The organism is Plantibacter sp. Mn2098 (assembly GCF_049319745.1).
Taxonomy (GTDB): domain Bacteria; phylum Actinomycetota; class Actinomycetes; order Actinomycetales; family Microbacteriaceae; genus Plantibacter.
This window is the reverse complement of record NZ_JBMOUH010000013.1, coordinates 1-55,983: the sequence shown is the minus strand read 5'-3', so window position 1 is coordinate 55,983 and position 55,983 is coordinate 1. Positions and strand designations below refer to the sequence as shown.

The following is a 55,983-nucleotide window of genomic DNA, read 5'->3' as shown; positions in this document are numbered from 1 at the left end:
TTGGTGTTCCTCTGTGCCTTCGGTGCGTTCGGACGAGGCCCGGCGACCGCGGCGACGGCTGGCGTTCCCTGGCTGATGTCCGCGAGCATCCGCGCGCGCTTGTCGCTCTGGTCGGCTTTCCCGTCGAGCCGGTCTGCGAACGACTGACGACGGCCGGCGCTGTCGTAGGACACGCCGGCGTCGACGAACTGCACCCGCGCTTTGCGTTCCTGCTGTGCCGCGATCGACGGTTCGCGATCGTGCGCACGATCAGCCCGGGTCGCGGCACGATCGTCCGGCGCGTCTGTGTCGAGTTGTCCCGTCGCTTGCTTCCAGTCCTGGACGAGTCCTGTGTCCGTGCGCTGCTCGTCGGTCGGGTTGGTGGTCTTCAACCAGGCTTGTGCCTGTTCCAGCTCCTCAACCGTGACCGGTGCCGGCGTCGACCGGGCTGACGCGGCACGTTCGAGTTGATCGCCTTCCTTGAGATCCGCGCCCGCTGCGCCGCGCTGGTAGTCCGCTTCCTTGCGATCGCCACGAGCTGCTGCGCGCTCGTCGTCGGCCTCGGACGTGTTCTGCGATTCCGGCCGGGCCAGGTACGAGGCCACGAGCGCGTTGTTCATCCGCTCCCGGTCGGCCTTGGCAGGGCTCGTGATCATGTCGCGGGTGTAGGCGTCGCTCATCTGTGGTTCGTACTGCGCTGCCCACTCGCGAGCGCGAATCAGCTCCGTGAGCGATTCGGTCGGACTGGACGTGTCGATGCCTCGGTTCGCGAGGCGTTCGTCCAGGACGGTGCGCACAGCTGCGATCTCTGGATCATGGTCCTTCCATGCCGTAGCGGTCTGGTACGCGGCCCCGATCTGCTCCGGTGAGGCCAGCTTCCACCAGTCCCGTTCCGACACGTCATGCAGAGCCGTGCGGGCGCTGAGCCGTTCCGCTTCGAAACGCGCTTGCGCCTGTCGGCTGGCTTGATCACTGATCAGTCGGGCTTGGCGCAGCTGCTCTTGGCGGTGCCGGGCGACCTGCTCACCGATCCGGGCTGCGATCATCACCGCCTGACGCAGCGTGTCGTCCAAGAGTTCGTTCATGCCGTCTGAATCACTCATCACCGCACCTGTCCGTCCGTGTCGTTTGTCGCGTTGTCGTCGTGTGAGGGGCGTTCGTCGGGGAAGAACCCTTCGGGTGCATCCGCCAGCGGGAACGGAGCAAGCAGGGCTTTGTGGCCGTCGACGATGTTGCACCCGCGGAACGGGCCACCCTCGGACAGCAGCACGGCGAGGTGATAGTCCGCGTGGTCTTTCCACCACACGGACATGCCGGTCTGCCCGTCCAAGCGCAGGTGCTCCCAGGCCCGCCAGAGCGCTTCGAGGCGCATCACGGCTTCCGGGTGCTTCCACCAGTGCGCGCACCAGGTGGTCTGTGCACCGTTGGGGGAGAGGTAGCGGCGGTAGGACGGCACGAGCCATTCCGTCACCCACTGCTCGGTCGAGCCGAACACCAGCTCCGGGGCCGGCTCCTCGTCTTCCGTGTCGGCCGTGCCGTCGTCGACGAGCGACTGTTCGGCGGCAGCGACGGTCCGCTCGCGGAGATCTCCGAGCCGTTCCGGGGTGAGTGCGGCGTCCACCGTCTCTTTGGCGATCGCCTCGACCTGCTTCTTTACCGCGGCGCGCGTCGCTGCGCTGACGAGCTGGCCCAGGTCCAGTCCGTCGAGTTCGTCCGCTACTGCGCGTTCCAGCACCGCATCGATGCCGTTCAGTTCTGCCTCAGTCATGCGTCATCCTTCCGGTTGGTCGTGCCCATGTCCGCCCATCGACTGCGCGGCTGCTCAGGAGCCCTCAGCGGCGTTGTGAGCGCCGTTGATGCCACCCGGGGCGCGCTGCCGTCTGGCTCGTGGATCGCCAGTGAGGCGAGGATCTCGGCCTTGTGTGGCCCTTCCTGCCAGGGCACCGTGCGCGCCAGCGTCGTGCGTGCGCCGGCACGGAACACGACGACGCGGCCGATGGGGAGTTCCTGCAGATCCGAGATCGTCATGATGTTCTCTTTCCCGCCGCCCTTGTTGAACGATCGGCTGGTGCCGGCCTTGCCGCGGGATTCCGAAACGGTGTCGAAGACGTACTCTCCGATGAGGTTCGCGACCTTCCGGAGGAAGCCTTCCTCGCTGATGCCGGAGCCGACGACTTTGACCGTCGCGGCGGACCAGATCATGTCCATGCCCTCCTGCCCCCACAGCCCGACGCCCTGTGACCAGGACTGCAGGAACGCAATCGGGATGATGCCCTTGGAGCCGTAGTGCGAATACTTCTTTGGCAGATCCGGCCACGGGCACACGTTCGCGACCTCATCGAGCGGCATCAGCAACGGGACCGGCAGACGCCGGCCCTTGCACTGCATCGCGTATTCCTCCGCAGCCGCGGCGACGGCGACCGTGAGCGCCGTCGTGAGCGCGGCCGCGGACCCTTCACCTTCTTTGGAGAGCACGTAGAGGGTGTCCGAGCTGCGCACGAACGCGTGGACGTCGAAGTGTGGCCGCTGCTCGTTCGGCATCGGGTTCACCCACTGCCGAATGCCGTAGTGCTTCAAGGACTGCATCATGTTCGTTGCCGTGCCGAACACGCCCGACTTCTGATCGCCGGACATGTTGAACTTCTCTTCCAGCGACCCGGCGTTCAGCGCGAAGATCCCGCCGCGGTGTCCGCGCAGGATCTCGAGCGGTTCATCTGGCGAACCGTGCTGCAGCCACGCGTACACGTCCACGATCTCTTTGCCAGCGATCGCGGCTGCGAGGATCAGATCCGCGATCAGATCCTCACCGGCCGGGTCGAAATACGGGTCACGCTTCGCGCCCGGGTCACGGCCGGCAGCTGCGAACAGCTGCGCGATCGTCTTCGCTTTCGAGTCGTCGGTGACATAGCTGAGCGGATTCCACCACCAGATCGGTGCGTCGCCGGCGATCTGCTGAGGATCGAACGACCACACCGTGCCGACCTTCGCCCGAATCTCGCGCGTCGCGTCGATCACGTCGGGCTTGTTCGACGTCGTGAGGACGGCACCAGGTGCGTCCACGACAGCCGGGATGACCTGCGTGGACGACTTGCCCTGTCGTGGCCCCCAGATCTGCAGCACGACCGATTCGAAGTCCGCCCACAACCGGCGCCCACCGGCAACACTCACACCGATGAACACCCCGACTGCCCCAGTCACGCCGAAACGAGCAGCCGCCTTACCGGCGGCTTGCTCGCTGAGCTGCTGGATGTCGGCACCACGACCCATCAGCGTGGCCTTGTGGTCCACGCGTGATTTGGAGCCGTGCCGGCGGGCGCGCAGCACGACCACCAGCACGGCGACGACGAGGAGCACCAGGACGAGCCCGCCGGCCACGATCGTGGACGCCACCGACCAGGCGACCCGGTTGCCGATGAGGAGGAACGGGGCAGAGATCGGGTTGGCCGGCAGCTCTTGGCCGTCCTGGCTGATCCACGATCCGCCGTAGATGCCGACGATCGGGACGGCCAGAGCGAGCACGACCAGCCCCAGCAGGAGCAGGGGAGCGACCGGGCTCGTGGTCGCTTGCCGTTGCTGGCCCATCAGCTCGCGACTCTCTGCTCTGCCATGTCCCACCGGAGGTTGGTGTTGCCGAGTCGCTTTTCAATCTCGGTCATGCGACTGATGATCGGAATGCCCGGGGCGTTGCCGAGCTTCACCAGGAACTTGCCACGGCCGTACGGGACAGACTCACCCGTGCTGTTCGAGGTGATCTTCTTCGCATCCGCCCAGGACACAATGCGCGCCCGTTCAGCGTGAGTCATCTCCTTGATGCGGCTGACCGAGTCCATTTCGGACTTCGGCAGCCCACCCATGATGATCATGCCGCTGCGCTCTGCGAAGGACTGTGCTTTCTTCCGGTCCGCCTCGTTCTCAACGGTGTCGAAGTCGCGCAACGTGTGCGACACCATGAGCTGTCCGACACCCTCGTGCCGGTTCAACCGAGTCAGGGAGTCGGCCCGGTCGACGATGCCACGCCCGACGCGCAGCGCCCGCCAGAACTCATCGAGCACCACCACGTAGTTGCGACGCGGTTCAAGTCCGGCATCCGCGAGGATCTGAGCGATCTTCACGCCAGCGAACCCAGCCGACCACGATGCCAGGAGCCCCGCGGCCTGCTGGGCAGGCAAGGTGTCCCCGATGCCGGAGAGGTCGAACACGCTGGGCCGGGTGAAGTCGAGTTCTTCCGTCGTGTGACGGGAGAACATCGTCCCGAGCCGGCCACCGGAGACGAGCCCGCCGAGGGATCGGCGCAGCTCGTCCGTCGCGTCCAAGTAGCGGTGCTCCTCGCCGCGGTCGAGCACGATCGCGCTCAACTCCTGCGGACGGGAAGCGATCACATCCACGAGATCCTTGATCAGCGGCACCCCCTCGAACCGGCCGAACAGGATGCGGAGCGCCTGGTCGAGCACGGTCACTTCACCCTCTGTGGGCGGCGTGCCACGGGAAACCGTGATGAGGCTTTCAAGGATCGCCTGTCGGTGCGAGTGTGCTTCTTCGAGCACTTCTTCGCGCAGAGTGCCGGTGAGCCGTGCGGCAGCCTTCGCGGACGCGCCCGGATCGAGCACGTTGAGGTAGCCGCGGCCGTTGCCGAGCGGAATTACCTGCCCGCCCATGGCCCTGGTCCGGGCCACGTGCTCGCCCTTGACGTCCCCGAGTGTCATCGACAGCACGCCGTGGGCGTTCATACCAAGCATCATCTTTCCCACGAGCGAGGACTTCCCCAACGCGGGCAGCGACATGAAGTAGCACGACGGGTTGGGGATGATGCCCCGCTTAAACGCGGTGATCGGATCGATGCCGACGACGTTGCCAGTCAGCATGTTCGTACCGATCGGTACCCCGGCAAGCGGTGAGCCGGAGCCCGCCGCGAACGGCCACAAACCGCACACTTGGCGGGACGTTCCGCGCCACTCCTGTGCGGACTCGACGTTGGCCGCGTAGCCGCCACCAGCGCGCTTGTACCCGCGCGAGGTCGGCGCAATGTACGTGCGTCCGGTGTCGTCGGATGACTTCTTGCCGAAGAGTTTCATCACAGTGCCTCTCGGATCGCCTGGGGGATCGCCACGTAGTCCGGCAGGACGATGCCCAACGGCAGACCAGCGGTGAACGTGGAATCCTGCGCGCCGTACGCCGGCCGCAGGAGGATCTGTGCACCGCCGGCTAGATCTTCGATTTCGTAGGAAGCCGCGAGTGCGTTGTCCTCATCGAGAATCGTCGCGGTGACGATCATGCCGAAGTTCACGAGCGCGGCGTCCTTCGCGACTTCCTTGGCGGACTGTACCGCTGACGCGAACTCTGCGGCGGCTTGGAACGAGACCTTCTTGGTGGACGTCGCACGGCTCGATGCCTTGTTCACGTCCTGCTCTGCCACGTCCATGGCACGTGCGCTGGACACCGGACGGTAGACCATCGTCACCCGCTTGCGGTCGACCTCCGTCGACGGCGCGAGCAGGTTTTCCAGGACGTTGGAGTAGACCGTGCCGCGGGGAGCGGCACTCATCGTCCAGGACTTCGACAGCCCCGAGTCGTGGCGGTACCACTCCCATCCGGCATTGGCCGCAGTCGGGCCGATGTCGTCCCACGACAGCTGCGGCGTCACGCCCTGAATGTGCGCGGCCTCGATGTGCTTGCCCATCCGAGGGTCGTACGCGGTGCGCACGATCTCGCACAGCTCCTGTGCACCGACCGGGCGAGCGTCGCCCGCTCCGCACACTTCCAAGTGTTCAGTGAACTTGGCCATTCGAGCGGCAAGGTCCGTGCCGATGTCCTGTGGGTCACGTACGCGCGATGCGCCCGGACGCCAGGTGCGGAAGGTGATCGACACCCACGCCCGCGTGCTCGCGGTCCGCTGGGGGAACGTCGCCTTCGTCTCCTCCATCATTTCCCGCGCTGCAGCGGAGGCGTCGGGGTGCATGTTCAAGTCGATCTCGTTCGCGAGACGCACCCCGTAGTCCGGTGCCGTCTCCACGGTCACCGACGCGGCAACGACGTCACTGGCCTTGGACAGGCCGGAGAGCCAGCCGCCCCAGTTCGCCACGTACCCATCGATGTTCTCGCGGTCATCGAGCGCGAGGCCGGTCGGCTCCACGCTGATCACGATGCTCGCGTGGTCCTTCGTCGGCATGTGGAGCATGGCGAATTTACGTTCGAACGAGTCCTCGAACTCGTACAGCTCGGAACGCGCCAACAGGCCCGGGAGCTGGTACGAGCCCGAGGGAGTCAGTCCCGCCGGTCCCGAGCGGAAGATGTTCAGGCGCTTGCGTGCACCACTGCGGAATGCCCGCTTTGCGTTCATCTTGGAGATCCTGCTCTTTCCGTGTTTGTCGGTGATTGTCATGGTGAAGAAGACGCCGGCCATAACCAGTAGCGCGACCGCTCCGACGAGGGGACCGGAGAGCTGGAACAGCACGACGACGATCAACAACCCGATGACCAGCAGGGCTGATTCGAACGCGGAAAACTTGCCAATGCCGGACGAGCGCGGCTTGCGCCAGTTGCCGTACGTCGGTTCTTCGTATGGTGCGTCACTCATCGTCTGGTCCCCTCATCACTTCGGCTCAGACGAGCCGGTTGCTGCGTCGGTCGCGCCCTTAGCGGCGTCTCCGACCTTCTTTGCTGCTTGCGCCCCAGCCATGACGGCCATGCCAGCTGGCCCGCCAGCGGCTCCGGCCGCAGCTCCGCCACCCGCTGCAGCTGCACCGCCACCAGCCACGGCCGCGCCGCCTGCCGCTGCGCCACCGCCTGCCGCTGCGCCACCGCCTGCCGCTGCGCCACCAGCACCGGCACCCGATGCGGCGTGCTTGGCACCGCTCGCGGATGTCTCGGTCTTCGAGCTCTTGGAGCTCGTCGAGCTCGTGCTACTTCCGCCGCCGCTAGAGCGGGTGGAGTTCATGTTCGCGCCGCCGCTGACCGCGCCCGTGGCCACGGAACCGGCCATTGCGCCCATCATCGCGCCGCCGCCGGCACCGCCTGCAGCAGCACCAACCATTGGCGTCACAAACCGCATCAACGCCGGCAGAGCCGCGATAGCGGCCAGCTGCAAGCTGAGCCCAGCGATGAGCTTCACCCCGCCGTTGCCGTCCGGTGCGAACACATTCGACGCAGACAACTTGAACGCGGCCGCGTAGATCAACGCGGCAACCGGCTTGTACAGAATGAACGCGATCAGCCACCCGACGACGCGGGAGAACCACTGCTTCCCCGCTTCCGTGTTCGTGAACGCGGCGACCGTGGGAAACACCCCGGCCAGCACGACGAGTAGGCCGGAACGGAACACCATCAGCACCATTTGCACGGTCGACAGCAACAGTGCGATCACACCGAAAACGATGATCAGCAGCGAACCGATGCCCGGCGCGAGCGCGATCATCGCGTTTAGGTTCGCACCGAATCCAGTGCCGTCCGTGCTACCTTCCAGCAGCGCCCGGGCGAGCCCATCAGACGCCGTAATGAGGATCTGGATTGCCAAGACACCCCCGCCTGTGACGAGGGTGAAAATGATGAGGCTCTTGATCAGTTGCCGCCCCGGCTCCCCGTGTTGCTCCCAGATCATCCGGCCCGCGCCGAACAGAACGGACAGCACGGCGAGGCAGAGCGTCCAGAACCAGAGCTGCGACGTGAGGTAGCCGACTTCCGTCGACGGCGAGTTGACCAGATTGGCGAAGTCGTCCCCGGGCGCAGAGCTGAGCAGCGGCGGGGTGTCCACCTGCACCCAGAACGTGCCGAGCCAGGCGACGACTTTGCCAAAGCCTTCCTGCACGCCCTCGGCGAGGTTCTTCAGAGCATCGCCAGCGACCCACTCAGAGACGTTGCAAACCGGGTTCCACCAATCGCAAGCCATGAGCTATACCCCCGACCAACCGACGAACTGTTGCAGGTTGTTGACCTGAGTGGCGGTGCTCTGTCCTTCGGCCGGAGGGAGTACCTTCCAGTCGCCGTCCACCCATTGCAAGGTCATCGTCTGGGACAAGTACGCGCCGTTCGACGCAGAGAAGCCCAGCACGATCACGGCGATGTCTGACGTGTACGAAATGAATTGGTACCCGCCCAACTGAATCGAAACGGCAGACGAGTCAGGTGTCGGGTTCGTTGCGAGCAACTTGTCCCGCTCCGCACCCGGTGCGGTCAGATACTCGAACACATCACCTACGCGTTGCGCGGACAGCAGACCTGCAACATTCCCGGCAGCGTAGAGCGCTCCGGTTGGGCTGTGAGCGAAGCAAGTTGGCACGTCATCCGCGACGACCTTGCCCGGTCCGAAAGTGTCCGGCGCGAACGGCACCGTTGCGGTGCCGAGCTGCTTCCACACCGTCACCGGTGCTGACGTTGGCGTGTCCTGTCCGCCTGCAGGCAGCCCGCATACGCTCTCGGTTGGGTTCGCGGGCTCAGCCACCGTCGCGGTCGGCTTCGGCGTCGCCCCGGACGTCGCGGCCGGCGTACCGGTCACCTTATCCGGGCTCGGGATCGCGAATACGGCCACGAGACACAGAATGATCACCAGAGCGAGGAACGCCCCGGAGATCAGAAACCACGGCTTCGCGTACCAAGTCTTTTCCGGCTCGGGGCCGGCGGCGGTCACGACTGCGCCGCCACGACGATCGCCCCGATGATGCCGGAGGCCACGGCCGCGATGATCGAACCGATGAGTACCCACATCAGGCCGGTAGCGGCTTCCCCGCCACCACGACCGGCCCTGCTATCAAGCATCATCTTGCCGGCAGAGATCAAGATTGCCAGCACGGCGATTCCGAAGATGATCCACGACGCCCAGCCGAGAATGAGCATGAGTCCACCGCCGCCCGGGGGCTGCGTCGGGGTCGGGTTGGGAACGGTGACCGTGGCGAAGGTGATGAGGTTCATGCGTGTGCTTCTTTCTTGTGAGTGATCAGCGACAGGTGGTCGGTGATGGTTTGGATGGTCGCGGCCGCTTCACGAGGAAGGGCCGGGCGGCTGACGCCGCGCCGGTACTCCTCGATCCACGGGAACTCCCACACTTCGGGGAATCCGCCGGCCACGACCTTGGCGAGGTCGCGTAAGTCTCGTGGCAGCTTCCCGGGGGCATCGGCCACGAGCACGAGGCCCGCGACGCGGACGGACGGCAGCGTGCCGGCCGCGAACTCGACCGCGGCGCGCTGCGCAGACTTGAGCCCCTTGTGACTCGTGCGGCACACGAGCAGCACGTGCGCCGGATCAACGTCAGCGGCGCGCACCGGCCACTGGTGCCCTGCCGGCGAGGACGCCGGCAGGAGATCGCTGATGGTCTGTTCGCCGGCATTGCCGTGAGTGCCGAGCACCCACAGGCGCACGGCGCTGGCATCCTCGAACCGGCCGAGTCCGCCACCGCGGCGCACGATCTCCACGCCGCGCTGCGGCCGCGACGGGCCGGACGGCTCCACCACAGCCGCGCGCACGGCGCTGGAATCCTCCACCGGAGCATCCTGTGCGGCTTGAATCCAACGACTCATGATGCTCAGAGCCCCCGAGCCACAGCCGCCGCAGCAGCCAGCCATGCCCGCTGCGTGTTCGAGCGCAGGGAGTCGAACCGAATGACGCCCTTCTTCAACGCCGGATCAAACGGCACCACCACGACATCGCGCACGTACGGACGGAAGTCGTCTGCGTACTGGTTCGCAATGACGGTGTCCTTCGCCTCAGCTTCGGACACGATCACGACCGCGTTGCGGGCCAGCGCCGAACCGTGCTCGCTCAGGCGGTCTACCGCTTTGAGCGTCTTGAGTGCGCCTTCCTTCTTGTCATCGATCGTCGTCAGCGGCACCACGAGCTGGTCCGTGTGCTCGATCATCCGCAACCAGTTCTGAGCCCCGGCAGAGTTGCCGGAGTCCATCACGATCAGGCGGTAATACTTCGCCAGGACCCGGTGCACCAAGTCCACCTCGTCACCGGTCACAACGTGCTCGCCGACGTCGGTCGTCGTCGATCGCTCGTCCTCCTGAGCCGATCGCAGTACCTCGTATTTGTCGCCCGGCTGGTGGTGCACGAAGCGGGACAGATCCGCCCGCTCGGCACCAGGGGACAGCAGATCCTCTGCCGCGTCCAGGAGATCCAAGACGGACGACTCATGTCCGCCCTGCTCTGTCCGCCACCCGAGCGTGCCCATCGTCTCGTTGTTGTCCCACGCCACGACCCCGCCGCCGCCGTATCGGGCGAACACGGACGAGAGGTTCACGACGGTGGGCGTCTTGTTCGCGCCACCCTTGCGGTTCACAATCGCGATCGTGCGACGCTTCGGGAAGTGCCGCGATACCGCGTTGATGTCCTCGCGCTCCGCGATCTCTGCCGGCGACGCTGCGACCTTGAACCCGATCGTGTTGAGTAGGCCCGCTACGCCCTTCTTGGCCGGTCCCGCCGTGGGCGGTGCCAGGAACGACGGTGCTTCGCGCAGCTCGCGACGCGACACCACCGCGGGAGCCTCTGCAAGCTGCTGGACGGGTGCAGCCGCAGGCTCGGCCGCTGGCGCACTCGCCGATTCTTGAGCCTCCACGATGCGGCTGAGGGGCTGCGGGAGCGGCGTCGGCTCCTCGATGGGCGCCGTCCGCTGCACGGGTGCGGGCGGGACGATGCGCTCCGGCTCCACCACGGCCGGCTCAGGCACACGGACCGGCTCAACATCCGCCGGCACCGAAAGGTCCAGGTACTGCGGGTGCTGCTCCTCTTCGAGAGCACCATCCGTGCCCACGAGCAACTGCGTCAGGCTCGTGGGGTCCGTGACCATCACCCGGATAGGCCGGTGCGACTTCACCGCTTCGGCCTGCATCAGCTTCACGAGTTCACGCATCGCGGAGTCCTCATCAGCCTCCGATACGTGTTGCTCAACCGTGCCCACGCGGAACACGCCCGTGTGGTCGGCCAGCAATGTGGCGGTCATCGGCGGGAAGTCGCGAATCAACGACTTGTCGATCATGCTCTAACTCCTTTTGCGGCGAATCCAAAGCCGCCTTCGTTTTGCATAGTACAGTGCATTTTGAATTTACAGTTGGGAATGTGGGCCTCTTGATACCCGAATCGGACGAAGCCGGACGCGAAGCGCGCCTCGTGCTGGGCGTCCGACCCGCGCGCCTGGCGCTGCTGCGAATCGTGATCGCCAACGGCGAGGTCACCGCGCAAGAGCTGATGGAAGCGCTCGACATGACGCGCAACGGAGTGGGCCTGCACCTGAAAGTGCTGACCGATGCCGGCCTGTTGACCGAGCGACACGCGACCCACCCCCGTGGCACTGGCGGCATCCACTACTGGTCCGCCAATGTTGAAGTCATCCGAGACACCCTCGACACCCTGAGTGCGAGCGTGCTCAACGCGCACCACCGGTGACGCGAAAAGAAAGCTAACCCATATCAAGCTGTTCACCCAATTTTATGGGCGACAACTGACACTTACGGATCGTAAGCCGCGACCGGTCGTCCATCCGAGCGCTTCACTTTGGCCTGCGATCCACAGGAGTCAACCGCGCTCCGCGTCCCTTCGGAATGACCCTGCGGGCCACAGTTGACACCCGCTCCTCTTCGGCGTCGCGCTGCTTATCAGATGGATGACCTCAAAGGGTGAGAGCCGTCTTGTTCTCTTGTGAGAGGTATCGTTCCAGCAATCTAGGGGGACCAAAGGGCCATGATCACGATCTACAGCAAGCCGAACTGTCAGCAGTGCAGGATGACCTATCTTGCTCTCGACCGACGCGGCATCGCGTACGAGGTGGTAAATGTCGCAGCGCCAGAGAATGCGGACGCGCTCGTTTACGTCTCAGAAGAGCTGGGCTACAGCACTGCGCCGGTCGTTGTGGTCGATGACCAGGATCACTGGGGAGGGTTCCGCCCCGACCGCATTGCCGCGATCGAGATCTTGCCCTGATAAAACACCTGACCACAAATTTAGCCCCCCTTGACACTTGAAGTTTAGATGGGCTAAACTAGACTCATGACGAAGCCAATGAAGTACCGCGAGCTGGTGAAGTTGTTGGAGGACGCAGGGTTTACCTCATCAGAGGGTAAGGGTGATCACGAGAAGTGGAGCGCACCCGGGCTCGCGCGGCCGGTCATCATTACGGAGACGCGGGAGGTCTCGCCAGGCCTTACTCGCAAGGCGCTGAAAGCGATTGAAGAAGTGAAGGGAATGCAGAAGTGAGCAGCACTATTGAAGTCACCGCCACCCGCTGGGAAGGTGGCTGGGAGCTCGCCATCGACGACGACCCCGTAACGCAGGTTCGCACGCTCGACCGCGCCGCCCAACAGGTTCGCGACTACCTCGACACGGCAGAACCTAACATCGACCACTCGGATGTGGAGGTACGCATTCACGCCGAGCTCGACGGCAACCTCGGGCGTCGCATTCAAGAGACGCGGGCCGCGACGCTCGAAGCTCACGAGCGCCAGATGGAAGCGGCTCGTCAAGCTCGCCTTGTGGTGCGTGAACTGCGCGCAGCGCACGTGAGCGTCGCCGACGCCGCCGCGCTCCTCGGCGTCTCCCGCGGCCGCGTCAGCCAGCTCGTCAAGGAAACGGCGTGATCAATGCGCTCGACACGTAGCCTGAGTGGACTCCACCCAGAGCCCAGATTCTTTGAGGCGATCGCTTACCGCGAAGGCCGCTGGTGGACATTCGAGATCCCCGCACTCAACGGCCCATCACCTCGAGGCGAAGAGCACCGCATCGTCGCCATGGGCCAGGCCCACAGTCTCGGGGAACTCGACCAAGCCGCCCGCGAGGTCGCCGCCCTCTGGCTCGACACCGACGAGGACGCTGTGAGCGTCACCGTGACGGTTCGTCTCCCCGAGGATGTTGAAGAACTCGTCGCTGGACGAGGCCAACTCTGTGCAGGCTTGTTCCCAGTTCGTCATCCAACGCACATTGCGGCTATCGACGGGTGACCTCACGAGGCGGGTTGCCACGGAATGCGTCCAGCTTGCGCCCATCAGTTGAGTGCTTTAGGGAAGAAGGTTCCCCGAACGCGCTCACCCGCAATCGTGCGCGAGGGCGCGTTTCCACCCTACGTTTGCTCGCTCATTCCTCGCCCTGGCGACCCTCTGCTCGCTCGCGAGCTAGCATCGGGTCAGCTTCGCCCTTCCTCGGCCGTTGGCGCACGTTCACCGGCTGGCACTTGAGCGAGGATGTCGGCCGCAGGGTTCTCCTCATACGACGTGCGGATCGCAGTTTCGACGCGAGTAGCAAGCTCATCTCCGAAGTCCGCACGCATCCGCTGCGCGTCTATGTTCCAGCGGTACCCAGCAGACGTAGATAGCTGCAAGCCGACATAGACAGATCCGAGGTCATCCTTTCGCCATGCGAGCGCTTCGAGCCGTCGCTCGACTAGCGAGCGTGCCAAGTCCGAATCAAGCTCAAACAGCATCCGCAGATTGTCCCGCGTGGAACTTTCCAGGAAGGCCGGGGTGCCGGCGCTCTCCAGCCGGTCCGTCAGGGTGCCCGCGATCGGTCCGGCGATCTCGGCTACAAAGTTGTTGAGCACGTCGGCGCTGGTTTCCGGTCGAGCGTGCAGCTGGGCAGCAAGCTCGACCAGAAGAGGCTGGTTCCCGCAGTCCGGCTCTACGACGATCTCGCTCAGTTCGTCCGCCGACATCTGCTTCAGAAGGTCATTCGCGATCGAGAACATGCGCCCCGTCTGAACCCACCCGAAGGTGAGCCCAGACGGGGCCCAATAGTGTGCAGTGGCCCGCCAACGGGCGAACGGTGCTTCCGCTCAGGGTCAGACCGGTATACGTTTGGGAACGTGGTCAGGAACTCTCGATGGCGCATCAAGCGACTCTGACCGCAGACCCGAATCGGGTGCCGGACCCTGGGAAGTCCGGCATCCACCCGCGTCTCGTACCGCGGCATCGGCAGGAATGAGCGTGGGTTCAGCATGTGTTCGGACATGCTGAACCCACCGAGCCGCAGCCGGCGGTGGCTGAGAACGGCCCGTGTTGCAGAGCGCAAGAGGAGAGGCGACCCCGTGCGCTCAGGCCAAGTTAGCGTTCACCCGATAGGAACACAACCGGCCCTCCTGGCTCATGCGAACACCGAACGCACTCACGAGCCTCAGCCATGATGACCCCACCCGAGGGGTCATCACAACGGGTTGAGCCTATCGAGAGATCGACGATTCCCCAAGGCTTCCTCCAACATGGCCACAAGGTGTGCACGCAACGACACCTCAACGAACACCAAAACAGCCACTCCCGGTCCCACCCAGTCCTGGGTTCTATCGGTCGTCGCAACACCTGATCATTTTCAGGAGTTGCCGTGTTCGAGTTTCGACGAGGATGTGAAGCACGGGGACGTCGAAAACTGACCCGAGAGCGGGAGCACTATTTTGAGCTGGTGGCTCAAGGTGTCAGCAGCAAGGAAGCATGCCGGATTGTCGGCGTGAACGTGAAAACAGGTCGCGAATGGCGCAACGGAAGATCGAAGCCCTACCCACGATCACCAGCGGATCGGGCTAGGCGACCGCCGCAGCCGCGAAGGTCTGCCACTCATCCACTAGGGCTCAAGTCCCCAGAATCCGGTGCGGAGCGATGGGGCGGTACAGGAGGTCCGACGTACCCGACGGAGTCGCGGTCGATAAGCGTGTTTCGCATTTCCCGCGATCGAACGGGTGCGCCGCGGTTCTGCAATTGTGCGAGCAAGGTCTCGACCGCGGCCTGGCCGAGGGCATAGACGGGGCGGTCAACGACTGAGATGGACGGTCGGAACACCTGTGCCCACGGTGCGTCGTCGAAACTGACCAGCCCGATCTTGCCCCCGAGGGCGAGGTGGAGTTCGTTGCACGCATCGATAACGGCCAGGGCTGCGTCGGCGTTCGTGGTTAGAATCGCCGTCGGCCCGCCGGGAGTTGACAGCAATTCGCGTGCGACGGAGACGGCATGCCGGTGGTCGTGCCGGCTGTAGCGAATCCAAGTCGGCTCGTCCAGGAGATCGAACTCGGCCAAGCCTGCCCTGAACCCGCTGACGCGGTCGAAGATCGTCGAGACGGTGCCGTTGGGGTCGTCGCCGTCAACCTCTCGATGGTCTGCGGAGTTGACCAGCATGCCGAGCCTCGTGTGTCCGCGTGAAGCGAAGAGGCGTACAGCCTCGACGGCGCTCGAGTAGTCGTCGGTTGTGACCGTGCCGACCGTGAGGTCGGGGATGCGGCGATCGAGCAGGACCAGTGGGATGAGTGGGCCGGTGCTGGAGATGAGGTGGCCGTACTTGGTTCGCGAGGACGGAACGACGATCATGCCGTCGACGCGTTTCTCCAGAAGGACCCGAACCGCCTGCGCCTCGGCGTCCAGGTTGTCGTCGGTGTTGATCACGAGTACTTGGTAGTCGTGTTTCGCGGCGGTGTCGATGATGGCGCGGGTCGCCCGGTCGAAGAACGAGTTGCTGATGTCGGCAATGACGAGGCCGATCGTGCGGGACTCTCCTGCCGACATCGCTCGGGCCAAACCATTCACGCGGTAGTTCAGTGCGTTGGCGGCTGTCAGAACACGATCGCGAGTGGATGTCGTGACCAGGTCTGAACCGTTGAGCGCTCGCGCCGCGGTTGCTTTCGACACTTTCGCGAGCTGTGCCACGTCCTCGAGGCGTGGGGCCTTTCCGACTCCTCCGGCGCTTCGGTCGCTCATCGTGTTGGCCTCCTTTTTGTTCGCTTGACACCGTCGTCACTCGCGTGCATACTCACCATAGCGCAAATGAGACCGGTATCATTTAGTCAAAATGAGACCGGTTACATTGCAGGCGAGACGGCGACCCGACCGTCGAGCCCCGATCCCCAGCACCCCAACCGCGCAGAACCGCTTGGGTCAGTCGCACCAACGGTCTTGTCGCACCTCAAAGGAGAGACGATGAATTCATCACGACGAACCACCGCAGCCGTATTAGCAGTGCTGAGCGTCGCAGCAGTCGGCCTGACCGCCTGCTCGAGCGCCGGAACGGCAGGTGGCGGCGGCGGGGGAGATGACCTCACCGTCGCCTTCGTCGTCGGCGCATCCTCTGACCCCTTCTTCCAAGCGATGAAAGTCGGCGCGGAAACCGAAGCTAAGGCCCAGGGCGTCAAGCTCACCTTCCAAGGTGACGCGACCACCTACTCCTCGGCGACGCAGATCCCGGTGGTCAACCAAGTCCTGGCCACCTCGCCCGATGGGCTCGTGCTTGGACCGACAGACCCTAAGGCGCTTCAGCCGGTCGTCGACCGTGCCGTGTCGAAGGGCATCCCTGTTGTGAACGTCGATACGAGCGTCGACGACCTCGACAACGTCGTCTCATTCATCACAGGCGACAACGGTGACGGTGGTTCCAAGGCCGCTGATGCCATCGCCAACGCGATCGGATACACGAACGGCACGACATACTCGGTCGTTGTCGGCCTGAGCTCGGCGACGTCGACGACGAACGTGGCCAGACTCGACGGGTTCAAGGACCAGATCGCTGCGAAGTACCCGGGCATTGAGATCGTGGCGACCGGCTACTCAGAGTCCAACCCGGCCACAGCGAACACGAACGTGAATAACTGGCTCACCGCCTACCCCGACCTCGCGGGGATTTTCGCGATCGACGGCACGAACGCCAGCGGAGCAGCATCGGCACTGCAAGCGAAAGGCCTCACCGGCAAAGTCGCGCTGGTCGGATACGACGCGTACAAGACCAACGTGGACCTCTTGAAGCAGGGAGTGTTCACCGCCCTCATCGCTCAGGATCCTGCGCAGGAGGGCAAGCTCGCCGTCCGAAGCATCGTCCAGACGCTGCGCAAAGACAAGGCCGCAGCCGAAATTAAGCAGGCGGTCACCTTGCCGAACATCATCATCGACAAGAACACCTCCGCTGCCGACATTGAGAAGTACACCTACATCGAGAGCGCTGGCTGAGTCCGCTAGCCGAGCTCCCGAGAACGAAGGACAAGAATCGTGACACCCGCTCAGACGACGATCGCCCCACCTCAGAAGACTCCGCCGCCACCACGCGGCAACGAGCGCGCCCATCCGGCCCGTCGGATCCTCGCGAGCCAGCCGTTTGTGCTGCTCGTGGTGCTCGTGGCGATGATCGTGCTCTTCACTGCGCTCAACGCCAAGTTCTTCTCACTCGGGGTGTTCGGAAACATCCTCGTCGACTGGGCGCCAGTGGCGCTCATCGCGATCGGCCAGACGTACGTGATCGTCAGCGGTGGAATCGACCTCTCCGTCGGTTCCACCCTGACGGTGTCCGGTGTGGTCGCAGCCTTTGCGATGCAGGCCGCCACCGGCAGCGGAGTGTCCGATGGGCTCTCGATCTTCATTGGGATCGTCGTGGCAGCAGGCGTCGGACTCCTCGTTGGACTGATCAACGCGTTCCTCATCAACGTCGCCAAACTGGTGCCCTTCATCGCAACGCTCGTGACGCTCGGCGCGGGCGCCGGGATCGCCCTCGTGCTCACGAGGGGCGGTCCGGTCGCCGGCGGCCCACCGTCCGCCATATCGCTCAGCGTGCCGTGGCTCGGACCGCTGTCCTGGCCGGGCATCTGCGTCATCGTCATCGTCGTCATCGCAGGACTGGTCCTGCACAAAGCCCGACTCGGGCGCTACGTCTTTGCAATCGGGGGTAACGAGTTCTCGGCGAAGGCTGTTGGTATTAACGTGCACGTGCAGATCGCCAAGGTGTACGCGTTGTCCGGCCTGCTTGCTGGACTCGCGGGCATGGTCGTCTACCTCACGCTCGGCTCGGGTTCGCCGAGTGCCGGGGCCGGGGAAGAACTCCTCGCTATCGCAGCCGTCGTCATTGGCGGCGCCAGCCTCTCCGGCGGAACCGGGCGGATGAGTGGGACCGTCCTCGGCTCCCTCATCCTCACGACCGTCACGAGCGGCCTCATCATTATCAACATCGATCCGAATTGGAACCAGGTTGTAGTCGCCGTCCTGATCGCTGCAGCAGTCGCGCTGCAGACGCTGCGAAACACGAAGGGAAAGAAAGTATGAATCCCGAGACCAGACCTCTCTACGAAGTGCGCAACATTTCCAAGAACTACGGCAGCGTCGTGGCGCTCGATGGTGTCAGCCTCTCCGTCAGAGCAGGTGAAGTCCTCGGACTCGTCGGGGACAATGGCGCAGGCAAGTCAACGCTCGTGAAGGTCCTCTCAGGCGCGCATCAGCCGGACTCCGGTGAGCTGTTCCTCGAGGGTGAGGTGCGCTCCTGGAAATCTCCCCACGACGCACTCGAAGCCGGTATCGAAACGCTCTACCAGGACTCGGGTCTCGCGCCGAACCTGAGCGTCAGTGCGAACGTCTTTCTCGGCCGTGAGATCGTCAAGAAGGGTTTGCTCGGCAAGCTCGGTTTTCTGGCGGAGAAGCAGATGGACACTGCCGCTCACAATGAGCTCGATCGAGTCGGAATCGGGGTGGCATCGGCAGATCGGACCGTCGCGGAACTCTCCGGCGGCCAACGGCAAGCCGTCGCGATCGGGAGGGCCGTCACATGGGCCAAGAAGGTAATCATCCTCGATGAGCCGACCAATCACCTCGGCGCACGCCAATCAAACGAGGTTCTGGATGTCATCCGAGCTGCCAAGGCAAAAGGGCTCGGCGTCATCTTCATCTCGCATACCCTGCCGCACGTGCTGCAGGTGACCGACCGAGTGGTCATCCTCCGGCTCGGACGAGTCGTCCGTAACGCTCCAACGAGCGAGTTCGACGCAGAGAGCCTCCTAGGTACCATCACCGGCCTCCTCGGAGAGGGAGACAGAGCGTGAGCACAAGAACTCAGGACTCCCACGAAGGAGAGGCCTCGGCCCGTGTGCGGTTGCTCGCCGACTTCACCGCGCGACCGGGGCGGGAGGCGGACGTCGCACGACTCCTAGCCGACTACGCCGAACACGTGCGTGCAGAGCCTGGGAACATAGCGTTCGACGCTTACAGCGTCCAGAACGACGCAGTACGATTTGTTGTCCACGAGATCTATCGCGACGAAGCGGCTTTCGCCGACCACCTGAGCGCACCGCAGAATGCCGCCTTTAACGCGAGCCTCACCGCGTTCATCGTCGAACAGGCCACACGCTCCACAATGCTCGACTCGGTGCCGATCCGAACGACTGGAAAGAACCAGGACCGATCATGACCGCAGTGAACTCCTCCAACCTGACTGAGCTGGGGCGGTCCGTCGCCGTCCCGGAGTACGACAGGGCGCGAGTGCGCCCAGGGATCGTGCACATCGGAGTTGGCGCGTTCCACCGCGCACACGAAGCAATGTACATCGATCGCCTGCTGCAGCTCGGCGAGACCGAATGGGGCATCTGTGGCGTCGGCGTCCTGCCGACGGATGCGAGAATGCGCGACGTGCTCGCGGAACAAGACGCCCTGTACACGCTCGTGACGAAGGACCCGGCAGGGGGCGATGATGTCCGTGTGATCGGGTCGATCGTGCGGTACGCGTTCGCTCCGGATGACCCGGAGGCGGTGCTCGGGCTCCTCGCTTCCGACACGACACGCATCGTCTCGCTCACCATCACCGAGGGCGGCTATCTCGTCTCCGAGACTGGCGGCTTCGAGTTGGGCGCCCCGGGAATCGCCGCGGATCTCGTGCCCGGCGCCGTACCGGCCACCGTGTTTGGCTTGCTCACCGAGGCTCTTCGTCGGCGTCGTGTCGGGGGAGTTCCCCCGTTTACAGTGATGTCCTGCGACAACATCCCGGGCAATGGGGCCGTCGCTAGGACAGCGCTCTCCTCGTTCGCCCGGGCCAAGGATCCCGAACTCGGAGAATGGGTCGCCGAGAACGTCGTGTTCCCGAACTCGATGGTCGACCGCATCACCCCGGGCACGACACCAGAAGCGATCGCCAAGCTCTCGACGCGGCACGGCGTCGACGATGCATGGCCGGTCGTCTCCGAGTCGTTCGAACAGTGGGTACTCGAGGACCGGTTCACCCTCGGCCGACCGGACTTCGGCGCGGTCGGTGTGCAACTTGTCCCGGACGTTGCGCCGTACGAATCGATGAAACTGAGGCTGCTCAACGCTTCGCACCAGGCGATGAGCTATCTCGGTATTCTCGCGGGGTTCACCTTCGTCCACGAACTCGCGCGAGACCAACGATTCGTGACGTTCCTGCTGGACTACATGAGCTACGAAGCGATCCCGACCCTCGATCCGGTGCCTGGCATTGACCTCGCGTCATACCGGACGCAACTCATCGAACGATTCTCCAACACGGCCATCGCAGACACGCTGGCCCGTCAAGTCGTGGACGGATCCGAACGAATTCCGAAGTTCTTGCTCCCGGTGCTCCGGCAGCAGCTCGCCGTCGGCGGACGAATCGACCACATTGCACTCGTCGTGGCCGCCTGGAGCGTTTACCTCGAAGGGGCGACAGAGAGTGGCACGCGGATCGTCGTCGACGACGTCAGATCCTCGGAACTCGCCGCCGCCGTTCAGCTGGAAGCGAGCACACCCGGCGCGCTACTCGATCTCCGCGCGGTGTTCGGGGAACTCGGATCCGACGAACGGTTCAGAGCTGCTTACGTATCCGCGCGGGCGAGCATCGGAGCGGCCGGAGCGGTCGGCGCGATGCTCGCACTCCGGAACGGGGCGCCCAAATGAGGCTGAGCGAGGAGAGCTCTCAGGTTCTGCCCCACAGGGTCTCAGTGCCGTCGTACGACAGATCAGCGCTCACTGCCGGAATCGTCCAGATCGGCGTCGGCAACTTCCACCGAGCCCACCAGGCCATGTATATCGATCGGCTCCTCAACCTCGGGCTCGGCGCCGACTGGGCCCTCTGGGGGGTGAGCGTCAATGCGAAACCCGCGCGCATGCTCAACGAGCTGCGTGCGCAAGATCACCTCTACACACTCACCGAGAAAGCCCCCGACGGCTCGCGGTCCACACGGGTGATTGGCTCGATCCTCGGATTCGACAGTGCCGTGGAACGTCCGGAAGCAGTCCTTGCGCGCCTGGCTGATCCGTCCACTCGCATCATCGCGTTGACGATCACCGAAGGCGGCTACGGCATCGACCCGGCAACGGGACGGTTCTCCGGGGCGCAAGACCCGCTCATCTGCGAGGACCTGGCATCGGCGGCGTCGACGGCGTCCTGGCTGGGATTGATCGTGAACGCACTGCGCCGCCGCCGCGAGACCGGCGCGGGGCCGGTGACGATCATGTCATGCGACAACATCGAGGAGAACGGTTCGGTGACGCGTGAAGCGCTGACCGGTTTCGCGGCGAGAGTTGCGCCGGACATGCTCGAGTGGATCGACGAGAACACGTCGTTCCCGAGTTCGATGGTCGATCGGGTGACCCCCGGAACCACCCCGGAGGACCACGCGTATCTGCGAAACGCTTACGAGATCGAGGACGAGTGGGCCGTCACTTGTGAGCCGTTCACTCAGTGGGTCGTCGAAGACCGCTTTGTGAACGGCCGACCCGATTTCGCTGCGGCGGGGGTCGGCGTCGTCGACGATGTAGCGCCATTCGAACGGATGAAACTGCGCCTCGCGAACGGGACCCACCAGTCGTTGTGCTTCATCGGCGCTCTGCTCGGCTTCGACTACGTGCACGAGGCCATTGCCGATCCAGACATTCGTAGCCTGCTGCTTCGATACATCGATGAAGAAGCGGTGCCCACTCTTGATGCAATCGACGGAGTGGACTTCACTCGATGGGGGCGGACCGTGCTCGAACGATTCGGGAACCCGCAACTGCGCGATCCGATCTCACGGATCTGCGCCGAGACGTCGGACCGGATCCCGAAGTTCCTCCTCCCCGTCGTGCGGGACCGCCTCGCCCGCGGACTCCCGGTTGAGACCTGTGCCGCCGTGATCGCCAGCTGGGCGCGATACGCGACCGGCATCGACGAGTCTGGTGCGCCCATCGTCGTCGTCGATCCGCGCCGCGAACGGGTGATGGCTGCCGCTTCCCGAGCGACACGGCATCCGATAGATTTCCTCCGCCTCACCGAGATCTTCGGATCCCTCGCTGATGAGCCGGCTTTCGTCGCTCCATTTGAACGTGCCCTGTGGATGTTCCACCACTACGGTGCGCGGGTGTCACTTAGAGCGTTGAACGCGCAGTCAGTCGACGTCAATGGTTGAGCGGAAGCCGTGTTTCCCGGGCGCGAGTGGCGTACGGCGGAGGGTGCCTGCCGATCCCTTCGCGCTGGCAGAGCGCGTTCGCGCGATGAATAGGAATAACGGTCGTATCCTTGTTGGTATCGCTGGTCCGCCGGGCACTGGTAAATCGACGCTCGTTATGCAGATCGCTCAGTTACTCGTACCGCAGCTGTCGGTCGCGATCGTCCCGATGGATGGTTTCCACCTGAGCAACCGAATCCTGGAGGAGCTGGGACGGTTGTCGGAGAAGGGTGCGAGTGACACGTTCGACGACGCTGGCTATGCTGCGCTCATCGCACGAATTCGGGCCGGGCGTGAGGAGACGGTTTATGCGCCGGATTTCGATCACGGGGTAGGCGAGCCGATCGCCGGCTCGATCGCTGTTCCGCGATCGGCCGACGTCGTGCTCACCGAGGGGAACTATCTGCTTCTGCGAGCCGGGTCCTGGCCGCGCGCCAGGGAGGCACTCGATGAGACGTGGTACCTCCACACGCCAGCCGAACTCCGTCTTCCGCGACTGGTCGCGCGACACATCGTCGCAGGGAAATCGGCGCACGCTGCCGAAGCCTGGGTAACTGGGCCCGATGAGCGCAACGCCCGGGTCATCGAGGAGACCGAACGGTTCTCGGACCTAACGATCGTCGAAGCTTCGGAATGAGACAGGCACGATTTCCTGCCACGCGTAAACTTGTATCTGCCCCAAGAGGTGCGTAATTGCCCGGTTTCCTTTCAGAAGTGAAGCCAGAACGGTCCTAGGCCGCACAAGAGGTATGAGCGCAACGTGAATCGATGAGATAGAGACAACGCTTGCACCTCTCGATGGCATCATGCACAGCTGTGGGGCTCATGTTGCCGAAGCCGGGGGGCGATAGTCGTGAGTCACAACGACCTCCGGCTGGCTTAGCCTATGGAAGCCCACATCCTGCCGGAGGTCGTCACGACCTTGAAGGTTAGCAACGCCCCCGGATTATTCAGCCAGCGTTCATGGTGGTGACGAGTTCGTCGTAGTTGCCGTTGACCTCCGCGTAGCGCATCCACTTGACGCCCTCGACGAGAACCTCGGTGACGTCGGGCTGGGTCTCGAGGATGGTCATGACCTCATCGATGTAGTCGTCCAGCGGCAGGAAGATCTCGACCTGTGACTGACCTGGCATCAGCTCGGTGCGAAGACCGGGCGGGGTCAGCTCGACGACCTTGACGGTACTGCCGGCCAGCTGCAGGCGCAGGGTTTCGGTGAAGCGGTGGATGAACGCCTTGCTGCCGTTGTAGCTCGGCGTGATCGTCAGCGGCAGGTGCGCGAGACCGGAGGAAACGGTCATGATCGTGGCGTCAGAGCGCGTCTGCAGGTGCTCGACGAATGCGGAGATAAGCCGCAGCGGTCCGAGCACGTTCGTCTCGACCGTGCGCTCGGCGGCTTCGAGGAATCCGGCGACGTGGGTGTCCTCAGTGACCATGATGCCGGCCATCGTGATGACGACGTTCAGCTCTGGGTGCGCGGCCAGGACAGCGTCGCGGGCGGCGAGCACCGAGGTGTTGTCGGTGGTGTCGATGATGACGGTGTCGAAGCCGTGGTCCGCCTTCAGCTTTTCGAGGACCGCGGTGCGGCGTCCGCCGATGATGAGGGTGTTGCCGGCGGCCTGGAGGCGCTTCGCGAGGGCGAGGCCGATTCCAGAGGCGCCGCCGGGGATGAAGATCGTGTTGCCGGTGATGTTCACGGGCGAGTCCTTTCGTTGATGGATACCTGTTGAGTGTGCAGTGGATGCTGTGGCTGCGGGAGAGGAGTGGTTATCGAGGGATCGCGGATCCCTCCCTTTCGGGGCAGCCGTGCGGGCGGTTGCCGCTTCCCGGAGCAGGCACGTCTCTCTTGGCTTGCATCGACACTTCCCAGCGCCAAGAAAGGCGCGACGACCAGCGGATGAACCAGGTGATCCTTGCGGGTTGGACAGGGTCAGCGTGATCGAGAAAAGCGGGATAGTGCTCATCATTGCGGGTGCGCAGAGAATTAGCAGTTCGGACCCAGTAGCGTTTGGGCGAACCGGTGCTTCTGTGGTCGCCCTGTACCTCGAAGGGAGACCGCGGCTGCTGAGTCCGGCTCGTGACGGCGAATCTCGCGTGTCGCGGTCGGTCGAGTGCGGAGGGCCCTCCGCGACCTGCCGCAGGACGATATAGATGAGCTCAATGGTTTCAGGCCTCGGACGACAGTCGCTCGAGGCCGGCGGTGGTGATCTTCGGCTTGCCCGGCGCAATGTTCATCAAAGTGCGCGAGATGGCTGTCGACCGCAACTTTTTCGCGCGAGTCCAAACGGCCGGTCGCTTTGACTGCGGTCGGGAGCTGTGGCAGCCAGGTACTGTTGTGGTTGCCACACCGCCCCTTTCCTAGTTATTCGGTCGAGGGAAAGAGGGGACTCGGGATCGTGGGATCGGCGGTCCCTTCCTGCGGTCGTCGGGGGCACGGACAATGAAGCCATGGACCGCCATCAACTCGCCGACTTCTTGCGCCATCGGCGCGCAACCCTTCGCCCCGAAGATGTTAGCCTCCCCGCAGGAGTACGGCGCAGGGTCGAGGGGCTACGGCGAGTGGAAGTGGCAGACCTCACGGGCATGTCGGTGGACTACTACACCCGGCTGGAGCAGGCGCGCGGGCCGCAGCCGTCGACGCAGATGCTCGCCGCATTGGCCCGGGCCCTGCGCCTGACACGAGACGAACGCGACCACCTCTACCGGCTCAGTGGCCAGGCCGCTCCGGAACGTGCGGGTCTCGATACTCATGTTCTTCCTGCACTCCAGCGTGTGCTGGATCGCCTCGACGATACGCCGGCACTGATCCTGTCGACCCTGGCCGACACGCTGGTGCAGAACCGGCTGGCCACCGTGCTGTTCGGAGACCAGACCGCGTTCAGCGGGATGCAACGTTCGGGTATTTACCGGTGGTTCACCGACCCCCGGGAACGGCAGGTGTACCCGGCCGAGGACCATGCCCGGCAGGCCCGCGCCAACGTCGCCAGCCTGCGCGTCGCCTACGGCATCGGGGGAACGAACTCGCGCGCAGCACGCCTCGTTCACGAACTGAGCAAGATTAGCCGCGAGTTCACCACATTGTGGGCGGAGCATGAGGTGTCCAGCCGATTCGAGGATCACAAGGTGTTGGTGCACCCCGAAGTCGGCTTGATCGAACTGGACTGCCAGGCCCTGCTTTCGGAGGACCAGTCCCAGGCACTCCTCGTTCTGACCGCCGCCCCCCGCAGCGAAGCAGCCGAGAAGCTCGCCTTGCTCCAGGTCATTGGCCACCAACAATTCGATACCCACACCGCAAATCGCTGATCAACGCACTGAACCCCTCACCGAGACGGTCCAACCGCGCGACAGCGCGCCCGATGCCGGACGCCACGAATCACGAGAAGACCCAACACTGACGATCACCACAGCTGCCCACGGAGGCGCCACCACAGCAGATATCTCCGCCCTGTTCCAGGCGCAGCAGGTTCGATTCGCGTCCGACGCGACCAAGTCGCTCAAATGGCGACTGGATCAGCTCACCCGCCTCGAGCGCCTCATCGCCGAGAAGCAGGACGCGCTCGGTACCGCCCTCAACGCGGACTTCAAGGCGGCCGTGTGGGATGTGACGATCGAGTTTGGCATCTCCCTCGGAGCGATCGCGGAAGCGAGAGCGAATCTGGGCGCCTGGATACAGCCGACCGAGGCAGAACTGCCCGCAACCTTCGCGTCGAAGGGCTACCGGGCGCGCGTGTTCCACGACCCTTACGGGGTCACACTGCTGATCGCCCCGTTGGTGGCAATCCTCGCCGCCGGGAACCCTGCCATCGTGAAGCCTCGGAGGTGACCAGTCACACCGCCGGCGTGCCCGGCGAGCTGTTCCCGCCTATTTCGACGCCCACGACGTCGTCATGGTCCGCGGAAACCGCACCGTCGTGTCTGAGCTGCTGGAATTGCCGTTCGATTTCATCTTCTGCCCCGGCGGCGTCCCGGTCGGGAGGATCGTGATGCGGCGGCCGCAGAACACCTCACCTCGGTCGTCCTCGAACTCGGCGGGCAGAACCCGTCCATCGCGGACGAGACCGCGAACATCCCGACGCCGCTCGCAAGCTCGTCTGGGCGCGGTGGCGTTCGGCGGACAATGGTGCGTCTCTCCGGGTTACATGTACGTGCACGAGTCGGACGCGTTCGTGGCGGAAGCGAAGAAAGCGGTCGCGGAATTCTACGGCCCCGACCCGGAGCCGAACCCCGACCTGTCACGGATCGCATCCGCAAAGGATGTGGTGCGCTTGGCCTCTCTCATCGCCCCGGACAAGGTCATCACCGGCGGCCAGAGCGACGCCGACGCCTGCTACGTGGCCCCCACAGTGCTTTACCCGGTGTCCGACGGCGAAAAGGTCATGCACGAGGAGACCTTCGGCTCGATACTCCCGGTGCTTCCCTACTGCGACCTGGACGCGGTGGTTCGCGCGATCAAAAGCCGCCCGTCAGCGCTGTCGTCGTGCATCTTCAGCCGCGACAAGAAGCGAGTCGAGCAGCTGATCGCGGTTCGGCAACGGGGCAGTGAACCAGACCATGTTGCACCTGATGTTCTCCACTCTCCCCTTCGGCGGCGTCGGCGCCTCCGGGTTGGGACAGTACCTCGGCAAGACCGGATTCGACTCCCTCACCCACGCCAAGGCCATGCTCTTCTCGCCAGCAGACGAATCCGTCGACTTCGTGTTCCCTCCCTACGACGAGCAGACCCCGAATCGGCTCGCACAGCTCGTCGAGGAATGAGTCACGACGGTGCCTCACCTAGAGGTAGGCATTCACGTCGATGCTCGCCAGACGCTCCTTTGCGATGATGGGGGTGTCGTCACCCGTGGCGGTGACGACGCTCGCGTCGGAGGAGACGATCAGCATGCGCGGGACGTACGCGAGTGTGCGCACGAGGGCGCATAGCTCGGAACCGTTCCCATCGGGAAGGTGGTAATCGATGAGCGCGGTATCCGGGTGTGTGGTCGCGATCAGCGTGTAGCCGGAGGCGATGTCGGCCGCCTCGCCGACCACTTCGTAGCCGCGTGCGGCAAGCACAAGGCCAGCGACGCGGCGGAACCCCGCGTCGTCGTCGACCACAGCGATACGAACTGGCATGGCACCACTCTGCCTGCTTACGTCAACACAGACCATGTGGCTAACCCCATGGTCTGCGTCCGACCGCTATAACGTGGAGGCGAACAGAGGAGAGGCGAGCGCTTGAACCAACCAACAACCACGGCTGCAGTCCCGGGCGACATGGGACGGCTGATTCCCACGATCCTGTCAGCAGCGCCGCAACCCATCTGGGTCGTCGACGCCGATGGCTTCGTACTGTACGCCAACCCCGTCGCCCTGCAGACCCTCGGGTACGCGCACGCGGAGGAAATCGTGGGGCACGACAGCCATACGATCATGCATGGCACCCGCCCTGATGGGACCGTCTATCCCGCGTCCGAGTGCCGGATGCTGGAGCCGCTGCGCACTGGTGCGCCACTGTCAGGAGAGGAATGGCTACGTCGTACCGACGGCAGCTTCATCCCGATCACCTGGTCCTCCGCGCCCATCGAACTGCCCGGAGGGCGCGGCGCCGTGCATGCCTTCGTCGACATCACCGAGCGGCGTCAGCTGGAGCAGGAAACGAGGGAGCGGGAGCTGGCAGAGCTGCGTCGCATCGAGCTCCACGACGCACACATCCGGCTGATGGAGAACATCGCCTCCGCCCGGAGCCAGATCGTGCGTGACCTGCACGACGGCGCTCAGCAGCGGCTGGTCGCGCTCGCACTGCAGGCAGGGCTGCTACGGGAGAGTCTCAGCACGCCAGGCGACGATATTCTCGCGCTCCTGGATGGGATCGCCGTGGATGCGCAGGGGGCCATCGACGAGCTGCGTGAGCTGGCGTCGGGCATCCACCCACCTGTGCTCAGTTCCCGCGGGCTGGCAGCTGCCGTGCGCGCACAGAGCACCCACTCCCCGCTGCCGGTCTCCATCGCGGGCAACCTCGGCGACAGACGATTGTCCATGCTGATCGAGTCGAACGCCTACTTCTTCGTCGCGGAGGCACTCACCAACGCCGCCAAGCATTCGCAGGCCGGCCGCATCGACGTCGATCTCTCGATTGAGGTCGACATGCTGACCGTCACCGTCGCAGACGATGGCATCGGCGGGGTCGATCTCGAGCGATCCGGCACCGGTCTGCATAGCATGATCGATCGGGTGCAGGCGTTCGACGGCATCGTCGTGATCGACTCGCCGATAGGCGGCGGCACTATCATCCGCGCCCGAATCCCGCTCGCTGGCGGCGCCTCTCAGCCGCCTAGGTAGCGCAGCACCGCAAGCACCCGACGGTGCTGTCCGGTTTCGGTTTGCTGCAGGCCGAGCTTGGTGAAGATCCCAGTCACGTGCCGTTCCACGGCCGGCACCGTGACGAACAATACGGCCGCGATCCCGGCGTTCGAGTGGCCTTCGGCCATCAGCGCCAACACGTCCCTCTCCCTCGGCGTCAAGTGCGCGAGCGGATCATCGACACGGCGCCGACCGACGAGCCCAGCGATCACATCCGGATCGAGCGCCGAGCCACCCTCGGCCACACGACGCACCGCATCGACGAGCATATCGCCGCGGGCAATCTTCTCCTTCAAGAGATAGCCGACGCCCTCGGCGCGATCGCCGACGAGGTCCAACGCGTAGCGATCATCGAGATACTGCGAGAGCACGACAACACCGATCTGCGGGTGCGTACGCCGCAGCTCCATCGCGACCTCGAGACCGTCGTCGCCCATACCCGGCGGCATTTGGATGTCCGTGACGACCACGTTCGGTTCGTCGACCAGGGCGCGGGCGCGCAGCTCGGTCGCGTTGTCGACAGCCTCGACCTCCATGCCGCCGCGTTCAAGCAGCCGCACGATCCCTTCACGAATCAATGCCTGGTCTTCCGCTACGAGAATTCGCACACGCCCCACCTCCACGTTCAGCCTACGGCCCGCATCGAGTCGTGTAGGGCTAACCCCACGCATGGTCGGAGTTGATCATGGTGCGCCCTCGATGGGCCGGACGCACCGAACGGACAAGTCTGGAATCACCGCCCCGGAAGGCCAGAAACACCAGGCCGAACCGCCGGGAAGGATCCCCTTCCGGGGCTGCAGAACTTCCCGGAACCTCACGAAAGGTTGAAGACAATGAGCACGAACCAGATCCCCGACGCCGCCACCGACCCGCGCATCGACGCCGGCATCCGCCCCTTCCTCGCCGAGCTAAACAAGAACGCCTCCCCGTTCTGGGTGCTGCCCGGCGACCAGGTCCGCTCCACCCTCGCCACCATCGCCGACGCCGCCCACCGTGACATCTCTGGTGTCACCGTCGAAGAGAAGGACATCGAGGTCGACGGCGTGGCCGTGAAGATCTACATCCAGCGTCCCGAGGGCACCACCGGTGACCTTCCGGTGATCCTGTTCCTCCACGGCGGCGTCTGGATCGCTGGGGACTTCAACAACCACCAGGGACTGTCCCGTGACCTCGCCGTCGCCACCGGCTACGCCGTCGTGTTCGTTGAGTACACACCCATCCCCGACGCCATCTACCCCACCCAGCTGCGCCAATCGCTGGCGGCACTGAAGTGGATCGGCCGTGAGGGCGTCGCCAACGGCCTGGACGCCTCCCGTATCGCGGTGGCCGGCAACAGCGTCGGCGGAGACCTCAGCGCGGCGCTGGCCCTCTACGTCAAAGACCACCCTCAAGAGGGCGCTCCGGCGCTGAAGGCACAACTGCTGCTCTTCCCAGCGCTGGACTCCAACGTTGACTCGCAGTCCTACCAGGACTACGCCGACGGCCGCTTCCTGCCGCAGTCCTTCATGAAGTTCGGCTGGGACACCTACACGCCAACCGAAAAGGCCCGCGCGGAGATCTACGCGGCCCCGCTGAAGGCCAGCATCGAGCAGCTCACGGACCTCCCGCCGGCCGTCATCATGGTCGCCGAGAACGACCCGCTGCGCGACGAGGGCATCGCCTACGGCCGCAAGCTCTCCGAGGCCGGCGTCGAGGTCGCCACCGTCGAGTACATCGGCCTCATCCACGACTGGATGGCGCTCACCCCCATCCAGAACGTCGGCGGCGTCAAGGCCTCTTTCCGCCACGCGGCGGCCGACCTGACGCACTACCTCCGTTAGCAGGCTCGGTGGAGCGGGGCGGGGCCGAGACCGGCCCCGCCCCGCAAGCCGTCCCATCGCGGAAATCGACGACAAGTCAGAACGGACAACAGCGATGAGCAGCGACCACTTCGAACTTCGCAAGGCGGAGACCCTCCACGTACCGGCGGAACGCATGATCGTTCGCGCCTGGATCGAACTGCTCGGCGCCGGGATCGCCCTTTCCCGGGTCCGGCTGGTGAAGGCGTACCTCGAGCCCGGTGCGAGGACGGTCTGGCATTGCCATCACCGCGGTCAGACCATCCACGTCACGGACGGCGTTCTGCTGACGCAGGAACGAGGCACCGCGCCCGAACGTTTCACCGCCGGGCAAACCTCGGTGTGCGCTCCCGGCGTATGGCACTGGCACGGCGCCGATGATACCCATCTCCTCGCCCATATCGCCGTGATCGAGGAAGAAGATGACGGCGGCGAGGGAACCGGGGCTGAACCAGTCACCCAAGAGAAGTACGCCGCTGCCCTCCGCTCCTGAGCCGCGGCTCAGCTTCTCCTCCTCACGACGCTCAAAACCCGAGCCGAGTGGCACCGCTCTTCGCAGGCCGGCAGGCTTCGAAACTTCACAGAACGCACGAAGGGGGTCAAGGGTCAGTACAGCTTCTCTTCGGTTTAGACGGGAACGGTTCGAGCGACGGTCGGATCGGTGTGCGTCGCAGGACGAACCCGCCGTGGTAAAGAGCGCCTTCCGCTTTTTGCCCGAAGGCCCAGAATCCGGTGTCGTCGAGATACGCAACCCATTGCCGGTGTGCCCAAAAACGCCCCGTATACGCATCGGTGTGGCCACCACGGGTCTCGGAGTAGCGACCGTCCTGAGTGAGGAACTGCGTCATCCCTCGGCGAGCGTCCGTCCACGCTCCCACCCAATTCGGACTGGGATCGCCCGGACCGGCGACGAGACCGTCCCACGTCACAACGCGGTCCTCCAGGACGACCGCAAGGACGTCTCTCGAGTTGACGATGAGCATTTCACCGATGCGCGACGTAGGCACGGTGCCACGGATGACCACGAAGACAGCGGACCGACCGATCGCCAGCTCAAGATCGGTTCCGCGACCCTGAGCATCGATCGCGCTGTCGATCAGGATCGGGACCACGGAGGCGCCAGAAGCCTCAAGCACGAGACCGTCGCACAGATCGATCTGTTGCTTGGATCCGACCTGGGTCAGCACGCCGTCTGCCGCTACAACGTCGCCGCGTATCGTTCGCGACCGGGTGACGTGCAGGAGGGCGTCGCGCACGATGAGGGTGCGGGCTTCGAGGGCGGTCATCGTGAACGTGTCTCCGGTCGGAGCAGCGCGGGGTGTTCTGTCATGCGATCCCCTTCCAAAATGATGGCGCGAAACGCTGTGACAGACAGATCAGCGCTGCCGGGTAGGCCGGACGATGATCTCGTTCACGTCGACGTTTTCGGGTTGACTGATCGCGTAGCTCACGGCATGGCCGATGGCATCCGGTGAGATCGCCGCGGCTCGGTAATCGGTCATGAGCCCGGCCGCATAGTGGTCGGTGATGTGCTCGGCGAGCTCGCTCTCCACGACGCCGGGAGAGATGGTGGTGACACGGATCGAGGGGTCGGACTCCTGCCGGAGCCCTTCGGTGAGCGCCCAAGCGGCGTACTTCGTCGCCGCATAGATCGCTGACGTGTTCACGACCTGGTGCGCTCCGACCGACGCGATCGTGACGAAGTGCCCCGATCCTCGTTCGCGGAAGTGCGGCAAGACCGTGGCGATGCCGTTGTACAGGCCCCGCACATTCACATCGAACATGCGGTCCCACTCATCCACCAGCAGCGACTCCAACCGGGAGAGCAGCATCACCCCAGCGTTACCCACAAGCACATCGAGGCGGCCGTGGGTCGCGATCACCTCGGCGATCAGCGCGGAATAGGCGCCCCGGTCGGTGACGTCCAGGGTACGCGCCTCGGCGCGGTGTCCCTCTCCGGTGAGCTCGGCGACGATGCCCTCGAGCTGCTCGATCCGGCGTCCGGTGAGGATCACGTGGTGCCCCTCGCGTGAGAGCCGACGGGAGATTCCCGCGCCGATCCCGCTGCTCGCCCCGGTCACGAGCACAACTTTTGAGGTGTCGGTCTCGGATGCTGTCGTGCTGGCGGCGGGATCAACGTGCGTAGTCATAACCCCAGTTTCGATCTCCACGAGTCACCCCGGGAGGTCGCGTTGCGCCTGGGAGTGACGCGCCCTGCCTGCGCGTCACCGCAGCTCGTAGAATACGCAAGCGCGACTCTGTGATGCCCTGATTGGCCCGGTGCCTCAGCGCTTCTCCGGCGCGTCCGCGAGCTGCTGCGTGGCGGCCAAGGAGCCCAGCAGTGCGAGCGTTTCGGCGCTGGGACTGCCGGGCTCAGCCTGGTAGACCACGAGTTGCTGCCCGGGGGCGCTTCGCACATCGAACGCCTGGTAGTCGAGCGTCATCGGCCCGACCTGTCGGTGGTGAAACTGCTTCGCCTCATGCGTCTTGCCACGCACGGTCTGCCGATGCCACAGCCCAGCGAATTCCGTGCTCCCGCTGCTGAGCTCGTCAACGAGCGCCACCAAGGCGGGGTCATCGAGCCGTCGGCCCGCGGTCGATCGAAGGTTCGCGACCGATGCCTCCGCTGCCCGTTGCCAGTCAAGGTAGAACCGCCGCCCTTCCGGGTCGAGGAACGTCATCCGCAGCAGGTTGTCGTCGATCTCGAAACCCGAATAGAGGCCCCTGGCGAGCTGGTTGCGGGCGAGTACGTCGAGGGTGTCCGACAGCACCATGGCGGGTGTCGCGGGCCACGCGTCCATCAGCTGAAGCAGCTCTCGTGACACCTCCGGGCGCGGCATCCCGTGCAGGGGCGGAGGTACGAGATCGACCAGGTGGAACAGGTGCCGCCGTTCGTCATCGTGAAGATCCAGCGCCCGAGACAGCGCATCCAGAACCTGCGCGGACGGATGCGTCTCGCGACCCTGTTCGAGTTTCGTGTAGTAGTCGCTGCTGACACCAGCGATCACCGCGAGCTCCTCGCGTCGCAGCCCCGGCACCCGCCGGACGCCGGACGCGGTCATTCCGGCCTGCTCCGGGGAGACGAGCGCCCGTCGCGCCGTGAGGAACTGACTGAGCGGTGTCACGGGCATGTCTCCACGATAGGGCTCTCTTCCGTGAGCGTTCCAGGGCGCGCTGCGCTTATGGAACAGGCCACCTGGGACAATCGGACACGCGATCCCAGAGTGGAGACATGACCCTTTCGACTTGCCCTCCATTCAGAGCGAGTTCGCCCTCTCCACCGGCACGCTGGGATGGATCGTGTCCGCCTACCTCCTCGGAAACGGAGGCTACCTCCTGCTCGGAGGCCGGGCCACTGAACCTCATCGCCGCCGCGTGTTCCTTGCCTCCGTGGCCGTGTTCGGCATCGCGGGCCTGCTCGCCGCGCTCGCACCGGACGCGACAATTCTGATCGTGTTCCGCCTCATCAAGGGCGTAGCCGCCGGATTCCTCGTTCCCGCGGCGTTCTCCCTCATCACGAATCTGTGGACGAAACCGCAGGAACGCGGCCGCGCGATCGGAATGTTCGCCACCGCCGGCGCGGCAGGGTTCATCGGCGGCCTCGTCACGGAAGTCTCGTGGCGGCTCGCGTTCGCTCTGCCGATCCCGTTCGCGATCGCCGTCCTCATCTTCGCGCCACGAGTGATCCCACAGCCTGCGCAAGCCAGTGCCCGGGAACCACTCGACACCCCGGGGCACTCCTCGTCACCCTCGGGTTTGCCGTCTGCCTCTCCGACGGAGCCAGCGTCGGCTGGACCAACCCGCTGTTCCTGGCGATACTCATCGCGTGCTGGCGCTTCTTCTCGCATTCGGCATCCGCGAACGAGAGACCGCCAATCCGCTGCCGCCGCCGGCGTTTTTGCGCCGTCGCGGGACCGCCGGAAAGGAGCCTCCATCGCAGCGTTGTGGGCCGCGTACAACGGGTTCGCGCTCCTAGGCACCCTTGCGATGCAAGACACGCTGGAATGGTCACCGCTCCTCACCGGACACTACGGCGCGCCTCGGGGATATCGCGACCACCGCGCGCCTTCGATGGGCAGACTCGCCGGACGGATCGGGGCGAAGCCCCTGGTGATCACCGGCACAATCCTCCTCACCATTTCGTACGCCCTCTTCTTGCGTATCGACGAGCACGCCACCTTTCTCACCGTCTTCCTGCCGATCATGGTCGTCAACGGCCTCGGGCTCGCCTGCCCGTTCGCACCCCTGAACCTCATCGCCGCCGATCGCGTCCCGCCCGAACGCCAAGGACTCGCCGCGTCCCTGCCCAACACCGCCCTCCAACTCGGAGGCGCCATCATCGCCCGGTCCGCCGTCGGCCTGATCGGAGCCTTCATCCTCCCCAGCAGGCGGCGCCAACACATTCCAGACGACGGGCTCACGTCCCGCCAGCCCTGACACGCCCCAGACGAACACCCTCCTTCGAAAGCGGAACACCGCCACGTCCGAATCCATCCCTCCCGAATTCCAGGACCGGGCCGCCATCGTCACCGGCGCAGCATCAGGTGTCGGCCTCGCCACCACTGAGCTTCTCCTCGAGCGCGGCGCCCGCGTGGTCGCACACGACCTCTCACCGCACGTCACCGAACCCAAGGACCGCTACCCCGACCGTGTCACCGCAGCGATCGGCGACGTGGCCGACGAGACGGTTGCTGCCGAAAAACATGCAACGGCGCTGAATCGCTTCGGACGCCTCGACCTCCTGATCAGCAACGCCCGCCGCACCCTTAACAAACCGATCACCAACACCACCGCCAACGACTGGGACCAAATCATGGTCGTCAACGCCCGCGGCAGCTTCCTCCAAACACGAGAGGGTTTCACCACGATGAGCGCCGCCGGACTCGGCGGCCTGATCCTCTACGTCGCGTCCTATGCCGCCACGGTCGCACGGTCGGCATACTAAGCCTCAAAAGGTGCCATCGCTCAACTGATGAAGGTAGCCGCGATCGAGGGGGCACCACTGGACATCCGCGCCAACGCCGTCGCACCCGGCGTCGTCGACACCGGGTTTCTCAACACGATCCGTCCAGACAGTCAGGAATACCTCCGCAGCTTCGGCGCCGCGCACCCGCTCGGACGCATCACACAGCCGTGAGAGATCGCCGCATCCCTGCTGTTCCTCGCATCCGCCCACGCCGCCTTCATCACCGGCGGACTCCTGCCCATCGACGGCGGATTCAACGCCCAATAAGACGGCACAACAAGGCGGGGGAGTCGTTGCGCAGGGAACGGGCGACGCTGCCTTCGCCGGACCGGACTCGCTATGCGGTGGTCGGGGCGGCGGCGCGCCTAGGCAGCACCCAGCCTGCGCGGGGGAAGTGGCAGGTGTACCCGTCGGGGTAATTGATGAGGTAGTCCTGGTGCTCGGGCTCGGCCTCCCAGAACGGGCCCGCAGGTTCGATCGTGGTGACTGCCTTCCCCGGCCACAACCCGGAAGCATCAACATTGGCGATCGTGTCGCGGGCGATCTGCTCCTGCTCGGCAGAGAGGGGGAAGATCGCCGACCGGTAGCTGGTTCCGACGTCATTGCCCTGACGGTTGAGGGTCGAGGGGTCATGGATCTGGAAGAAGAACGCCAGGATGTCGCGGTAGGTCGTCTTAGTGGGGTCGAAGACGATCTCCGCGGCCTCAGCGTGACCGGGATGGTTAGGGTAGGTCGCGTGGTCGTTCGTGCCACCGGTGTAGCCGACGCGGGTGGACAGCACGCCGGGCTGGCGGCGGATGAGGTCTTCGACGCCCCAGAAGCACCCGCCGGCCAGGACGGCTGTCTCTGTGCCGGGGATTCGGATGATCTTCCCGATGTCGGTGGGTCCGCTGGTCATGACAAGTCCTTCGGGGTGTCGTCGGTGAAGAGTGCGCGGTAGGCGCCGTAGCCCTGATCCTCGAGCTCGGCGGCGGGGATGAAGCGCATGGCGGCTGAGTTCATGCAGTATCTCTGGCCGCCCTCATCCTGGGGGCCGTCGTCGAAGACGTGGCCGAGGTGGCTGTCCGCTCCGGCGGAACGTGCCTCCGTGCGGATCATCCACAGCGTTCGGTCGGTTTTCGTGGTGACGGCGTCGTCGTCGATCGGCTTGGTGAAGCTCGGCCATCCGGTGCCGCTGTCGTATTTGTTGGTCGAGGAGAACAGGGGTTGACCGGAGACGATGTCGACATAGATGCCGGGCTCGTGGTTGTCCCAGTATGCGTTGCGGAACGCGGGCTCGGTCGCGTCCTTCTGGGTGACGCGGTACTGGTCGTCGGTGAGGCTGCTGAGTGCCTCGGGGGTCTTGCGGTAGTCGTTTGACATGGGAATCCTTTCTGAGGTCGATCGCTGGCTACGGCGTCACTGGGTACAACACGCGAGCCGGAGGATTTGGTCCCGATCCGACGACCAAAAGTGTGCGACTTACGCGACCAGGCAGGGGCTGTGCTCCGGCGGGACGGCGACCCGGGTTCCTGTCTGTTCGGGTCCGACAGCAACCCAGGCCGAGGCTCAACGAGTTACATGATGGAACCGCCGTCGACGGCGACCGCCTGACCGTTGATGAACGCGGCGCCCTCGGAGGCGAGGAACACCGCGAGCGGGCCGATGTCGCCGGGTCGGGCTTGACGTCCGAAGGGGTTGAGAGCGGCGTAGCCGTCGATCGTCTCCTGCGGTAGGTCGCGGATGACTCCGGCGCCTTCGACCACGCCGGGGGTGATGAGGTTCGCGGTGATGCCGCGCGCGGCCACCTCGCGTGCGACGGCCTGGACCATGGGCTTGAGTGCACCCTTGGTGGCGCCGTACAGCGAGGCACCCGCGGGGTTGTTCAGAGCAATCGTCGACCCGGTCGCGATGATCCTCCCACCGTCTTCGACCACCTTGGCCGCCTCCTGGAGGGTGTAGAAGGTGCCGCGGATATTGACGTTCAGCAGCAGGTCGATCTGCGCGTCGGTGGTGTCCAGGATGGGGGTGTCGATCAGCTCGATACCGGCGTTCGAGAACACCACATCGATCCGGCCGAAGGTCTCCTTCGCCGTCGCGAACAGGCTACGGATCTCCTCGGGGCGGGAGGAATCGCTGCGTACCGTGAGGTACTTGACGCCGAGCGCCTCCAGCTCGGAGCCGTACTCGACGGCGGCGGCCTCGTTGGAGGTATAGGACGCGACGATTGTGGCGCCTTCACGAGCGAAGGCGAGGCCGACGGAACGACCAATTCCTCGCGTACCGCCGGTGATCAGGACAACCTTGCCAGTCATGTCAGTCATGGGATTCCTTTCATCATGAGCGGCACAACCGGCGGATTACCGGGAATGTTCGCCGCTCAATTCCTCACCGTAGAAGCGGCCGGACACGGGCACGAGAGGAGCGGATATCCGGGGATCGAGAGTCCCTCCCCGCCAATGCAGTGCTTCGGCGCGGGTGCAGGGAACGCAGGTGCCCCTACCGCAGCCGGCCATGCGGCCACTCGGATCATGGCGGTCCACGCGCGGCACGGCGCGCGACGAGCTAAGGACCGCTGGAAGCGACGTCCAGCTCGGAACAAGCCTGGCGCGTTCTTCGGCTCGACCGCGTTGACTCACGCTCGCTGCACCGGCGTGTTCTCCTCAGCGCACGAGGCATTGTTGCAAGAGTTCCGGAGCGTTAACGGTGACGCGGCTGGCACCCGCGAACTCATCGAGGTTCTGCTGCACCGAAGCACGCGGGCAGCGGATGTGATCGCCGGCATCCGGGCCGCGCTCACCGTCGGTGCGGTCTCCGCAGACGTCGTCGCGGTCGAGGCGCGCCTGCACGCGGGTGGGGCCATTTCAAGCCGTCATCTCGTTGATCAACCGGCCGGGCGTGAGCCACGAGTTGTCAGTCTCACTCAACGCCGGCTCACCGACCCGGCAGCGGTGATCGCGGGCCTCCCGCCGGACACCCGGCCGCTACCGACCGTGACCGCCTATGACGAGCTCCTGAAGCGCCGCCCCGTTTTCACCGACCCGACCACGGATGACAGAGAAGGAACAACGAACACATGAGCCCCACCATCACATCGATCACCACGACCCTGCACCGACAGCGAGGGATGACCGAGGAGGTCGCCGCAGCCGCGGTCGACCAGCCTCGCTCTCCAACCTGACCATGGTGACGATGCAACACCTAGGACCGATCGCGGCTCCACCGAAATGGCAATCCGACCAAGCCCGATCATGGGCCAGGTCAGAGCGACATCCTTGGGCCACTTCAACTTGACAGAGTCTCGCAGGATTCTCGTGTCGTGATGCGGGCGCGCATCGGATTGCTGGACTTGACTTCAACGACCTGCAGTTCGAGCGCCGACCGTCCGATCCGTCGGTCGCGTACGTGCAGTGGATTCGTCGCCAAGCCGCCCGCCCTGGAATTCATTCGAACGCACACCTCTCGGCACACCACTTCAGTTGCACCCACGGTATATGCGGCGCATACGACGCCGAGAGGCCAGCACCGCAATACAGGCCCCCGACCAAGTTGCCGCGACGTGTGTGCTGCTGGCCGCCTCGCCCATCGTCGTGCGCGTCAGGGCACCGAAGACAACCGCAAGGCAGCCGTCGAAGGCGGACCTGATCCCCGCCCGGGCGTCTCGGGTCGTCCATCCGGACACTACGGCGCGCCTCGGGGATATCGCGACCACCGTGCTGGCATGAGATCCATCTCGCGATGTCACCGGCAGTGCGGGGGCGGCGCAGCGTCAGACAATCGATTGCGGGGCGGCGAAGAGGGTGCCGCGAATGATGCTGCCGCGAATGGTGCGGCTGGCGACGAGGATCCATGCTGCGACGAGCGCGACGTAGAGGATGATCGCGGCGATTGTGAGGACCGTCGATCCGGTGTGTAGGGCGAGGCCGGTGACGCCGGTGACGCAGGTGCCGACCGGGAAGGTGAACGACCACCAGGTGAGGGAGAACGGGAGATTCTCGCGGGCGGTTCGGATGGTGATGGCGACGGCCAGGCTGGCCCAGAGGATCGCGAATCCCAGGATCGGGACGCCGTAGATGAGGCCAAAATAGCCGAGCGCGTGCGCAAGTGACGCGCTGACCGCGAGATGGGCGACACCACCGAGCAGGGTGACGGCGGTGATCGATTGTCCGAGGGGACCCAGAACAATCCAGAGAGTCGGCACCATAACGGCCGAGCCAGTCTTGTGGTGTGCCAACCGGGACCAGATTAGTGTGATGACGATGAGGGAGGCGATGAGGCTGAGCCCGAACATCGCGTAGCAGGCGAGGAACATCGTGAGTCGGAGCTGGCCCGCAGGCACGTACGGGATTAGGAACGCCCCTGTCGCAGCGGAAACCATCGGCGGGACGACAGGCATGAGCCAGCCGCCGAAGGCGGCATCGTCTCCCACATCATGTCGAGTGAAGGTTAGATAGGGGATGGCGACTGCGCTGACCAGGCCGAGAACAGTGCCGATGCCCCACAGCACGAAGTCGATGCTCACTGCCAGCTGCAGGCCGAAAATGTCCTTGCCGAGTAGGACGGCTCCCGCGCCGACGGTGAGAAGCGCCATGGGCGGAGCGCCGTAGAAGTGCGCCATCACAGGGTTGAGGTGATGGGATCGGGCCTTGCTCGGATTGGTGACCCAGTGCGTGATCGTCGCCGCGGTGAGCGCTACCAGCAGAATGCTGGCCAGGCTCCAGATGATAGTCGCCCCGGTCCGGAGACCGGGAAACTGAAGGGGCAGCGTTGCAGCAGCGTTGGCGACGATGCCCGTTCCCATGATCGACGCGAACCAGTTCGGGGGAATGTTCGAGAAGATCTGGCGCGGGTGATCCAATTCGGTCAGCAAACGCCGAGCGTGCGCGGCTTCCGACGGGACGGTAACAGGTTGACTCATACAACCAGCTTGACGTTCGCAGGACGGCTGGGGGAGAGCCATATGATTGGCACATCACAACCTGTGGTTGTTGCCCTGATGCTAAGGAGTAGGAGTGGATCGCCCAGACGAGATGACTCTCCGACTGCTGCTCGAGGTCGGGGCGCGGGGTAGTCTGACCTCGGCGAGCAACAGTCTCGGGATCTCGCAGCAGGCCGCCTCTGCACGTGTCCGCCTCCTCGAAGGCCAGATTGGCGCACCGCTGCTGGAACGCTCGGCGCGCGGCTCCACGCTCACACCCGCAGGCCTGCTGGTCGCGGGCTGGGCGCAGGAATTCGTCGCGGCATCGGAGAGGCTTCGCAGTTCCATCGAGACGCTGCGCGCGGGCGTCGATGCGGAGATTACCGTCGCTTCGAGCCTGACCATCGCCGAACATCTGCTGCCGGAGTGGCTCGTGCGGCTCCGCGAACAACGCGATGCCCGCCAGGAGATGACATCCGTTTCGATGATCGCCGGCAACAGCGACACCGTGGTCGACCTCGTCCGAGCACGCTCCGCATCCGTCGGGTTCATCGAGTCCCCGGATGTTCCTGACGATCTGGAGTCGCGGCAGATCGCGCGAGACGAACTTGTTCTCGTTGTCCACCCGGGCCATGCCTGGGCGCGCCCCGGCCGAATGGTCACCGCTGCGGAGGTCGCACTCGTTCCTCTCATCACGCGCGAGGTGGGATCGGGAACACGTCTCGCCCTCGAACGCGCATTGCGAGGCATGGCCGAGACGCTGACTCTCAATTCGGCGTCGATCGAATTGCCATCCAACGCAGCGATCCGAGCGACTGTCGCGGCCGGATCCGGGCCCGCCATCCTCAGCGTGCTAGCGGTCGCTGATGACCTTGTTCTCGGCCGTGTGGTGCAGGTTCCTATCACAGATCTCGCGATCATTCGACCCCTGAGTGCCATTTGGATGCCCGGAACTCTGCTGACCGCCGTGGCGCAGGAGCTGTTGACGATCGCCGCCCGGAGATAGTGAGTCAGGCGCGTCGTCTGCAGATCACGTTCGCTCTGAGTCGTTCGACGTTCCTTAGTTCATCATTTGATGCGAGAGTGCTTCGCTCAGGTATTGTCCGGTGAGGCTTCCGGGTGTGTGGGCTAGTTCGTCGGGCGTCGTCGAGGCGACGATCCTTCCGCCCTGGTCTCCGCCGCCCGGGCCGAGGTCGATGACGTGGTCCGCGTTCACGATCATGTCGATGTCGTGTTCGATGACGATGACCGTTGCCCCTGCATCGATGAGGCGCTGGAGCACGCCGAGGAGCACTCTGATGTCGGCCGGGTGCAGGCCCACGCTGGGTTCGTCGAAGATGAACAGCGTTCCGTCCTGCTCCCGCTCGAGATCGGAGACGAGCTTCAACCGCTGCGCTTCACCGCCGGACAGGGCCGGGGTTGCTTCCCCGAGCGTGAGGTAGCCGAGCCCGATCTCGTCGAGTGTCCGCAACCGTGCCTGCATTTTCCGCAGCCTGGCGAATCTCGTGCGCGCTTCTTCCACGGTCAGCTTGAGCGCTTCCGGCATCGTGAGCCCGTCGAGCAGGATCGCGTCTGCTGCGGGTCCGTACCGTGTTCCGGCACAGTCGGGGCAGGGGATTTCGACGTCGGAGAGGAACTGTACGTCGAGCGAAATCTGCCCAGTTCCCTCGCATTGTGGGCAGCGGAGGCTCCCGGTGTTGTAGGAGAAGTCCGCCGCGCCAAGGCCGCGCGATACCGCTTCGGGCGTCCCCCCAAACGCGCGCCGCAGGTCGTCAAGTACACCGCTGTAAGTGGCAACGGTCGAGCGCACGTTGCGCCCGACGGGGGCTGCGTCCACGATGACGGTGCGTCGAATGCTCCCCGCATCGAGTTCCACCACATGCGTAGGCACGGGGCGGCCGGCGGATCGGGCGAGGAGGGTCGCGGCGAGACTCTCGAGCACTAGGGTCGTCTTACCCGAACCTGAGACGCCGGTGACTGCGGTGAGGCGCCGGATGGGGAACTGCGCATCGAGTGCATGCAGAGTGTGTCGTGGCGTCGTCCGTAGTCGGATACGGCCGTGGTCGAAGACTGTTCCGTCCGATGCCCGGGCCTGGACGAGGGCCGGCTCGCTGCCGGTGAGGAATCCGCCGATGCGGGACTTGGGGTTCGCGCTGATCGCGTCGAGGTCACCGGTCGCGATGATCTCGCCGCCGTGGGAGCCTGCTCCGGGCCCGATTTCGATGAGCCAGTCCGCATGTCGCAGTACGCGGACGTCGTGGTCGACGAGTACCACGGAGTTGCCCGTCTCGATTAGCCTGCGCACGACCTGGATGAGGGCGTCGATGTTCCCGGGGTGCAAGCCGATAGAGGGTTCGTCGAGGACGTACAGCACTCCGGTCGTGTTGCTGCGGAGGGTCCGTACAATCTGCACGCGCTGCAGCTCGCCCGTGGACAGTGTGCGTGACGCGCGCCCGAGCGAGAGATAGCCCAGGCCCAAGCCGAGAAGCCGGGAGGCGGTTTCGGTGAACGCTTCGACGATGCGATCCGCCATGGTTCGCAGCTGCGACGGAACCGCGTCAGGGAGCGCGTGGACGAAATCGTTCAGGCGGTCCAGACTCCATCGTGATGTCTCGTCGATCGGAACACCGTCGAGTGTGGTCGAGCGGGCGCGCTCATTGAGACGGGATCCTCCGCAGGCGGGGCATTCCATGACACGCACGAACTTGTCAAGCCGTGCCATCCCTTTCTCGCTCTGGGCTTTGCTGAGCGCGTCCTCGATGACCCGGGTGGCGTTGCGGTAGCTGGCGTTCAGTTCGAACACACCGCCGCTTCTGCTCGTGACGACGATGGGTCTGGTCGTCTCCTCACCGTGCAGGACGATGTCTCGTTCGTTCAATGTGAGCTCACGAAAGGGGACATCGATACGAACGCCGAGCTCGGCAGCGACCTGAGGCATGAAACTCGCACCGAACGACCCCCATGCGGCGACCGCACCGTCAGAGATCGAAAGGGAATGGTCGGGAACGAGCGCGGTCTCATCGATCTGCCGGGTCTCGCCGATTCCCGCACAATCCTCGCACGCGCCCTCGGCGTTGAACGCAAACGACTCCGCACCCGGCGCAGCGAATTGCACGCCACACTCCGGACAGATGAGGTGTCCCCTCGCTGCAACATCGAGGCTCGGCGGCACGTAATGGCCGTTCGTACACTGATGCGAGCCAAGACGGGAGTACATCAGCCGGAGCGCGTTGAGGAGCTCAGTCGCGGTACCGAAGGTGCTGCGCACCGTCGGTACGGTCGGTCGCTGGTGCAGGGCGATGGCTGAGGGTACCCCGTCGACCGCGTCGACGTCCGCGCGCGCCGCTTGTGATAGACGGCGGCGCGTATATGCGGACAAGGCCTCCAGATATCTCCTGGAGCCCTCCGCGTACAGGACGCCTAGCGCGAGCGAGGATTTCCCCGAGCCAGACACGCCTGTCAAGCCGACAAGTTGACGCAAGGGCACCTCGATATCAATGTTCTTAAGATTGTGCACTCGCGCCCCGCGGACCAGCACCTCTTCGCCCCACAACATACAGACATCGTAGAAGGCACCCGCTGGTATTACCGGCATTTCAGCGACAGAGTCCTGTGGTCGCGCGACGACCACCGCCAGGACACGCATGCATTTGTTCGCACGAGCAGGCCAAGTCTTTTCTGGCGAGGGACGTCTCGCGGCGCACGAGCAGGCAACGCATCGATAGTAGTCTGACACATGTCAGAAAAATTCGGAGGACGAGTCGAACGTGGCGGGTCTGTTGTATCGGTTGGGTCGGTTCTCGGCCCGCCATGGGTGTCCCTGCACTTATGTCCCTCGCCGACCGCGGTGCCTGGTGGCTGCCGCGATGGTTCGACCGCATCCTCCCCGACCGCGACGTCGACGGCGCATTCCTCCACCCCGACGGAACCGAACCCTCTCGACACGCCGAGAACACCGTGGGTGCGGCGCACGCGCCCGGCTCCACGCGGAAACGCGGCCGATGAGGGATGCTGGGAAGTGGAGGTGGCGATGACCATTCAGTTGAGCCAAGACGAGATCCTGCGACGAGGTCTGGACGCGTTCGCCGAACTGGGCTACGACGCAGCCTCCGTGCGCGAGCTCGGCCGGCGCATCGGCGTGAACCACAACTTCATCAACGACCGGTACGGCTCCAAACTCGACTTCTGGCGCACCGTCGTCGACTACGCCATCGCCGAGCTCGGACACGACGACCAGCCCGAACCCGACGACCCAGCACTCGCGCTCTCGCATCGTGTGCATGCACTGTTCCGCACCGCAGCGCAGCGCCCTCAGCTGTACCGGTTGGTATGGGACGAAGCCTCCCGAGACACAGAACGCCTCGATTACCTCTTCGAACGCTACCTGCGGCCCGCCGTCGACGAGACCCTCCCCACCGTCAAACGCGCCGCCCCCGAAGGCGCCCGCATCCCCGTTGACCTGCTCTACTTCGTGCTCACCGGCGCGATCTCCGGCATCGTGCAAGAACCTCTCGCCCGCAGGCTCGGCCGCACCACGTCAGCGGGCAGCTCTAACGACGCCCGCACGGCGGTCGCTGACGCCCTCGCCAGCTACGTGCTCTCCGGACTCAACGGCGAGGCTACACAGCCGAGGACGCTACTCCCATAGCCTGCCCGTCCGGAGCACACCCTGACCAGCGGGGAGGAAGATTGGGACTACGGGATGATGGAGTCCACATACCCGCCGTCCACGCGCACTGCAGCTCCTGTCGTGGCTGAGGAGAGCGGCGAGGCGAGGTACGCGACCATGTTCGCAATCTCCTCCGGCTCGATGAGGCGCTGCAAGAGTGATTGCGGGCGGTGCACGCGCATGAACTCGCGCTGAGCCTCATCCCAGGGCAGGGCGGGGTCGACGAGCTCATACACGAAGCTCTCCACCCCTCCGGTGTGGGTGGGGCCGGCGATGACAGAATTGACTGTGACGCCAGTGCCCGCGGCATCCTTCGCGAACCCCCGGGACACAGCGAGCAGGGCGGTCTTCGACATGCCGTAATGGATCATCTCGACCGGGACGACGATCGCGGAGTCGCTGGCGATGTTCAGCACTCGCCCCCAGCCGCGCTCCTTCATCCCAGGCAGCGTCGCGCGGATGAGGCGTACAGCGGTGAGTACGTTGACGTCGAAGTAGCGCCGCCACGCCTCATCCGTAATCTCCAGCGCCGGAGTGGCGCCGAAAATCCCGAGGTTGTTCACGAGAATGGCCACGTCGCCGGTCGCGGCGAGTACCGCGGCGGCGCCTGCTTCATCGGTGACGTCGCCGGGAGCAGCGACGAGGTCGCGCACACCAGACTCTGCGCGCAGTTCAGCGAGGACCGTATCAACGCCCTCCGGGGTGCGTCCGTTAATGGCAACGCGGGCGCCGGCGTCGGCGAGGACTGTGGCGATGGCGAGTCCGATGCCGTGGGTCGAGCCGGTTACCAGCGCCGTGTGTCCGTGTAGATCGATGAGCATTGGCGTTCCTTCCAATAGCGAGCGTGAGGGTAAGTCGTCGATTAGGCAGGCGCGGGTGATTCGCTGATTGCCGCGTCCGTTGGGTTATCAAGCATGGACCCCAGCGCCTCGATGGTTCCCCGCTGGCTGTCTAGCGCGAACGTGTCGGCCAGGCGACGCGGGTCCGTGTATGTTAGCTCAGCACCATGCGCCGTCTCACGTACGAGTACCCGCAGGGCAACTCGACGGCGACCACGGGATCGCCCCGCATTAGTCCCGTGCCTACCGCTGGACTCTCGAAGACCGAGGGTCTCTCCTGGCAACGACTGCGCCGCTTCTCTCGCTGCCTCGGCATGATCCAACACGGCGAACTCGATGAGGCCGAGAGCGGCGACCACGGCCCGCAGTCGTTGCGCTGCCTCCGTGTGCCGCTGTGCGGTGCTCTTTCTGATCAGCATCTCAGCGCCCATGATCCTCTCGCCGACCGGGAATCGCCAGGGGCCGGCACATATGATTACGCCCGTCACCGGGATCGGGATGAAGCTCTTCGCATCGCGCGGGGAGGTCGCAAGAATGGGGATGTTCAAGTTCTGCGCGGCGGGCGGCGGTGGGAGGTGGCTGAGCCGATTGGCGAGCGAGACCTCGTTCGTAGTGCTCGCGCTGGAACGTCTCGATGTAGGTGAGGACGTCATTGCCGGCGGTCTCGACGTGGTGTCCGAGATCGCGGCGTACTAGACGCACATCGACGGCGCGGAGTCGGTGGCGTTGGCGGGCAGGCCGGTAGTGAACACCGTGATAGCGCGGCTGCAAACGGGCGAGCCGGAAGATACCGCTTCAGTCGCTCTCGCCCGGTACCGATCCCACCTCACGAGTCACCCGTATGGCAGACAAGCCGGCATGTCACGACGGCAGGCAGAGCGCCCTGTACGCTGTCGCGTCGGACAGGTGAGCTGATCCGGGGCAGGTCAGCTGATGACGAGCGATGCGATGTGCTGCCCGTCGACGTGGATGGTCATCGTGCCGATGCCGTTGTATCCGTTGCCTTTGACGGACACGGTCGCAGTGAACGCGCTCTCTTCGGTGCCCGGTTTGAGGCTCACGAGGGTGAGGTGACTGTGCACGCCCATGTTGTCGGAGCGGCTCCATTCCGCGATCTGGTCGCGCCCGCGGAACTTGCGCCCCCGGTCGTCGAGGACAGCGTCCTCCGCGAACACCGCGAGGAAGCCGTCAGCGTCCTCACGGTTGGTGGCGTCGACGAACGCCTGGATTGATGCGGGTGTTTCAGCGGCGCTCACAGGCTCTCCTCGCAGTTGGATGTCCCCACGATGCCGCATGTTCACGGTCTCTGGGGGGAGTGTCTGTCTTAGGACTATGGGTTCCCTCTTCCGAGTTCCGGATCCAGCGGACACGATCCGCCCACCAGGAGTGAGGAAGGTGAGCGATTATTTCCGGGTGACCCGCTCATTCACGAGTGCCGAGCGGGACGGACTCAGTCGCTGAATTGTTCGCGCCCGAGTACCCCGAGATGTTTCAGCTTCTCGGCGCTTTCCGAACGTGGCGCGGCGGTGAGCACGAGGAGCGCCTGTGACTGGTCTTCGGTAAATAGCGCCTGGCAGTCGAGCTCCATCTCGCCGACCTCGGGATGCCGGAGTATCTTGTGGTCCTCGAACCGGGTGACGACTTCGTGTCGTTCCCACAGCTCGGTGAACTCGGGACTGATCCTCTGCAGCGCGTGCACGAGTTTCCCGGCCTGGGCGGTCGTCCCGGCGATGCCGAATGCGACGCGTAGGTTCGCGACTTGTGCGCGGCTCTGATGGGCGTAATCGTCGGGCAGGTAGCAGGCGCGTTCGGCGGGGTCAGTGAACCACCGGTAGATGGCGGAACGGTCAAACCCGGTGCGATCGGAGTGGTTGCCGAAAATAGTCTTCGAGAGCTTGTTCTGCAACAGCGTCTCACCAAGACTCGACAAGATCAGGGCAGGAGTGTCGTCGAGCCGGTCCAGGACGCGCTGCAGTGCCGGTGCCACATGCCGATCGAGGCTGTGACGAGCTGGTGCGTGTTGGCCAGCCAATCGGTACAGGTGATCGCGTTCGTCCATCGTGAGCCGAAGCGCGCGTGCCAGGGCGCCTAGCATCTGCTCGGACGGTTGCGGACTGCGCGCCTGCTCCAGCCGCGTGTAGTAGTCCGTGGACATCCCGGCGAGGGCAGCGACCTCTTCCCGGCGAAGCCCCGCGGTACGACGCCGTGGCCCCGCTTTCAGGCCCACGTCCGCGGCACGCAGAGCGCCCCTCCGATGCCGAAGAAAGTCCGCGAGCTGCATTCGATCCACGTTTCGAAGATACGACGTTTCTCCGCGAAAAGGGGCGGGCGTCGGCAAGGGAGCTCAGTGTCACCCGGCAGCCATTTCGGTCGGAAGGGAAAGTGGACGATTCCTAGTTGGTTTAGGCACCGTCGATGCGCTGGGGAACTGATCGCTGTTCGGCATCACGGGGTACGGCAGGAAGGAATCGCTAAGGAACTGAAGAACGCGACCAGCGCGATCACCGGCTTCGTGAGCGGCAACGCGAAGCTGCGGAACACCTGCCACTCGCTCGCGCCGGTGTGGCATGCCATGCCTTTGCTTAGCTACGTCGCGGTCTAGTGTGGATGAAGCTCCCGATGTCGTAACGGTCGCGGGCACTCTCGCTGGTGCGCTACCTCCATGAGCGTGTGTACTTTACTAGGCTCGACATCCTAGGATTTGGCGCCAGTGAAGGTTCTATCGCGGTGTCGTGGTGATTCGATCTCGTCGATCGGAACGATGGCGTAGTCCGCGTAACTGACCTGACCGCGCGCTTGCGTGTTGCGGAGCGCGAAGTGGTCCTGTATGTGCCGGTTCGCGGGTCGTTGCTGACCGCGGCGACTGCCAGTGCAGCTGCAACCCATCTCCGAGGGTGGGGAGTTGCCGAGCGTGCTCTCCTGCAACCTTCGCTTTCCCTCGCTCGTCGCCGTCGCGCGCGGGACGACGTTGTGGTTACGCGGGAAGGCGGGGTGAGATGATTCCGGGCTGGTTTAGGCGCGCGATGATCTGGTCTGCGGTATCGCTGAGCGTGATGCTGTGATGGCTGCTGCGCCGCGCGTCGGCGGCGACCTCGATCACCAACAGGGCGATCCGCGTGGTGAGGACGACGGTCAGATCGGACGGATCAAGCTCAAGTCGTTCGGCGACGGCGTCCTCGAGAAGGTTTCGGTCCTGAGCGATGAGATCCCACAGGCGGGCGCGGGGTCCCGGTGAGCGATCGATGATGGCGCGCACAACGTCGAGGTTCGGTTCGGAGTCCGAGATCGTGGTGAGCCCGTCATGGATGGCATGCCCGAGGGCGAGATCAATCGGCTCCTCAGCGGGCCGCCCCCGCAGAGCTTGAGAGAGCGTGCCCGTGCGTGCGAACGGGTCCAGGAGCAGCAGCTCCTTACTGGGAAAGTAACGGTACAGCGTAGAGCTGCCGACCTCGGCCTGCTCCGCAATCTCCTCCATTGTTGTGGCCTCGTAGCCGCGCTCAGTGAATAGGCGGATGGCTACATCGATGATCTGCGCTCGCGTCCGTGCTGCCTTCCGCTCCCTGAGTCCCACATAGCTATCATACTCAAGCTCGTTTGGGTGATGACATGATTTGGGCGAGACTACATTCTGGTAGTAACCTCCAAAATGGAGTATTGCTCACTATGACGAGGGAGTCACCCATGCCTGAGGTTTCCACACCCACCGAGTCCGCGGAAGACTCAGCCACGGCGACCCCATTTCCGCGACTGATCGTCGCGATGGCCACGTCCGTTATCGGGTTCTATATCGCCGTACTCACCCCGGTGCAGCTGCTCCTGACTCTGCATCTGTCCGTGATCGCCGGGCCGGGCGCCGCGGCGGCGTTCAGCGTCGTGACTGGCGTGGGTGCGCTCACGGCGATGGTGATGAATCCGCTCGCCGGCCGATTGAGTGACCGGACGGCGGCGCGATTCGGTCGCCGCCGCACCTGGATTCTCACCGGGGCACTGGCGGGCGGGTTGGCGTTGTTCGCGATGAGCGGGACGAGCGCTGTGTGGCAGGTCGCGGTAGTTTGGTGTGTGATCCAGACGGTCACGAACTTCCAGTGGGCCGCGACCTCGGCGCTTCTGCCTGATCAGGTGCCTTCCAGACGCCGGGGCACCGCCTCGGGCATCCTCGGCTTATGCACGGCGGCGGGTCCACTAATTGGGCTGGGCACGGTGAGCGCGGTGCAGCAGCCGGCGCTGCAGTGGGCGGCGATCGCGATCGCCAGTGCGGTCTGCGGCGTGATCAGCGTGCTGCTGCTGCGTGACGCGCAGTGGGTAGGGCCGGAGAAGGTTAGCGTTAGTGAGCTGGTGCGGTCTTACTGGGTGAACCCCCGGCGTCATCCCGCGTTCGCGTGGGCGTGGGCGGTGCGGTTCCTGATCACCTGCGCGTACGCCAGCAACACTTACACGGCGTTCCTGCTCCTGGAGCGGTTCGGGCTGCCGCAAGCTGAGGTCAGCGCGAATGTGCTGCTGCTGTCCGCTTTGACCGTAGGAGTTCTCGCTGTCACCAGTGTCATCTCGGGCATCCTGTCGGATCGTCTGCGCCGCCAGAAGCCGTTTGTGATCGCTTCCGGGGTGCTCGCCGCGGGCGCCCTCGTGATCCTGGCCGCTGCGCAGACGATGCCCGCCGTGTTCCTTGCCACAAGCATCCTCGGCGTCGCACTGGGCCTGTTCTTCGCCGTGGACAGCGCCCTGTGCGTGCGGATGCTGCCCAGGGCCGAGGACGCCGGCAAGGATCTGGCCGTAATCAACCTCGCAAACACACTTCCGCAGGCGTTCGTGCCGTTCATTGCTCCGGCGCTGCTCGCCCTGGGCAGCTACCCGGCCCTGTATGTCTTCCTCGCCGTCCTCGGTCTGCTCGGCGCCGCCGCGGTGCTCCGCCTGCCGGAGATCGGACGCGAAGGCGACCCGCGGTTCGCGCAGATCACCCGCAAACCCTCCACCCGTCCCGAAAGGAACCCCGCATGACCCTCCGCACCGAAATCAACCTGGACGACTTCGTCCTCCGCGACCTCGACCCCGGAGCCGACCCCGGAGCCGTCGCTTCGCAGCCCGACGAGGACTGGGTGCCCGCGGTCGTGCCCGGCGGCGTCCGGGAATCACTGCTCGCAGCCGGGCGCATGGCCGACCCGTTCTACGGCGACAACGAGCGGGTCGACGCGTGGATCGACGACCGCGACTGGTGGTATCGGCTCCGCTTCTCCCGCCCCGAGCAGCCCGCGGACCGCGTGCGGCTCGTGTTCGACGGACTGGACACCGTCGCCGATGTCTGGCTCAACGGGACCCACCTGGGACACCACGAGAACCAGTTCCGGCCCGCCGAGTTCGACGTCACCGCCCTCCTCGCCGACGACAACACCGTCCTGGTGCGGTTCACCCCACCGCTGGACGGACGTGAGGTGCCCGACTCGGTCGCCCAGACGATGGGCCGCCTGATGGCTCTGTTCGAGGCTGCTGGGGAAGGCCTCAGCGAGGGCGAGGGGATGCTCGCCGCGCTCCCGCGGGCGACGACCCTGCGGAAGGCCGCGTTCTCCTGGGGGTGGGACTTCGGCCCCAACGTCCCCTCGATCGGGATCTGGCGACCCGCCAGGCTCAGCCTCGACACCGCCGCCGTCATCTCCGGCCACCACGTCGCACTGACAAGCCTCGCCGACGACCACACCGCGGCCCAGGTGCGCGTCCGCGTCGAGACCGAACGAATCACCGCTGATGCCGCACTGGCGGCCCAGGTCCGACTGACCGCCCCGTCCGGGCGGCAATTCGCAGGCCTGATCGACCTCGGTCCGGACGGGGCCGGGGAGGTCGTGCTGGACATCGACGACCCCGAGCTGTGGTGGACCCAAGACCTCGGCGACCAGGCCCTTCACGAGGTGGAGATCACCCTCACCGCGCACGGTGCCGAGGCCGACATCGTGCGCGACCGGGTCGGGCTGCGCAGCCTCGTGCTCGACCAGCGACCCGACGAGGTCGAGGGTGGGCGCCTGTTCCGCTTCGTCCTCAACGGCGTGCCCCTGTTCATCCGCGGTGCCGCGTGGCTTCCCGCGAGCACCCTCGTCGGCTCCGTCAGCCCGGATACCTACCAGGACCGCGTGCAGCGAGCGCGCGAGGGAAACCTCAACATGCTGCGCGTGTGGGGCGGCGGGATCTACGAGCACGACGCGTTCTACACCGCCTGCGACGAGCTCGGCGTGCTGGTGTGGCAGGACTTCATGTTCGCCTGCATCGACTACCCCAGCGAAGACCGGACCCTGCAGCGTGAGGTCACCCTCGAGGCCGAGTACCAGGTACGGCGGCTGCGGAACCGGGCGAGTCTTGCCCTGTGGGCGGGCAACAACGAGGTCCACACGATCCATGTCACCGCGTGGATGAGCCTCGACCCGGGGAACTGGGGGTCGCAGTTCTTCCACGAGATCCTCCCCGGCGCCGTCCATCAGCATGACGGGCTCACTCCGTACTGGCCGGGCAGCCCCTACGGCGAAGGCAACGGCATCTTCTCCATCAACGGCACCGACGACGGCGACCGGCACACCTGGGAGGTCTGGCACGGCATGGTCGTCCCCGGTCTGACCATCGGCCCCGACGAGTACCCCACGGTCGGCGACGCCCGCCACTACCGCCGGTACGCGTACGACACCGCGAAGTTTGTCAGCGAGTTCGGCATCCACGCCGCTCCCGAGCTCGCCACCCTGCGCCGCTGGATCCCCGAAGACCAGCTCCAAGTCCATTCGGCCACGTTTGACCTGCACAACAAGGACAACCCGAAGAACAAGGGCGACGAGCTCCTCTCGGTCACCACCGGGCTCCCGCAGAGCCTCGAGGAATACGTCGCGTTCACGCAGGCGGTGCAGGCCGAGGGCATGGCGTTCGCGATCGAGCACTACCGCCGCAGGCAGCCGCATACCAGCGGTGCGCTGATCTGGCAGTACGGGGACGTGTGGCCCGGGTTCAGCTGGTCGATCATCGACTACGACGGCGTCCCCAAAGCCTCCTACTACACCGCCGCACGCGCTTCCGCGCCCGTCGCTGGCAGCTTCCTCGCCACCGAAGGTGGCGGCCTGGAACTATGGATCGCCAACAACACCCGAGAGACTGCCGAGCTGGACCTCGAGGTGGAGATCGGCGTCTTCGGCGGCACCGACCGCCACACCGTGCCGGTGCACGCCAGCGTCGCGCCGTCGACCTCGCAGCGTGTCTGGACGGCCGAGCCTGACACGGTCGTCCAGGATGGGCGGCACTACGCGTGGGCGTCCGCCGCGGACGGATCGATGCCGGCTGTGCGCAAGCACTTCGCTGAGATCGCCGACCTCGAGCTCGGCGAGAGCCGCCTCGACGTCACCGTGGAAGGAGCGGCGTTGCGCATCCGCTCCACCGGCCACTCCTACATGGTGCGCATCGAACAGCCACTGCCGGGCATGCGCCTCTCGGACAACTGCTTCGACCTCCGCGACGGAGATGAGGTACTTATCCACGTCACCGGCGCCGACCCGGCCACGCTAGCCGTCGCCACCTACCCCCACAGCTGACCTCCCACCGATACGAAGAGCCGCATGCAGATTGCATGCGGCTCTTCGCAAGTGACCTCCGCAGCACTCAGCTACAGTCTCTCCTGACGGAGAACGTTGGCGGGACAGCAGGCTCAACGAGGTAGCGGATCTGCGGGATCCGATGAGAGTAGTGTGAGCTACCGTTGAGAGTGATGACCCAGGTTGGGTGTGCACCTTTCCAAAGTCTGCTTCTCTACAGATTGATCGGTGCTTCGGGAGCCGTTGTCGCTATCCGATCATGAACTCGGCGAGTCGTGAAGGGATCGCCGCCACGGGTCTGCCCCCGTTCAGATTGGATTGTTGGTGCCTGCCAGGAGGAACACCGCGTGGGCTCAGCGATCGCGTTGTGCGCACGCTGGTCGATAGGGGTGAAAGCCCACCTCGGTGATTCTGTCGCCGAGAGATCGCGCCCGAGCGCGGCGCCAGGGTTGCGGACTGATCAGCACGCGCGGCCTGCGTCGATGCGAGCAGGACGACGATTTCGCGGAACACTGCGCCGATCACTCACCGCTGGACTGCAGCGTTGGTTTAGAAATGCGGCAGCTCTCGAGGAGCGCGCGGTGGTCGAACGGTGCCAGCTGGGGCGCGGGTGCGGCCGAAGTAGGTGAGTTCCCAGATGCCGGGGTCCTGCTGCGTCTCGACCACTGTGCCGTTGACGATCCGCTCGACCGTGACGGTTCCGGTGAACCGGAGGTATGCCCCGTCAACACGGGCAAGGCGCACGAAGATGCGCAGCAGCGGGACATCGACGTTTCGGGCGAGGATGCGCGCGATCGTCTTTTCCCTGGCAAAAGTTACCCGATACTGCTCTTGATCGCCGTGGTAGGTGTAGACGATCCGGTCGGCGACGGGCTTGCCGCTCTCCCGGTCGGGTGAGACATCGAAGAGGTCGAGTGACGCCTTCGTGGCATCATCGGCGATGATCTGACCGTCCTTGGAGAGCATGAAGATCGGAATCTCGGTGTCGCCGTATTTTTTCTCCGCGACCAACCAACTCGCGATCACCGAGTACGGGCCGGCTTGAGCGCGGCCCCAGTACCAGTGGTTCATGAGGCGCATCATAGTGGCGTCGCCCCAGTTATGGTCGTGATACCCGATCCCGTTCAGCTCGGCCGTGGTGCCGCGGGAGGTGATCATAGCGGTGACCGTTCCCTGGGGGACCGTGGGCAGCCAGGCGAACAAATGCTCGTCATGCGCTCCGAAAAAGAAGTGGCCGGTTTTGGGACGCCACGCAGGTACTTGGGCTCGGAGTACGACATCGATCACGAGGTCGGGGTGAACGACATGGATCTCATACCGGTCGCCGAGGTCGCGGAAGGTGGACTCGCCTATCCGGACATCGCAACGGTCGGTGGAGAATTCCGAATCCTCCCGACGTGATTTGATCGTCAGTTCGAGCTTTTCATGACCGGGTCGCTCGAGTTCCACACTTACCTGCGGGCTCAACTTGCTCCAGGTCGCGAGGCTCGGCTTCGTGAAGAATGTGACCACCAGCGAACTACCGTCCTCCAAATGGGCGTCGAAATACCACCACTCGTAGCTCTTTGGGCCGCCCGAAGTGCGCATGCCGTCCTCCCACGGTGCGATCCAGTCCTGCGAGAGTCCGAGCATGGTGTAATCCGCGGATCGATCCGCTGTCCGTGCTGATGGCACAGTTTCCTCCTTCGAACGTCCAACAAAGACGCATTTTCTGACGGCTGTCAGAATCATACCACGATCTGATTTGCCAGGGGAGAGACAATCGGCGGCCGGGCGGCGCTTTGGACCACCCTTGGCATCGTGTGATTGCCGCAGGCCAGAGAATCCATCGCGCATTTCCTGGGGAGGCCTCCAGAGCCGACCAATTGATCAGTACGCGTGGTGGTGAGCGCGTGCGCTTGCGGGGCATCGTCCTGTGTCGTGTTGCTCACCCACCAGAGCGGCGAGGTCTGGTTGCGCGGCCGCATCATCGTCGCCGTCGGCTGCGTGCTCTACCTCCTCACCCGCCTGCACCACTCCTCGGAGTGTGGCCGGTGCTGCTGGACGATGTCACGACCTCGCTGGAATGGGACCCGCCCACGAGGATGGTGATCCAACCCCACGGGTGGCCACTCGGCGAAGCGCGCGTGAGCCTGCGAGTGCAACCACGAGGAACCCGTGAAAGGCCCAAGGACGTGGGTGCCGAAATTCCTGCTGGACATCCCGTTGTGGATCCGGAACACCGAGACCCTGCACCGACTCGAATACCTCGCCAGAGCGCAAGCGCAACCTCGGCGAACCCACCCGAATATCGCGGCCTATGACGGCGTCGGGTAGTTCTTGGCGAGCAGGGCTGCGAGGTGGACGGCATTGGCGGCAGCGGTCCGAGTGGCCGCCGCAACGGCCTCAGGGGTGGTGTCGAGGTCGTTGTAGTCGGTCGTGTGCATCGCCTCCCCATTCCAGTACACGTTGGCCTGCGCTGGAATGCTGAATCCGACGTCGTTCAACGCTTGGAAAGCATCGGCCGCGATCTTGTGCGCACCGTCCTCGTTGCCGACGACCACAACAAGTGCCACCTTCCCGAATAACGACGGCCGGCCGGCATCATCCGTCTCCGACAGCTCCGCATCCAGCCGTTCCAGCACACGGGAAGCAACGCTCGACATGTGACCCATCCACGTCGGCGTCGCCAAGACGAGGATTTGCGCATCCAAGATCTGCTGCCGGATCGCCGGCCACTGATCACCATCGCCCATGTCGGTCTCGACACCTGGTCGGACATCGAAGTCCACCACGCGGAGCTGCTGCCCGCTCACCCCATG

Annotated in this window: 53 protein-coding genes and 3 pseudogenes (1 of these 56 only partly in view); 26 read left to right on the top strand and 30 right to left on the bottom strand. The window is 64.8% G+C overall.

Annotation, left to right across the window (positions count from 1 at the left end; translation table 11 throughout):
* The 10 genes in view from ACL9RL_RS18400 to ACL9RL_RS18355 are tightly spaced (at most 41 nt apart) and all read right to left on the bottom strand, a layout consistent with a single transcriptional unit that may run on beyond the window.
* Positions 1 to 1,082 carry the 5' portion of a hypothetical protein gene (locus ACL9RL_RS18400; protein ID WP_422781742.1) on the bottom strand. Its footprint begins 37 nt before the window's first position, so 1,082 of the gene's 1,119 nt are visible here — the first part of the coding sequence; its start codon is at positions 1,080 to 1,082; the stop codon falls past the left edge of the window.
* Complete coding sequence (locus ACL9RL_RS18395) at positions 1,082 to 1,747, bottom strand: DUF4913 domain-containing protein (protein ID WP_422781741.1); 666 nt, start codon at positions 1,745 to 1,747, stop codon at positions 1,082 to 1,084. Before ACL9RL_RS18395 ends, ACL9RL_RS18400 begins: the two co-directional genes overlap by 1 nt.
* Positions 1,744 to 3,561 carry a type IV secretory system conjugative DNA transfer family protein gene (locus ACL9RL_RS18390; RefSeq protein WP_422781740.1) on the bottom strand — a complete coding sequence of 606 codons (1,818 nt, stop codon included), beginning with the start codon at positions 3,559 to 3,561 and terminating at the stop codon, positions 1,744 to 1,746. The genes ACL9RL_RS18395 and ACL9RL_RS18390 overlap by 4 nt, the downstream gene beginning before the upstream one ends.
* Positions 3,561 to 5,051 (bottom strand): ATP/GTP-binding protein, encoded by a 1,491-nt coding sequence (locus ACL9RL_RS18385; protein WP_422781739.1) that lies wholly within the window; start codon positions 5,049 to 5,051, stop codon positions 3,561 to 3,563. The genes ACL9RL_RS18390 and ACL9RL_RS18385 overlap by 1 nt, the downstream gene beginning before the upstream one ends.
* Complete coding sequence (locus ACL9RL_RS18380; RefSeq protein WP_422781738.1) at positions 5,051 to 6,553, bottom strand: SCO6880 family protein; 1,503 nt, start codon at positions 6,551 to 6,553, stop codon at positions 5,051 to 5,053. Before ACL9RL_RS18380 ends, ACL9RL_RS18385 begins: the two co-directional genes overlap by 1 nt.
* A gap of 15 nt (positions 6,554 to 6,568) precedes the next feature.
* A complete protein-coding gene (locus tag ACL9RL_RS18375) occupies positions 6,569 to 7,861 on the bottom strand; it encodes a hypothetical protein (protein WP_422781737.1) in 1,293 nt (430 codons plus the stop codon).
* A gap of 3 nt (positions 7,862 to 7,864) precedes the next feature.
* Positions 7,865 to 8,599, bottom strand: coding sequence for a hypothetical protein (locus ACL9RL_RS18370; protein WP_422781736.1), 735 nt, complete (start codon positions 8,597 to 8,599; stop codon positions 7,865 to 7,867).
* A complete protein-coding gene (locus tag ACL9RL_RS18365) occupies positions 8,596 to 8,880 on the bottom strand; it encodes a hypothetical protein (RefSeq protein WP_422781735.1) in 285 nt (94 codons plus the stop codon). The genes ACL9RL_RS18370 and ACL9RL_RS18365 overlap by 4 nt, the downstream gene beginning before the upstream one ends.
* Entirely contained in the window at positions 8,877 to 9,449 is a 573-nt protein-coding gene (locus ACL9RL_RS18360) for a DUF6668 family protein (RefSeq protein WP_422781734.1), read from the bottom strand. Before ACL9RL_RS18360 ends, ACL9RL_RS18365 begins: the two co-directional genes overlap by 4 nt.
* A 41-nt stretch (positions 9,450 to 9,490) precedes the next feature.
* Positions 9,491 to 10,942, bottom strand: a complete 1,452-nt coding sequence (locus ACL9RL_RS18355; RefSeq protein WP_422781733.1) for a chromosome partitioning protein ParA — start codon at positions 10,940 to 10,942, stop codon at positions 9,491 to 9,493.
* An 80-nt stretch (positions 10,943 to 11,022) separates the two neighbouring features.
* Here ACL9RL_RS18355 and ACL9RL_RS18350 point away from each other — a divergent pair, with 80 nt between their 5' ends.
* From ACL9RL_RS18350 to ACL9RL_RS18335, 4 genes are all read left to right on the top strand, one after another.
* Positions 11,023 to 11,349, top strand: coding sequence for an ArsR/SmtB family transcription factor (locus tag ACL9RL_RS18350; protein ID WP_422781732.1), 327 nt, complete (start codon positions 11,023 to 11,025; stop codon positions 11,347 to 11,349).
* Positions 11,350 to 11,643: 294 nt separating this feature from the next.
* The gene (gene nrdH, locus ACL9RL_RS18345; RefSeq protein ID WP_422781731.1) at positions 11,644 to 11,883 is read left to right on the top strand and encodes a glutaredoxin-like protein NrdH; all 240 of its coding nucleotides are present in this window, start codon (positions 11,644 to 11,646) and stop codon (positions 11,881 to 11,883) included.
* 66 nt (positions 11,884 to 11,949) lie between these two features.
* Complete coding sequence (locus tag ACL9RL_RS18340; RefSeq protein WP_422781730.1) at positions 11,950 to 12,156, top strand: type II toxin-antitoxin system HicA family toxin; 207 nt, start codon at positions 11,950 to 11,952, stop codon at positions 12,154 to 12,156.
* A complete protein-coding gene (locus tag ACL9RL_RS18335) occupies positions 12,153 to 12,536 on the top strand; it encodes an antitoxin HicB (RefSeq protein WP_422781729.1) in 384 nt (127 codons plus the stop codon). The genes ACL9RL_RS18340 and ACL9RL_RS18335 overlap by 4 nt, the downstream gene beginning before the upstream one ends.
* A 117-nt stretch (positions 12,537 to 12,653) precedes the next feature.
* On the opposite strand, the gene ACL9RL_RS18330 is transcribed toward ACL9RL_RS18335, so the two are convergent.
* The 3 genes from ACL9RL_RS18330 to ACL9RL_RS18320 all read right to left on the bottom strand — a co-directional run bounded on the left by ACL9RL_RS18330 (position 12,654) and on the right by ACL9RL_RS18320 (position 15,626).
* Positions 12,654 to 12,866: a hypothetical protein gene (locus ACL9RL_RS18330; RefSeq protein ID WP_422781728.1), complete on the bottom strand. Its 213-nt coding sequence runs from the start codon at positions 12,864 to 12,866 to the stop codon at positions 12,654 to 12,656.
* A 212-nt stretch (positions 12,867 to 13,078) separates the two neighbouring features.
* A complete protein-coding gene (locus ACL9RL_RS18325) occupies positions 13,079 to 13,636 on the bottom strand; it encodes a hypothetical protein (RefSeq protein ID WP_422781727.1) in 558 nt (185 codons plus the stop codon).
* Positions 13,637 to 14,495: 859 nt separating this feature from the next.
* The gene (locus ACL9RL_RS18320; RefSeq protein ID WP_422781726.1) at positions 14,496 to 15,626 is read right to left on the bottom strand and encodes a LacI family DNA-binding transcriptional regulator; all 1,131 of its coding nucleotides are present in this window, start codon (positions 15,624 to 15,626) and stop codon (positions 14,496 to 14,498) included.
* A 219-nt stretch (positions 15,627 to 15,845) separates the two neighbouring features.
* Here ACL9RL_RS18320 and ACL9RL_RS18315 point away from each other — a divergent pair, with 219 nt between their 5' ends.
* The 7 genes from ACL9RL_RS18315 to ACL9RL_RS18285 are packed head-to-tail and all read left to right on the top strand — an operon-like array spanning position 15,846 to position 22,724.
* Complete coding sequence (locus tag ACL9RL_RS18315) at positions 15,846 to 16,865, top strand: substrate-binding domain-containing protein (RefSeq protein WP_422781725.1); 1,020 nt, start codon at positions 15,846 to 15,848, stop codon at positions 16,863 to 16,865.
* Between the two features lie 39 nt (positions 16,866 to 16,904).
* Complete coding sequence (locus ACL9RL_RS18310) at positions 16,905 to 17,948, top strand: ABC transporter permease (protein ID WP_422781724.1); 1,044 nt, start codon at positions 16,905 to 16,907, stop codon at positions 17,946 to 17,948.
* Positions 17,945 to 18,718, top strand: coding sequence for an ATP-binding cassette domain-containing protein (locus ACL9RL_RS18305; protein ID WP_422781723.1), 774 nt, complete (start codon positions 17,945 to 17,947; stop codon positions 18,716 to 18,718). The genes ACL9RL_RS18310 and ACL9RL_RS18305 overlap by 4 nt, the downstream gene beginning before the upstream one ends.
* Before the next feature lie 44 nt (positions 18,719 to 18,762).
* Positions 18,763 to 19,083: a putative quinol monooxygenase gene (locus ACL9RL_RS18300; RefSeq protein ID WP_422781722.1), complete on the top strand. Its 321-nt coding sequence runs from the start codon at positions 18,763 to 18,765 to the stop codon at positions 19,081 to 19,083.
* The gene (locus ACL9RL_RS18295) at positions 19,080 to 20,558 is read left to right on the top strand and encodes a mannitol dehydrogenase family protein (protein WP_422781721.1); all 1,479 of its coding nucleotides are present in this window, start codon (positions 19,080 to 19,082) and stop codon (positions 20,556 to 20,558) included. The genes ACL9RL_RS18300 and ACL9RL_RS18295 overlap by 4 nt, the downstream gene beginning before the upstream one ends.
* 44 nt (positions 20,559 to 20,602) lie before the next feature.
* Positions 20,603 to 22,048 carry a mannitol dehydrogenase family protein gene (locus ACL9RL_RS18290; protein ID WP_422781720.1) on the top strand — a complete coding sequence of 482 codons (1,446 nt, stop codon included), beginning with the start codon at positions 20,603 to 20,605 and terminating at the stop codon, positions 22,046 to 22,048.
* 43 nt (positions 22,049 to 22,091) lie between these two features.
* The gene (locus ACL9RL_RS18285) at positions 22,092 to 22,724 is read left to right on the top strand and encodes a nucleoside/nucleotide kinase family protein (protein ID WP_422781719.1); all 633 of its coding nucleotides are present in this window, start codon (positions 22,092 to 22,094) and stop codon (positions 22,722 to 22,724) included.
* Positions 22,725 to 23,037: 313 nt separating this feature from the next.
* Here ACL9RL_RS18285 and ACL9RL_RS18280 read toward each other — a convergent pair whose 3' ends face one another.
* Positions 23,038 to 23,781: an SDR family oxidoreductase gene (locus ACL9RL_RS18280; protein ID WP_422781718.1), complete on the bottom strand. Its 744-nt coding sequence runs from the start codon at positions 23,779 to 23,781 to the stop codon at positions 23,038 to 23,040.
* Positions 23,782 to 24,532: 751 nt separating this feature from the next.
* Between ACL9RL_RS18280 and ACL9RL_RS18275 the strand changes: the two genes are divergently transcribed.
* The 4 genes and pseudogenes from ACL9RL_RS18275 to ACL9RL_RS18260 all read left to right on the top strand — a co-directional run bounded on the left by ACL9RL_RS18275 (position 24,533) and on the right by ACL9RL_RS18260 (position 26,839).
* On the top strand, positions 24,533 to 25,387 hold the full coding sequence (locus ACL9RL_RS18275; RefSeq protein WP_422781717.1) for a helix-turn-helix transcriptional regulator: 855 nt from the start codon (positions 24,533 to 24,535) through the stop codon (positions 25,385 to 25,387).
* On the top strand, positions 25,347 to 25,907 hold the full coding sequence (locus ACL9RL_RS18270) for a hypothetical protein (protein WP_422781716.1): 561 nt from the start codon (positions 25,347 to 25,349) through the stop codon (positions 25,905 to 25,907). Before ACL9RL_RS18275 ends, ACL9RL_RS18270 begins: the two co-directional genes overlap by 41 nt.
* A gap of 64 nt (positions 25,908 to 25,971) precedes the next feature.
* Positions 25,972 to 26,595: pseudogene (locus ACL9RL_RS18265) on the top strand (aldehyde dehydrogenase family protein); the annotation flags it as partial.
* 52 nt (positions 26,596 to 26,647) lie between these two features.
* The gene (locus tag ACL9RL_RS18260) at positions 26,648 to 26,839 is read left to right on the top strand and encodes a hypothetical protein (protein ID WP_422781802.1); all 192 of its coding nucleotides are present in this window, start codon (positions 26,648 to 26,650) and stop codon (positions 26,837 to 26,839) included.
* Between the two features lie 18 nt (positions 26,840 to 26,857).
* Here ACL9RL_RS18260 and ACL9RL_RS18255 read toward each other — a convergent pair whose 3' ends face one another.
* The gene (locus tag ACL9RL_RS18255; protein ID WP_422781715.1) at positions 26,858 to 27,196 is read right to left on the bottom strand and encodes a response regulator; all 339 of its coding nucleotides are present in this window, start codon (positions 27,194 to 27,196) and stop codon (positions 26,858 to 26,860) included.
* A 141-nt stretch (positions 27,197 to 27,337) separates the two neighbouring features.
* Between ACL9RL_RS18255 and ACL9RL_RS18250 the strand changes: the two genes are divergently transcribed.
* Positions 27,338 to 28,402 (top strand): PAS domain-containing sensor histidine kinase, encoded by a 1,065-nt coding sequence (locus tag ACL9RL_RS18250; RefSeq protein WP_422781714.1) that lies wholly within the window; start codon positions 27,338 to 27,340, stop codon positions 28,400 to 28,402.
* Here the strand turns inward: ACL9RL_RS18250 and ACL9RL_RS18245 are convergent.
* Positions 28,387 to 29,031, bottom strand: coding sequence for a response regulator transcription factor (locus ACL9RL_RS18245; protein ID WP_422781713.1), 645 nt, complete (start codon positions 29,029 to 29,031; stop codon positions 28,387 to 28,389). The genes ACL9RL_RS18250 and ACL9RL_RS18245 overlap by 16 nt on opposite strands.
* Before the next feature lie 225 nt (positions 29,032 to 29,256).
* Between ACL9RL_RS18245 and ACL9RL_RS18240 the strand changes: the two genes are divergently transcribed.
* Positions 29,257 to 30,243: an alpha/beta hydrolase gene (locus ACL9RL_RS18240; RefSeq protein ID WP_422781712.1), complete on the top strand. Its 987-nt coding sequence runs from the start codon at positions 29,257 to 29,259 to the stop codon at positions 30,241 to 30,243.
* 94 nt (positions 30,244 to 30,337) lie between these two features.
* Complete coding sequence (locus ACL9RL_RS18235; protein ID WP_422781711.1) at positions 30,338 to 30,754, top strand: cupin domain-containing protein; 417 nt, start codon at positions 30,338 to 30,340, stop codon at positions 30,752 to 30,754.
* 106 nt (positions 30,755 to 30,860) lie between these two features.
* Here the strand turns inward: ACL9RL_RS18235 and ACL9RL_RS18230 are convergent, their stop codons facing one another.
* From ACL9RL_RS18230 to ACL9RL_RS18220, 3 genes are all read right to left on the bottom strand, one after another.
* Positions 30,861 to 31,547, bottom strand: a complete 687-nt coding sequence (locus tag ACL9RL_RS18230) for an Atu4866 domain-containing protein (protein ID WP_422781710.1) — start codon at positions 31,545 to 31,547, stop codon at positions 30,861 to 30,863.
* Between the two features lie 90 nt (positions 31,548 to 31,637).
* The gene (locus tag ACL9RL_RS18225) at positions 31,638 to 32,411 is read right to left on the bottom strand and encodes an SDR family oxidoreductase (protein ID WP_422781799.1); all 774 of its coding nucleotides are present in this window, start codon (positions 32,409 to 32,411) and stop codon (positions 31,638 to 31,640) included.
* Positions 32,412 to 32,546: 135 nt separating this feature from the next.
* Positions 32,547 to 33,323 (bottom strand): helix-turn-helix transcriptional regulator, encoded by a 777-nt coding sequence (locus tag ACL9RL_RS18220; RefSeq protein ID WP_422781709.1) that lies wholly within the window; start codon positions 33,321 to 33,323, stop codon positions 32,547 to 32,549.
* Between the two features lie 184 nt (positions 33,324 to 33,507).
* Here ACL9RL_RS18220 and ACL9RL_RS18215 point away from each other — a divergent pair, with 184 nt between their 5' ends.
* Both ACL9RL_RS18215 and ACL9RL_RS18210 read left to right on the top strand, forming a co-directional pair.
* On the top strand, positions 33,508 to 34,698 hold the full coding sequence (locus ACL9RL_RS18215; RefSeq protein ID WP_422781708.1) for an MFS transporter: 1,191 nt from the start codon (positions 33,508 to 33,510) through the stop codon (positions 34,696 to 34,698).
* A 55-nt stretch (positions 34,699 to 34,753) separates the two neighbouring features.
* Positions 34,754 to 35,398 (top strand): annotated as a pseudogene (locus ACL9RL_RS18210) (SDR family NAD(P)-dependent oxidoreductase).
* 166 nt (positions 35,399 to 35,564) lie between these two features.
* Here ACL9RL_RS18210 and msrA read toward each other — a convergent pair.
* From msrA to ACL9RL_RS18195, 3 genes are all read right to left on the bottom strand, one after another.
* Positions 35,565 to 36,125 (bottom strand): peptide-methionine (S)-S-oxide reductase MsrA, encoded by a 561-nt coding sequence (msrA, locus tag ACL9RL_RS18205; protein WP_422781707.1) that lies wholly within the window; start codon positions 36,123 to 36,125, stop codon positions 35,565 to 35,567.
* A complete protein-coding gene (msrB, locus tag ACL9RL_RS18200; protein WP_422781706.1) occupies positions 36,122 to 36,589 on the bottom strand; it encodes a peptide-methionine (R)-S-oxide reductase MsrB in 468 nt (155 codons plus the stop codon). Before msrB ends, msrA begins: the two co-directional genes overlap by 4 nt.
* Positions 36,590 to 36,783: 194 nt before the next feature.
* Entirely contained in the window at positions 36,784 to 37,530 is a 747-nt protein-coding gene (locus tag ACL9RL_RS18195) for an SDR family NAD(P)-dependent oxidoreductase (RefSeq protein ID WP_422781705.1), read from the bottom strand.
* A gap of 213 nt (positions 37,531 to 37,743) precedes the next feature.
* Between ACL9RL_RS18195 and ACL9RL_RS18190 the strand changes: the two are divergent.
* A pseudogene (locus ACL9RL_RS18190) lies at positions 37,744 to 38,286 on the top strand (IS21 family transposase); the annotation flags it as partial.
* Positions 38,287 to 38,975: 689 nt separating this feature from the next.
* Here the strand turns inward: ACL9RL_RS18190 and ACL9RL_RS18185 are convergent.
* A complete protein-coding gene (locus ACL9RL_RS18185) occupies positions 38,976 to 40,166 on the bottom strand; it encodes a TDT family transporter (protein ID WP_422781704.1) in 1,191 nt (396 codons plus the stop codon).
* A gap of 52 nt (positions 40,167 to 40,218) precedes the next feature.
* On the opposite strand from ACL9RL_RS18185, the gene ACL9RL_RS18180 reads away from it, so the two are divergent.
* Entirely contained in the window at positions 40,219 to 41,130 is a 912-nt protein-coding gene (locus tag ACL9RL_RS18180; protein WP_422781703.1) for a LysR family transcriptional regulator, read from the top strand.
* 54 nt (positions 41,131 to 41,184) lie between these two features.
* Here ACL9RL_RS18180 and ACL9RL_RS18175 read toward each other — a convergent pair whose 3' ends face one another.
* Complete coding sequence (locus tag ACL9RL_RS18175; protein WP_422781702.1) at positions 41,185 to 43,680, bottom strand: excinuclease ABC subunit UvrA; 2,496 nt, start codon at positions 43,678 to 43,680, stop codon at positions 41,185 to 41,187.
* A gap of 474 nt (positions 43,681 to 44,154) precedes the next feature.
* Here ACL9RL_RS18175 and ACL9RL_RS18170 point away from each other — a divergent pair, with 474 nt between their 5' ends.
* Positions 44,155 to 44,772: a TetR/AcrR family transcriptional regulator gene (locus tag ACL9RL_RS18170; RefSeq protein WP_422781701.1), complete on the top strand. Its 618-nt coding sequence runs from the start codon at positions 44,155 to 44,157 to the stop codon at positions 44,770 to 44,772.
* Positions 44,773 to 44,819: 47 nt separating this feature from the next.
* On the opposite strand, the gene ACL9RL_RS18165 is transcribed toward ACL9RL_RS18170, so the two are convergent.
* Entirely contained in the window at positions 44,820 to 45,614 is a 795-nt protein-coding gene (locus ACL9RL_RS18165) for an SDR family NAD(P)-dependent oxidoreductase (RefSeq protein WP_422781700.1), read from the bottom strand.
* A 558-nt stretch (positions 45,615 to 46,172) separates the two neighbouring features.
* On the opposite strand from ACL9RL_RS18165, the gene ACL9RL_RS18160 reads away from it, so the two are divergent.
* Positions 46,173 to 46,328, top strand: coding sequence for a hypothetical protein (locus ACL9RL_RS18160; protein ID WP_422781699.1), 156 nt, complete (start codon positions 46,173 to 46,175; stop codon positions 46,326 to 46,328).
* Between the two features lie 230 nt (positions 46,329 to 46,558).
* Here ACL9RL_RS18160 and ACL9RL_RS18155 read toward each other — a convergent pair whose 3' ends face one another.
* From ACL9RL_RS18155 to ACL9RL_RS18145, 3 genes are all read right to left on the bottom strand, one after another.
* Positions 46,559 to 46,888 (bottom strand): nuclear transport factor 2 family protein, encoded by a 330-nt coding sequence (locus ACL9RL_RS18155; protein WP_422781698.1) that lies wholly within the window; start codon positions 46,886 to 46,888, stop codon positions 46,559 to 46,561.
* 194 nt (positions 46,889 to 47,082) lie between these two features.
* Positions 47,083 to 47,922: a helix-turn-helix transcriptional regulator gene (locus ACL9RL_RS18150; RefSeq protein WP_422781697.1), complete on the bottom strand. Its 840-nt coding sequence runs from the start codon at positions 47,920 to 47,922 to the stop codon at positions 47,083 to 47,085.
* Positions 47,923 to 48,606: 684 nt separating this feature from the next.
* Complete coding sequence (locus ACL9RL_RS18145) at positions 48,607 to 49,203, bottom strand: TetR/AcrR family transcriptional regulator (RefSeq protein ID WP_422781696.1); 597 nt, start codon at positions 49,201 to 49,203, stop codon at positions 48,607 to 48,609.
* Positions 49,204 to 49,313: 110 nt separating this feature from the next.
* On the opposite strand from ACL9RL_RS18145, the gene ACL9RL_RS18140 reads away from it, so the two are divergent.
* Together ACL9RL_RS18140 and ACL9RL_RS18135 are read left to right on the top strand one after the other, a co-directional pair.
* The gene (locus ACL9RL_RS18140; RefSeq protein WP_422781695.1) at positions 49,314 to 50,627 is read left to right on the top strand and encodes an MFS transporter; all 1,314 of its coding nucleotides are present in this window, start codon (positions 49,314 to 49,316) and stop codon (positions 50,625 to 50,627) included.
* Positions 50,624 to 53,182, top strand: coding sequence for a glycosyl hydrolase 2 galactose-binding domain-containing protein (locus tag ACL9RL_RS18135; protein WP_422781694.1), 2,559 nt, complete (start codon positions 50,624 to 50,626; stop codon positions 53,180 to 53,182). The genes ACL9RL_RS18140 and ACL9RL_RS18135 overlap by 4 nt, the downstream gene beginning before the upstream one ends.
* 549 nt (positions 53,183 to 53,731) lie before the next feature.
* Here ACL9RL_RS18135 and ACL9RL_RS18130 read toward each other — a convergent pair.
* A complete protein-coding gene (locus tag ACL9RL_RS18130; RefSeq protein WP_422781693.1) occupies positions 53,732 to 54,814 on the bottom strand; it encodes a hydroxyneurosporene dehydrogenase in 1,083 nt (360 codons plus the stop codon).
* A gap of 665 nt (positions 54,815 to 55,479) precedes the next feature.
* A partial coding sequence (locus ACL9RL_RS18125) for a flavodoxin family protein (RefSeq protein ID WP_422781692.1) occupies positions 55,480 to 55,983 on the bottom strand: 504 nt, incomplete at its 5' end.

What these genes read in the sequence shown, in the direction of transcription:
- ACL9RL_RS18395 (WP_422781741.1), bottom strand. Translation starts at nt 1,747, where the DNA reads ATGACTGAGGCAGAACTGAACGGCATCGATGCGGTGCTGGAACGCGCA.
- ACL9RL_RS18390 (WP_422781740.1), bottom strand. Translation starts at nt 3,561, where the DNA reads ATGGGCCAGCAACGGCAAGCGACCACGAGCCCGGTCGCTCCCCTGCTC.
- ACL9RL_RS18385 (WP_422781739.1), bottom strand. Translation starts at nt 5,051, where the DNA reads ATGAAACTCTTCGGCAAGAAGTCATCCGACGACACCGGACGCACGTAC.
- ACL9RL_RS18380 (WP_422781738.1), bottom strand. Translation starts at nt 6,553, where the DNA reads ATGAGTGACGCACCATACGAAGAACCGACGTACGGCAACTGGCGCAAG.
- ACL9RL_RS18375 (WP_422781737.1), bottom strand. Translation starts at nt 7,861, where the DNA reads ATGGCTTGCGATTGGTGGAACCCGGTTTGCAACGTCTCTGAGTGGGTC.
- ACL9RL_RS18365 (WP_422781735.1), bottom strand. Translation starts at nt 8,880, where the DNA reads ATGAACCTCATCACCTTCGCCACGGTCACCGTTCCCAACCCGACCCCG.
- ACL9RL_RS18355 (WP_422781733.1), bottom strand. Translation starts at nt 10,942, where the DNA reads ATGATCGACAAGTCGTTGATTCGCGACTTCCCGCCGATGACCGCCACA.
- nrdH (WP_422781731.1), top strand. Translation starts at nt 11,644, where the DNA reads ATGATCACGATCTACAGCAAGCCGAACTGTCAGCAGTGCAGGATGACC.
- ACL9RL_RS18340 (WP_422781730.1), top strand. Translation starts at nt 11,950, where the DNA reads ATGACGAAGCCAATGAAGTACCGCGAGCTGGTGAAGTTGTTGGAGGAC.
- ACL9RL_RS18330 (WP_422781728.1), bottom strand. Translation starts at nt 12,866, where the DNA reads ATGACGAACTGGGAACAAGCCTGCACAGAGTTGGCCTCGTCCAGCGAC.
- ACL9RL_RS18325 (WP_422781727.1), bottom strand. Translation starts at nt 13,636, where the DNA reads ATGTTCTCGATCGCGAATGACCTTCTGAAGCAGATGTCGGCGGACGAA.
- ACL9RL_RS18320 (WP_422781726.1), bottom strand. Translation starts at nt 15,626, where the DNA reads ATGAGCGACCGAAGCGCCGGAGGAGTCGGAAAGGCCCCACGCCTCGAG.
- ACL9RL_RS18315 (WP_422781725.1), top strand. Translation starts at nt 15,846, where the DNA reads ATGAATTCATCACGACGAACCACCGCAGCCGTATTAGCAGTGCTGAGC.
- ACL9RL_RS18305 (WP_422781723.1), top strand. Translation starts at nt 17,945, where the DNA reads ATGAATCCCGAGACCAGACCTCTCTACGAAGTGCGCAACATTTCCAAG.
- ACL9RL_RS18295 (WP_422781721.1), top strand. Translation starts at nt 19,080, where the DNA reads ATGACCGCAGTGAACTCCTCCAACCTGACTGAGCTGGGGCGGTCCGTC.
- ACL9RL_RS18275 (WP_422781717.1), top strand. Translation starts at nt 24,533, where the DNA reads ATGGACCGCCATCAACTCGCCGACTTCTTGCGCCATCGGCGCGCAACC.
- ACL9RL_RS18260 (WP_422781802.1), top strand. Translation starts at nt 26,648, where the DNA reads ATGTTCTCCACTCTCCCCTTCGGCGGCGTCGGCGCCTCCGGGTTGGGA.
- ACL9RL_RS18255 (WP_422781715.1), bottom strand. Translation starts at nt 27,196, where the DNA reads ATGCCAGTTCGTATCGCTGTGGTCGACGACGACGCGGGGTTCCGCCGC.
- ACL9RL_RS18250 (WP_422781714.1), top strand. Translation starts at nt 27,338, where the DNA reads ATGGGACGGCTGATTCCCACGATCCTGTCAGCAGCGCCGCAACCCATC.
- ACL9RL_RS18240 (WP_422781712.1), top strand. Translation starts at nt 29,257, where the DNA reads ATGAGCACGAACCAGATCCCCGACGCCGCCACCGACCCGCGCATCGAC.
- ACL9RL_RS18235 (WP_422781711.1), top strand. Translation starts at nt 30,338, where the DNA reads ATGAGCAGCGACCACTTCGAACTTCGCAAGGCGGAGACCCTCCACGTA.
- ACL9RL_RS18230 (WP_422781710.1), bottom strand. Translation starts at nt 31,547, where the DNA reads ATGACCGCCCTCGAAGCCCGCACCCTCATCGTGCGCGACGCCCTCCTG.
- ACL9RL_RS18225 (WP_422781799.1), bottom strand. Translation starts at nt 32,411, where the DNA reads ATGACTACGCACGTTGATCCCGCCGCCAGCACGACAGCATCCGAGACC.
- ACL9RL_RS18220 (WP_422781709.1), bottom strand. Translation starts at nt 33,323, where the DNA reads ATGACCGCGTCCGGCGTCCGGCGGGTGCCGGGGCTGCGACGCGAGGAG.
- msrA (WP_422781707.1), bottom strand. Translation starts at nt 36,125, where the DNA reads ATGACCAGCGGACCCACCGACATCGGGAAGATCATCCGAATCCCCGGC.
- msrB (WP_422781706.1), bottom strand. Translation starts at nt 36,589, where the DNA reads ATGTCAAACGACTACCGCAAGACCCCCGAGGCACTCAGCAGCCTCACC.
- ACL9RL_RS18195 (WP_422781705.1), bottom strand. Translation starts at nt 37,530, where the DNA reads ATGACTGACATGACTGGCAAGGTTGTCCTGATCACCGGCGGTACGCGA.
- ACL9RL_RS18185 (WP_422781704.1), bottom strand. Translation starts at nt 40,166, where the DNA reads ATGGCTCTCCCCCAGCCGTCCTGCGAACGTCAAGCTGGTTGTATGAGT.
- ACL9RL_RS18175 (WP_422781702.1), bottom strand. Translation starts at nt 43,680, where the DNA reads ATGTTGTGGGGCGAAGAGGTGCTGGTCCGCGGGGCGCGAGTGCACAAT.
- ACL9RL_RS18170 (WP_422781701.1), top strand. Translation starts at nt 44,155, where the DNA reads ATGACCATTCAGTTGAGCCAAGACGAGATCCTGCGACGAGGTCTGGAC.
- ACL9RL_RS18165 (WP_422781700.1), bottom strand. Translation starts at nt 45,614, where the DNA reads ATGCTCATCGATCTACACGGACACACGGCGCTGGTAACCGGCTCGACC.
- ACL9RL_RS18160 (WP_422781699.1), top strand. Translation starts at nt 46,173, where the DNA reads ATGTTCAAGTTCTGCGCGGCGGGCGGCGGTGGGAGGTGGCTGAGCCGA.
- ACL9RL_RS18140 (WP_422781695.1), top strand. Translation starts at nt 49,314, where the DNA reads ATGCCTGAGGTTTCCACACCCACCGAGTCCGCGGAAGACTCAGCCACG.
- ACL9RL_RS18135 (WP_422781694.1), top strand. Translation starts at nt 50,624, where the DNA reads ATGACCCTCCGCACCGAAATCAACCTGGACGACTTCGTCCTCCGCGAC.
- ACL9RL_RS18130 (WP_422781693.1), bottom strand. Translation starts at nt 54,814, where the DNA reads ATGCTCGGACTCTCGCAGGACTGGATCGCACCGTGGGAGGACGGCATG.